Below are 56,515 nucleotides of genomic sequence, written 5' to 3'. Positions count from 1 at the left end.
AGATGGTAGTGATAGCCGTCACGGTAGATATCGGCGGTCATCCACGCCGAGGCGTACTGAGTGGCGCACAGACCCAGACCGTTCAGGCCAAGGCTGAACTCGTAGTTATCCTCGCCCTCGCCGTACTTGCCGCCCGCGTACATCTCGCAGAACAGCAGCTCCCAGTTGAAGCGCCCCTCGCCGTTGTTCCAGTCCACGGGCATACCGCGGCCAAAATCCTCTACGATGACGCTGCCGTCCTTGCAGCGGGTCACGTTGATGGTATCGCCGTGGCCGTCACGGGCTTCGTCGATGGAGTTGGACACGATTTCAAAGATCGAGTGGGCACAGCCCTCCACACCGTCTGAGCCAAAGATGACTGCCGGGCGCTTACGCACACGGTCGGCGCCCTTTAACGAGGTAATGCTCTCGTTGCCATATTCCTGTTTTTTTGCCATGCTGCTCCTCCCGTCCCGCCGCAGCTGTGCTGTGCAGGACGTCCTGTAATCAAAGCAAGCGCCTGCCCTTTCTATTATATAAGATATATAACAGCATCTCTGCGGGCCTCGGCGCCTGTGTTCTTTTCTTTTATTAAACCATAGGTTGTAAAACTTGTCAAATGTTCTTTCTCTCTTTTCCGGCGCAGCCCTCCGACACGAAAACCGCGAAAAAAGTCGTTCTTATTTTGCGCGCAGGGACGTTGGAAAACAAAAACTTTTCAATTTTTTCAAAAAAGTTTGCATTTACCCCTTTACAAAATCGAAATTTCAGGTATAATAATCATCGTCCGGTGCGCCTCTGTAGCTCAGTCGGTAGAGCAGGGGACTGAAAATCCCCGTGTCATTGGTTCGATTCCGATCGGAGGCACCACGTCAAGGAAACCCGTCAGGGTTTCCCAATATGCGGCCGTAGCTCATCTGGTAGAGCGCCACCTTGCCAAGGTGGAGGTAGCGAGTTCGAGCCTCGTCGGCCGCTCCATTAAGGAGCAGCAATAGTTGCTCCGGTATGGCCCGGTAGCTCAGTTGGTTAGAGCACCAGCCTGTCACGCTGGGGGTCGTCGGTTCGAGCCCGATCCGGGTCGCTTCGTCGGAATGTCAGCCGTTTGTTTGGCAGTCTTACAAGTAAGACCGCCGTAACAAACTCTGAAATTCCTCCTCTTCCCCACAAAATCTTGCTTCGCAAGCTTTCGCGGGGGCCCCGAAATTCGCAAGAATCGCTCGGGAGGGTGCAGGGACAAATGCACCGAATATGCGGCCGTAGCTCATCTGGTAGAGCGCCACCTTGCCAAGGTGGAGGTAGCGAGTTCGAGCCTCGTCGGCCGCTCCATTGGAGTGGTATTCATCACTCCCTTATATGGTGACGTGGCCAAGTGGTAAGGCAAGGGTCTGCAAAACCCTCATCCACCAGTTCAAATCTGGTCGTCACCTCCAAAAGATTCCCGGAAGCTTCGGCTTCCGGGATTTTTTGTTTTTATCGAGCCTTATTCTTGAGAAGCACTCTTCAGCGCACTTTTGCGGTATTGCAGGGGGCTTTGCCCGGTGGCAGCAGCTTTGCCCCGGGGCGATGCAGTAGCTCTGCAGAGTGCGGCAATTCAGCAGCAACGCCTGGCCGGTGCTGAGCGCCACGGCGGTGGACTATGTGCTGCTGAAAGACGCCCCCCTCTCCCCTGTCTACGCCTACCGGGACAGCCGGACGCAGCTCGAAAAGGCCATTGTTGCGTATATCGACTACTACTACAACCGCCGAATCAAATTAAAACTAAACGGTCTGCGCCCTGTACAATACAGGATTCAGACCGTTCAGATTGCTAAATTCTTATTTTTCTCTAGCTTTCAGGGTTCGTTTCAGGCATCCCGTTCACAAAATTTTGTGCAGCTCCTGCACAAGGTCGCCGATCACGATGGGCTTGGACAAAAAGCCGTTCATGCCGCTTTCCAAGGCGTTGCGGCGGTCCTCGTCAAAGGCGTTGGCGGTCATGGCAAGGATCGGCAGCCTTGCCCGCGCAGGGTCGTCCAGCGCGCGGATCTGACGGGTGGCGGTATAGCCATCCATGATCGGCATCTGCACGTCCATCAGCACCAGATCGTAGCTGCCCGGCGCGGCGGTGCTTACCTTTTCCACCGCTACTGCACCGTTTTCCGCCGAATCAACAAGGAAGCCGTACTCCCGCAGAATCTCCTGCGCGATCTCACGGTTCAGCTCATTATCCTCCACCAGCAGAATGTGCTTACCCTTGAAGTCGGCGTTCTTATCCGGCAGAAGCCCCTGCACCGCATCCGTCTGTTTCTGGCCGAGTGCGCTCATCAGGGTCTCGCGCAGGTCGGACATGAACATAGGCTTGGCGCAGAAAGCGGTCACGCCGGCTGCCTTTGCCTCCACCTCGATATCCGACCAGTCGTAGGCGGTCAGGATGATAATGGGCGTATCATCGTTCAGACTGCGGATGCGGCGGGTGACCTCGATGCCGTTCATATCCGGCAGGCGCCAGTCGATGATATAGGCGTGGTAGGCATCGCTCATCTCGATAGACTGCCGTGCACGCAGCACCGCTTCCTTGCCGGAAAGCGTCCACTCGGCGCGCATACCCACCTTGACCAGCATCTTTGTCACGCTGTCGCAGGTGTTGAAGTCGTCATCCACCACCAGTGCTTTCAGGCCCTCCAGCTCGGTGATTTTTTCCACCGGGCGCTGCTCGGTCTGTGCGCGCATGGGCACGCAGACGGTAAACTCGGTGCCCTTGCCCTGCGCTGTCTGCACCTCGATGGTGCCGCCCATCATATCCACGATGTTTTTGGTAATGGCCATGCCAAGGCCGGTGCCTTGGATGCGGCTTACCGTGGAGGTGCGCTCCCGTTCGAAGGGCTCAAAGATCTTTTTGGCAAACTCCGGGCTCATGCCGATGCCGTTATCCTTGATGCGGAACTCGTACTGTCCGCAGCCGCGCACTTTACCGGCAAGCTGCCGCACCCGCACCGAGACCGTGCCGCCCGCCGGGGTGAACTTGATGGCGTTGGACAGCAGGTTCAGCAAAATCTGGTTCAGCCGGGTCTTGTCGCAGTAGACGTCCTCGTCGGTCACGTCCATGACGTCCATGTAAAGCTCCAGCTGCTTTGCGTAAATTTGCCCGCTGACGATGGTTTTTAAATCGTGCAGCACATCCGAAAGGTTGACTTCCACCTCTTCCAGATGGATCTTTCCGCTTTCAATGCGGCTCATATCCAGCACATCGTTGATGAGGGAGAGCAGATGGTTGCTGGATGCAAGGGTCTTGCCAAGATAATCCTTCACCCGCTCGGTATCGTTGATATTGCTGAGCGCCAGCGTAGTAAAGCCGATGATGGCGTTCATGGGGGTGCGGATATCGTGGGACATATTGGAAAGAAAAGTGCTCTTGGCTCGGTTGGCGGTCTCGGCGGCGGCAACTGCGTTGGAAAGCGCCTGATTCACCTGCTTATCAGCGGTGCGGTCGGACAAGACAAGGATATACTTGGCTCTGCCCTCCACCTCGCTACCTATGGCGATGTTATGGAACCAGCGCCGTTCCTTAGTCTCCCGATGCTCATACTCCGTATCCCACTCGCGCTGTTCCCCGCTGAGAAGCCCTTCCAGAAAGTTCTTGTCGCGGTCCGGGTCATCCTTCGGGTGCAGCGCTGCCAGAACACGGGCATCCTGCCGGACTTCTCTCCACGGGATTCCCAGCAGCCGCTCAATATTCGGGCTGACATAATCCACCTTGGAGGTCTCTGCGTCCAGCATCAGGAAAACATCATCCACGTTCAGCGAAAGCTTCTGGAACAGCTCGTCCCGGTACGAGATCTCAGTATTCTTCCGGCGCAGGGTTGTATGGCTTCTGCGCACAATGAGCAGAATGACCAGCAGTGCAAGACCTGCAACGACGCCCGCCACGATCTGCACCGTATGGAACCACAGCTCGTCCAGACTGGCATTGACGATCTTGACCGGCACAAGCCCCACCATCGTCCAGTTCTGGACAGCCGTACCCTCGTAGACCAGATAATAGCTGGTGTCGCCCAGTTTGACCCTCAGGTTTCCGCTGCTGCCCTGCGCAAAGGCATTGGACAGCTCCGTGATCTGTTCCTCGGAAAGATCGGAATAGCTGCGCAGCATCGCAATGAAATTGTAAATGGTCTCCTTGCGGTTTACAGAACTGTCGATGACCACCCGCCCATCCGGGTAGATGACATAGTTGCTGGCATTGCCCTCAAAGGCAGAGTTGTCCAGCAATCTCAGCACCGCATCATTATAATAAGAGATGGCAATGGCATCGTAGGCAAAGCCCCGGTAGCTGCCCTGCGTTTCAGGACAGATGAACGCAAGCATCTGGGGCTTGCCGGGCAGCGCCGTGTTCACAACGATATCCTCATCATGGGCGAGCTTTTCGTCCAGATTGGTCTGCAAGCCAAGATAGCCGGTCTCCCCGGTCACGGTGATGTAGTTGCCGTCGTAGGTAAGAAAGTAAAAGTTGGCAAATCCGGTATTCTTCTGTGCTTGCTTGATATACGCCTGAATTTCGTCCTCATCCGAGGTGTTTTCCAGAAAGCCGTTGTACAGATGCAGATAGGTCACATTTTTGCGCACCATCTCTTTTAGCATATTGTTGGATTTATGCAGCACCTCTTCCAGATGCGAGGTGCTTTCCTGATAGATGGTCTGCGACACAAACGAGATGTACCGCACGCTGAGCCCGACTGCCAGTAAGACCAGCAGAAGGATAGCGGCAGCAGCAGGGAGCCACTTTTGCCGGGGATGGCAGCTCCGTTTTGGTTTACGCTTTTCGTCTGCCATTCCGTTCACCTCAGTGTCATATAGTTTTCAGGCTCTGCAAGCGCTGCGCCGCCGCCGGAAACATGATCGTGCCATGTGTTTTTCACCCATGTATCTTCGCCCGCAGATACGCCGCTTTCGCTGGCAAGCATGGCTTCCATCTGCTTTTCCGCTGCCAGACAGGTCACGGTAACGGTGTCGTCATCCCGCAGCGGCTGCCCATTGCGGGTGATGCCGGTCAGGGTATAGCTGCCACTTGCCTCCTTTACCTCCACGGCAATGCCGCTGACGATCGGCAGAGAACCACGATTAAAGGGCACAAAGCCGCCCTCGCAGCCTTCCACAAAGGCGCGGACGAGCTCCTTCAGCTCAGCACCGGTCATGGTGCGTTGGCGGGACATCAGGCCGTTGGGCATGATCATGGAATCCGCCATTTTGGGGGTATAGTCTGCCTTCAGCACACTGCCGGTAAAGCTGTTTGCGGTGGCAAGCAGCACATCCGTGCCGTAAACGCCACGCAGCGTGTTTGCCATAACCGAGAAAGCAGCGTTGCCGCCGTTTGCGTGGAACACGTTGGAATAGCTCTTTCCGCTGGTCAACACGGGCTCGTCCGCAGCAGGCTCCTCTTCGGCGAGAAGCTGGGCATTGAACGCCCGGTAAGCCTGTTTTGCCGTGTACTTGCCCGCGATCATTTTGGAGACAACATCCTTGGAAACGGCAAAGAAATCGTTGGAGGCAATGCGGATATACATGTGGTTTTCTTCCACCACATCGCGCACATCCTTCATGTACTCGGTCAGGCGCAGGGGGACGTTCTGGCTGTAGCTCAGCACGTCCTGTCCGTCGGCAACGATGCGGTTCTGCGCCTCCTCAGAGAGCATGACGTTCAGCACCTTCATGGCTGTTTCGCGGCGCGCGGTGTCCTGCTCGAGATCTCGGTTCAGGGCAACTTGGAAATACGGGGTGGTCATGATCCACTTTTCGCCGTTCTGGCTGAAGAAGGGCATAAAAATGGTGTCGATGCCCTCATCCTGAAACATCTTCACGCCGGCAGAGCTGCCAAAGTACATGGCAACTTCCCCATTGCGGAACATCCCGGTCACATCGTCGTAATTCAACGCAAGGTCGTCTGCCGTAAGGTGGGTATCCTGAATGAACTGCGCCATCCGCTCAAAGGCACCCGGCCACACGGCATCGTCCAGACCCACCCGCGCGGTGCTGGCGGGGTCGCTGTATGCGGTGCGCCACTTGCGCCCTTCCGTTGTGGTAAGCTCGGCAGCGGAAAGCCCCTGCAGGGTCTCCATGCAGGTGTAATCATAGGTATAGTCGGCGGTAAAGCCACGGATGCCCAGCGCTTCAAATGCCTGACAGGCGGAAACAAAGCTTGCGTAATCGGTGGGCAGCGGGATATCGTACTGCTCAAAAAGACTGCGGTTGACCACAAAGCCGTGGGCATCCGCACAGACCGGCAGCCAGTTCACGCTGCCGTCCTCGTTTTTAAAGCTGTTGAGGTAGGTGTTGTACACAGCGCCCGCTTCGTTGGTCATGGCAAGGTTCATCAGGCTGTCCTTCAGGGGTGCAGCGTCGTGCAGCGAGAACCGGCAGCAGGTGATGATATCCGGCAGACCGCCGTTCTGCTGCAAAAACTTGTAAAAATCCAGATCATTGTTGCCCACGATGAACTCAATGTTCACATCCGGCAGCTGGGACTGCACATAGGGTGCATAGGTCCCGTACAGGCTGGTGCTCCACAGATACACCTGAATGGTCTGGGCGTCCTCCTGCTTTTCCACCTGTTCCGGGCTTTTTGCGCCGCAGCCGGTCAACAGGGACAGCCCCACCACCAGCGCCAAAAGCGCAGAAATGAGGCGGTGCCGTGTTTTTTTGTTCGTCAAATTCGTTCTCCTCACAACTCTTGGGCAGCTGCCGCTTTGCGGCAAAGCTGCTATGGCCTACTGCTTATACATCACCGCCCGCAAGAGTGTGCGCTGTAAAACCCGTCCACGGAAATGATGCCGCAATTTTTGCGTGCTTCCTGTTTTGCACTGCCCCTTTCCCGCGAAAAGGCACAGCACAAGAGAGATATAAAAATATTTTACCATTATCAGGAAGAATTTTCAATCAATTTTCACATATTTATTCACAAAAAAACACGCGCGTCCGATTTCTTTGCGGCAGTGAATGCGTCTTTTTGCAAAAGGCAGGCAAAAAAGCAATAATTAGTGCTTGTCAAAAAAGTCGCCGGGGAAGCCCTCCAAAACAGGAAGATTCCTCGGCAGCATTCGTTTAAAGGAACCACCATCCTGCTCCAACTGCACGTCTCCATTCAGCAAAGCGGAGAGCTGCTTTTATCCCGTTCTCCGCTCTTTGTCCTTATTTTATCTGCGGTGCATCCTTTTGCTGCTGGGTGGATCTCAGATTTTAGCGGATGGTTCTGCGAAGCCATCCGTTTTTTCTTATTCAGATTGCATTTTTTCTGTTTTCTCTTGACGATGCCCCGCTAATGGAGTAGGATTGTGCTGCAAAAACGAATTGCAAAAGAGGAGTTCTAAATGCAAATCAGCCTTTTATTGATGCAGCAGATCGCGCAGCTATTTCTGATTCTGCTGATGGGATATGCCGTTGTGAAAACCGGCTTATTGAAGGCATCGGACAGCAAGGTGCTGTCTGTGGTCTTTGTCTATCTGGTCATGCCCTGTGTCGTTCTGAACGCCTTCCAGATCAAGGATACACCGGAGATCCGCACCGGGCTGCTTTATTCCATGGGCATCGCCGTTGGAATGCACGTTGTATTTCTGCTTCTGAATGCGCTGTTCCGCAAAGCTCTCAAGCTGGACGCTGTGGAGCAGGTCAATATCATTTACAGTAATGCCGCCGCGCTGGTCATCCCCATTGTGCAGGCCCTGCTGGGGGAGGAATATGTTGTCTACTCCTGCGCCTTTGTCATTGTACAGCTGGTACTGCTCTGGACCCATGCCAGCGCCTGCCTGCAGGGGTCTGCCCGGCTGGAATGGCGCAAGCTCCTTACCAATGTCAACCTGATCGCTATTGCAGCCGGTGCTCTGCTGTACCTGCTGCACGTCTCGCTGCCTGCCCCGATCGCCAGCACACTGAGCAGTGTCGGCAATATGATCGGCCCCATGGGAATGCTGCTGGCAGGCATGGCCATTGCGGAAGTGCCCCTGAAAAAGGTTTTCTGCACCCCGCGCAACTATCTGCCGGTATTTCTGCGTCTGCTGGGAGTTCCGCTGGTCATCGTTCTGCTGCTTTGGGCAGTTCACGCATCCCTTTGGATCCCGGACGGCAAGTCCATCCTGATGACGGTCTACCTTTCTGCCATTACCCCCGCCTGCGCAACGGTCACCTCCATGGCACAGCTCTATGACCGGGATGCTTCTCATTCCAGCGCGATCTATGTCCTGAGCACGCTGCTTTCCATCCTGACCATGCCGCTGATGATCGGGTTGTTTGAGCTGTTGCTCTGAAATACGGAAAAAGGCCGTCCGGCACCGTAGCTGGGCTGCCTTTACAACTACAAGGATGTGTCTCTATGAAACTACTCAAACAATTCATTCAGCAGGAAACGGTCCTCACCGCAGCCGCTGTGCTGGCCGTTGTCTCCGCCTTCTTTGTTCCGCCGGATGCGCAGTATCTCGGCTACATCGATCTGCGCACGCTGGCGATTTTGTTTTCCTTGATGACGGTCATGGCCGGGCTGCGGCGGCAGGGCTTTTTTGATGGACTGGGACGGGCATTGCTGTCCCGCACCCACAGCACCTTTCAGCTGACGCTGGTACTGGTCGGGCTGTGCTTTTTTGGAAGCATGTTCATCACCAACGATGTTTCCCTGCTGACCTTCGTTTCCTTTACGTTCGTGGTCCTGAGCCGTCTGGGAGCGGATGTCCGCCGCTCCCTTCTGATCCCGGTGGTCTGTATGCAGACCATTGCGGCAAACCTTGGCAGTATGCTGACCCCCATCGGCAACCCGCAGAACCTCTATCTTTACGGAAAAAGCGGCATGAGCATCGGGGGATTTGTGCTTCTTATGCTGCCCTACACACTGGTCTCTCTGCTCCTGCTGCTGGCTTGGGCAGCGCTGGTCTGCCGGAAAGCCTCTGCCGCCCTTTCCGTGGACGAGCTTGTTTCTTCTTCTGCATCTCAGGGGAATCAGAAGATCATCCTGCTGTATCTGGTGCTGTTTGCCGTCTGCCTGCTGTCCGTGATCCGGGTGCTGCCCTATGGCATTGCCTTTGCCGCTGTGCTCGTCTGCGCCCTTTTTGCAGACCCACGCACCTTACGGACGGTGGACTATTCCTTGCTTTTGACCTTTGTGGCTTTTTTCATCTTCATTGGCAATCTGGGGCGCATTCCGGCCTTTTCCGGCTGGCTGCAGGAGTTTTTGACCGGCCGGGAAGTTCTGGTGGCAGTTCTTGCTTCGCAGGTCACCAGTAATGTTCCCGCCGCCCTGCTGCTGTCCGGGTTCACGGCAGAGACACAATCCCTCATCATCGGCACCAATCTGGGAGGTCTTGGCACTTTGATTGCATCCATGGCCAGTCTTATTTCCTACCGACAGATCGCACGGGAGCTGCCACAGGGGAAGAAGCAGTATTTTGGGCTGTTCACCCTGTCCAACCTGATTTTCCTTGCGATCCTGCTGGGTGTGTGGTTCTTGCTCCGTTGACCGTGGCAGATGACTTATGGTTTTTCTATAAAGCTAAAAAGGGAGTTCCGTCACGGACGAAGGTCCGGGCAGAGCTCCCTTTGCGTTTATCTTATGATACCTTACTCGCCTTCCGGCTCCTTGCAGACATCCACCCAGCCCTCGGCTCCGGCGGCTGCTTCCAGCTCCTGCAAGGTCAGCTTGACGGCGGTGTGGCCATTGCCCGCTGCCGGGTAGACGGTGTCGAACTTGCGCAGGCTCTCGTCCAGATAGACCGCCACGCCCTCGTTCACTCCAAAGGGGCACACACCGCCGGGTGCATGACCCACATAGGCTTCCACCTCATCGTAGGGGATCATTTTAGCCTTGATGTGGAACAGGCTCTTGTACTTGTGGTTGTCCAGCTTTGCCGTGCCCTCGGTGACGATGAGCACCGGCTTTTCGCCCTGCAGAACCGACAGCGTTTTGGCGATGCTGGCAGGCTCCACGCCCAATGCGTGGGCTGCCTCTGCCACAGTTGCCGAGGACTCGTTCAGCACAATGACATGGTCTCCCAGACCTTTTTCTTCCAGGTCTGCTTTTGCTTTTTCAAAGGACATTTTTCCACTTCTCCGCTCTTATTCGGTAATGGCCCAGACCCGTGCAGGCAGACCAGTTGCACCTTCAATGCGGGGATAAGAAACGATGACCACCGCACCGGCAGGCTGAACTTTATCCAGATTTGCAAGCACCTCCACCTGCAGCTTGTCGTTGTCCAGAACATAGCGCTCGCAGGCAAGGTCGCCCTTTTCCTCCGCCACCGCAGAGGAATCGGTATCCAGCGTTTCATGGCCATTGGCGGCGGCGTTGCGCACCTTGTAGATATACTCCAATGCTTCCAGCGACCAGCCGGGAGCATTTTCTTTGCCCTCTGCGTCGATGCCGGACAGCGCATCCATATCCGGCCACTTCTTATACCAGTCGCTGCGCAGAGCCACCAGTGCACCATCCGGGATAGGACCGTACTTTGCTTCATAGGCCTTGATGTCCTCCACCGTCACAGCGTAGCGAGGGTCTTTCTTGGCCTGCTGGGAAATATCGATGACCACCAGCGGGAAGATCAGGTCGTTCACATCATACTTTTCGGACAGTGCTTTGCCCTTGATGAAGTGCCCCGGGAAGTCGATATGGGTACCGAACTGTCCGGGAAATTTGAAGGTCTGGATCAGGCATTCCAGTTCCGGCTTGCCCCAGTCCCACACGGTCTTTGCCAGCTCCACAGAGCCTTCCGGGATGCCGGACCAGTAGGGGCTTTCGTTGTTCAGCGAGTGAGAAAGTTCCACCCAGCGATATTTTTTAGCATCTTTCAGTGCGTTCCACAGTTTATAATCAGCCATTGTCGGTTCTCCTTTTATTGTGACGATGTATGTTCGGGCACATCTCCCAGACAACGGCATCTTCCTGTTTTTTCTCAGTCTGTCTGCCGGGAATTTGTCTGGGAGCAGCGCATTCGCCCGGGCAGCCTGTGCCGGGCATCTGCTGTATGTTTCATCTGTCTACGCTCCCTTCCTTGTGTTGGGGATAGTATAAACCCATTTTCTTACAATGTCAATAGGTTTATTCTTTCAAAGACTTCCCCGGCAAACGACAGGTCAGCAAACCGTTCGCCCTTGCAATAACGTTTCGTCATCCCCTTTCCCTTTTATCGCAACTCTTCCAGCAGGGCGGTGCAGCCCTCCAGCACATCCTGCCATGTGGCTTCAAAATCCCCGGTGTACCACGGGTCTGCCACATCGCCGGGGCGACTGGTGTGATCCATCAGCAATGAGACCTTATGCTCCGGGTCACTGCCCACAAACCGCACCATATTCCACAGGTTGTTGCGGTCCATGGCGATGAGATAATCGTAGGTCTCATAGTCCCGCCGGGTCATCTGCCGGGCAGTCTTGCCTGCACAGCAGATGCCATGCTCAGCCAGCTTGCGCCGGGCAGGCGGATAGACCGGGTTGCCGATTTCCTCGGTGCTTGTGGCCGCCGAGGCGATTTCAAACTGCCCGGAAAGCCCGGCCTTTTCCACTAAGTCCTTCATCACAAATTCCGCCATAGGGCTGCGGCAAATGTTGCCGTGGCAAACAAACAAGATCTTCTTCATCTTACTCTCCCAGCACCTCGCCCAGTGCCAGAACAGCGTTGCGGACGCACTCCGGGCACGGGCACAGCGGTGCGCCGTTCTCTATCCCCTTCAGATCCTTGCAGATGGTAGCACCGCACTTTTCCTGAAAATTTTGCAGCAGCTCCTTGGAAATGCGGGGTGTGCCCTTGCCGTCGGTGACGATGCCCGCCACCATCACAGCGCCGATCAGTGCGCCGCAGGTGCTCTCCATGCAGCCCATGCCGGCGGCATAGCCTGCGCCCAGCTTCATCAGGGTGTCGGCATCCACCGGCAGCTTGTCCTCAAATGTCTTCAGCACCGCCTGTGCACAGTTGCACTGTCCAGTAGCTTTCCATGCGGCAGCCTGTGCCGCCCGTTCTTCGATGTTCATTTTAAAGTCCTCTTTCTTTGATGAATCATAGTTTATTCGACATTATCATAAAATTCCTGATCACACTCTCCTGAAAATGCAGCATACAGTTCCCCATAAGTGGCCGCTTTGTCCTCCAGCATCTCTGTCAAACTCAAGCAGACGCTGCTGTCCGAGACCTTCGTTTCTTTTATCACTCTATCCCAACTGTCTGGTTTTTGTCCTAATCCATGTAAGTATAAATACTTCATCTACTTTTTACCATCATCGTTTTTCCTTTTTTCTTCATACGTCCTGCTTTTTTCCAGTGCTTCAAAGTGATACCGGGGCTTGCCTTTGCTCTTTTTGCCGTACTCAATGGCCTCTTTGGGGCAATAGCAGATGCACGCCATGCAGTGGGTGCAGTTTTTGCCCCAGACCGGCCTGCCGTTTTCCAGATGGATATTGTTCAGGGGGCACAGTTCCACGCACTTACCGCAGCCGATGCAGGCGTCCGTTGCCCGGAAGGCATCCGCTTTTACAAAAAAGCAATAGAACACCGGGTTTACCGGGCCGCTCATAAAGCGGTCGTAGAGGTTCTCTCTCGGCGGAGGAAACTCCTGCCCGGCTTTGAGTTGGGTCAGTACCTTCTGAAGTGCAGGCTCTGTCTGCTCCACGATACTCCGTGCCTGCTCCTTCCGGGGCGCATTGAACATGGCAATGTAGTTTTCCGGCATGATGATCTGAGCTGTGCCCATATACTGCAGCTGCTTTTGCGCTGCAAGCTGCCGGTTGTATTTTGCCGCATTGCCGATCTCGCTGCCGCAATCCATCACAAACCAGATACGCTCTGCCCCGGTCAGCGCGGTCTTGCCCAGCCACTCCGACACCACCCGGGGGATGCGCCATGCGTAGGTAGGCGTCACCAGCACCACATCCCGCCCGGTCTGCACCGGGGCAGTATCCCCTGCCTTGATGCAGGCGTTCAGGTCGTAAAGCGGCATCTCCAGCCCTTCGGCAATGCGCCACGCCAGATACCGGCTGTTGCCGGTTCCCGTAAAATAAAGTACCATGGCTGCTCCTTCGTTTTTTGTGTGGTTTTCAGTTGCCTGTCTGCCCGGCAGACTGGAAGTTGTCCTTATGCCAAGTTTACTTGTCAATCACAAAATAAGCAATCACCATTACCAAAGAAATGGTCAATCCTATATAAAACTCGGGGAATGCTAATCGAATGCTATTCTGTAAACTGACTTCACCGGTGACAGTCAATGTATGCCAGGTGAGGAATTTATATATTTCGGAGACCACAATCCCAATCACGCCTAATGCGCCTAAACTTTTACTAACAACTCGTTTCTTGACGGGAAACCATACTCCTAAAACAAACAAAATGACAGACACTATTCCAATAGGATTGAGTAGATTTATCAAGCCGGTAATTTCCTGTACACCTTTTAATCCGCCATATTGGTTAAATAACATTGGTAATAAACTGATCAGAAACGCTATTGATAGAATTATTTTCTTTTTCATCCATTCACACTCCTTCGCCAAATTCCAAGTTGTCGTTCTTAGTGTCCCATGGTTTCCGCACGCAAAAAAGCCCTTTGCGGCAAGGTGTGTGCTTACACCTCGCCCGCAAACTTCATGCCCCAGCTCATGCGGGTGTCGTACATCAGGCGGGTCAGGGCAAGGCTGTCCTGCAGGGTGTAGCGGTCGCTGCCGGTACGTCCCAGCTTTACGCAGCGGCTTGCTTCCCGGATCTCGTACTCAAAGCCGTTGATGTCCACCGGGCAGCGGATGACCTCCGGCTCTTTGCCCTCCACTTCCAGCGTCATGGTCTCGGCGTGCTGGAAATCCGGCAGGAAAATACTGCCCTTGGTGCCAAGGATGCGGGCATTGCGCTCCAGCTCCTGCCCGATGGTCTGGACCGACTCTGCCATGCAGCCGCCGGGGTAGGTCAGCACAAGGCGGCTGTAATCGTCGGTGCCGTACTCGTTGATGTGCACCTCTTTGGTTTCCACCTTCTCCGGGTCCTGTCCGGTAAGGATACGCAGAAAGCCCAGATTGTAGATGCCGATATCCAGCAGTGCACCGCCGCCCAGACTGGAATCAAACTTGCGGTCCTTCCGGGCACCGGAGGCCACAAAGCCGTACTGACAGGTGATCTGCTTCAGCTCCCCGATGGTGCCCGCCACAAGGATCTCGCGCAGGCTGTCATACAGCGGCAGCAGCCAGATCCAGAACGCCTCCATGAGAAAGAGGTGCTTTTCCTCTGCCAGACAGTACAGCTCCTGCGCCTGTTCCGGGCGGATGGTAAAGGGCTTTTCGCACAAAACGTGCTTGCCCTGCTCCAAGCAGAGCTTGCAGTTTTCGTAATGCAGAGTGTTAGGGGTGGCAATATAGATAGCCTCCACCTCCGGGTCGGCGGCAAGGGCTTCGTAGGAGTCATAGCAGCGGGGGATGCCGTACTGCTGCGCAAACGCCTGTGCGCTTTCCATGTGCCGTGAACCCACGGCAACAAGCTGCTCTCCCTCTGCGCCCATCTGTTCCACCGTAGACGCAAACTTTTTGGCAATGGTGCCGGTCGCTAAAATTCCCCACTTCATAACGGTACCTCCCGGTTTATTACTTTGGATTCGTTGCGTTCAGTATACCATGATTTTCCCTTGCGGAAAAGATTCCCAAAAACAAAAATATCCCCGGAGGGCTTATTGCCACTCTCCGGGGACAGATTCTATGCACCGGTATCTTTCATCTTGTTCCAAACATTTTCATCCATTATAATAGAGATAGAAAGAAGGTGCCAACATGAAACATCGCATTGTGACGGCTGCGCAGATGAAGGAGATCGAACGGGCCGGAGATGTCCATGGTCTGCCTTACCTGCAAATGATGGAAAACGCCGGGCTGGCGGCTTACGCCGAACTGCAAAAGCAGTTCCCGCATCCCGGCAGGTTGCTGGTGGTCTGCGGAAAAGGCAACAACGGCGGCGATGGGTTTGTGATTGCCCGCGCCGCTGCAAAAGATGACTGGAACGTGACCGTTTTTCTGGCCGAGGGCGAGCCGAAAACTTCTGACGCCATCCGCAACTTTGAGCGTCTGCACTCCCTGCCGGTGCACGTCTGCACTGACGGTTCTGTACTGGAAACCCAGAGCTTTGCTGCCGTTGTGGATGCCCTCTACGGCACCGGGTTCCATGGTGAATTGCGGCCTTCCGGTCTTGCTGCCTGCGGGCTGATACGCCGTCTGCACAAGAGCGGTGCCTTTGTGCTGGCCGTAGACCTGCCCAGCGGCATCAACACGGATACCAGCGAGGTTGCCGAAGGTGCTGCCCATGCAGATTTGACCGTAACCTTCGACAGCTATAAGCCTTTGCATATCGCAAAAAACTCTGCGCCCCTGTGCGGAAAGATCGTCTGCGCCGACATTGGTATCCGGGACGAATGGCACCCGGAATTTTGACGAGAGCTTGCCGCTGCGGTCAAGGATGAAAACAAGCTCGGTAAGATTTTTCTTCATAATAACGGTGTCATGCTTTCTTTCCACAGAAAAGCGTCTGCACGCAAAAAAGCTCCTGCAAGCGTCAACCACTGGCAGGAGCCCGTTCATTTCTTAAAGTTTCGTCATCCACAGACCATGCAGGTTGCAGTAAGCGTAGACCGCCACCGGCTTTTCGCTGCCCAGCTCAAACACCGCCTTGGGTGCCTGCCCGGGGGTAAGATAGCGGAGCTGTCCGCCGTTTTCGGTCTCCACAAAGAGCCACTGGATGTTGTGCACATCCACCATGGGGTGCTCCACTGCACCCACCGTGACGGTGAGGGTGCTGCCGGAGTGCTCCGCCACCGGCAGATGCTTTTCGCCGCTGGCTTCCACCGTGTTGGGGAGCAGCTCCTTCATCTTTTCGCCGCAGCAGACCAGCGGAACCCCTGCGTTGTGGATGGTGGTGACCAGATTGCCACAGTGCTCACAGATATAAAACTTTGCCTTCATATTCAAATCCTCCATCGGAATGTTGTTGGTGTTTCCTGTGGCTATATGATAACATTTCCTAGTTAGATTTTCTGTGACCGGGTCACGCAAGCAGCCTTGTGCTATGGAAATTTCCTCAGCTTCCCATGGCAATAAGCACCAGCACGACCACCACCGCAATGGCAATGAGACAGCCGCAGCCGCTGCCGTCTCCCCCGCCGCCACCGCCATTATTGTGGTTTCCGCCGCCGCCACCGCCGGACGAGCCGCCAAAGTTGCGGTTGAAGGCCGTCATGTACTGGGCATAGCCCGTGTCGCCTTTGCCAAAGTAGCCATAATCACCGTTTGCCATTGTGTTTTCCTCCGTCCGAAGTGTGTTTTGCTTCTTCTGAGGTCATTTTATCGAAAGAGGTGTCCCATAAACATCTCTTTCAGCATTTCTCGTCCTCTCATTCTTCCCGGATGCCCAGATAGAGTGGCTATTTTATCTGTGATATAGACAACAAAAAAGAGTGGCAGCATTTCAAGCTGAAACGCTGCCACTCTGTAGGAACTGCGTAATGACTGACGATTATCCTTCTACTTTGACCGTAGCGCGATCGCTCTTTGCGTTTCCATCCGCATCCAGCGTGATATGCACAAAATGTTCCGGATTATCATAATCCTTTGTCTCGCCGTCATCGGTATAGTATTCATAGGATGCACCATCGGGAGCATAGGCAAGCAGGCGCAGATCTGCAAAATCCACATCGGCAACGCTCTGGATCTTTTTGCCGTCCTTGGCAAGGGGCAGAAGGTGTCCCTTGCGCATAAAGAACACCACTTCATCCAGCTCCACCGGAATGTAATGATGGCCTGCCGGCAGCACGCTGGTTTCGATGCGGTTGCTTTCGCTGTACTTTACCCGCACCTGCAGCATCTCCTCCGGCAGATAAACATACCGACCTCGGGCGTTTTGCTCATATACCGGGGCGATCAACAGGCTTTCACCGATCATCACCTCATCCTCCACCCGGCGGGCAAAGTCGTCCTCCGGGAAGGCGAACGCCAACGGCATACAATACATGCCGTCGTGCAGAGCAGCCTTCATGTACTCGCTGTAAATGTAGGGCAGCAGCAGGTAGCGCAGTTGTAAGATACCGGCAAAGGCAGCCTTGTTCTTAAAACGGTATGGCTCCTGCCGGCGGGTGCCTTTGGCAGAGTGGTTCCGCAGCAGCGGAGAGAAGATGCCCAAGCCGTACCAGCGCAGCACCAGATCCTCTGTGGTATTGCTGCCAAAGCCGCCAATGTCGGGGCCTTCGTACAGGAAGCCGCACATATTCAGGGAGGGCATCATGCGCAGCGCAAGCAGAATGTGGCTCCACCAAGAATGGTTGTCGCCAGTCCAGATGCCGCCATACCGGTGCATCCCGATGCAGGCAGAACGGGAGTACATCAAAATGCGCTTGTCCGGCTCCAGCCGCTCAAAAGCCTCGCCTGCCGCACGGGTCATGTTATAACCAAAAAGATTATGTACCTTGTCGTGCCGCATACGCCCCTGCTTGGTGTTGTGGTAGAACAGCTTATAATCGTTTTCGTTATTGGAAAGCTCTCTCACCATGCCGGTAAAGGCAAAAAAGCTGGAAATATCCAGGCTCTGCTTGCTGTATTCCTCAATTTTGGCAAAGGTCTTTTTCAGCCTTTCCTCGGAGTAAAAGATCGCAGGCTCGTTCATATCATTCCAGAAGCCCTCGATTCCCTGATCCAGCAGAACTTTATATTGACTGCCAAACCAAGCACGGGCTTCCGGGTTGAGCATATCGGGGAAGTGTACCAGCCCCGGCCACACACCGGCTACAAAGGGGGTGCCATCCTGATTCGTACAGAAATAGCCTTTTTTCACGCCCTCCTCGTACACATCATATCCCTCTTCGACCTTGACTCCTGCATCGATGATGGGGACAAGACGGATGCCCTGCGCTTTCATCTCGGCGGCAAAGTCTGCAAAATGCGGGAAACGCTGCGCATCCACCGTAAAGTCCTTGTAACGCTCCATGTAATCAATATCCAGAACCACAGCGTCCAGCGGCATATTATTGGCACGGTAATTTGCCACCACCTCGCGGACCTCGTCCTCGTTCATGTAGCTCCAGCGGCTCTGGGCGTTGCCAAAAGCCCATTTGGGCGGAATATAACTGCGCCCCACCAACTGACGGAACTGGTGCACAATATCGGTCAGGCTTTCGCCCTCAATGATGTAGAAATCGTAATTTTCCTCGGCCACCGTGATGCGTAAGGTATCCAGGTCGGTGTAGCCGCAGTCAAAGGTGACCTTGCCCGGGTAGTCGATAAAAAAGCCAAATGTATCCTTGCCGGACACGATCATAAAATTATAAGCACCGTACAGCGAGGATTTGCCCTCGGTATGGTTGCCATCATCGGAGCATTTGCTTTCGTACACCCACCCGCGCTTGTTGATACCACGGACGTTTTCGCCAAGACCATACAGAACATCCTGCGGCTCCATGGCATAGGAGAAACCATCCGGCTCCTTGGTCAGATAGGGTATCGTTTCCATCATGGGCAAAAAAGAACCCACTACACTTTCGGTATCAAACGGTTGACCGTATTGCTTTTTGTAGATCATAGCAAAACACCTCTCCTTCGTTTTTTGAATCGTCACAGTGTAAAACGTACCAGCGTATTTTTGATGGACAATTAAGAAACTCTGACATTGGCTGGAGCAATTGGGGCTTCAGCCTTATCACGCGCCTTACGGCAATGCACAGATCACAGCCACTGTTTCAGTACATCGTTCAGCTTATTCAAATCAAGCGGTTTGGCGATATGCTCGTTCATGCCGGTGTTCTTTGCCAGCTGCACGTCCTCGGCAAAGGCATTTGCCGTCATGGCAATGATGGGCACTTTGCCCCGGCTGCCGGCAAGCGCACGGATCGCAGCAGTGGCTTCGTAACCATTCATGATGGGCATCTGGATGTCCATAAAAATGAGATCGTACCACTTTTCTGGCGCTTCCATCACCTTTTCGACTGCAATTTTTCCGTTTTCGGCAATGTCAATGGTCACGCCCGTCATGCCTATGATCTCGGTTGCGATCTCACGGTTCAGCTCGTTATCTTCCACAAGAAGGATCCGCTTACCCGCATAGTTTTCCTTCGCAAAGTCTTCCAGATAGTTCCGGGCGTTTTTCTCCTTCTTCCCGGATGTAAACTGCCGCAGAGTTGCCGTCAGACGGGAACGGAACAGCGGTTTTGCCATAAACGCATTTACGCCCACTGCTCTGGCTTCTTCTTCGATCTCGCTGAAATCAAAGGAAGTCAGGATGATGATCGTGACGTCCTCCCCGACGCATTCCCGAATCCTTCTGGCGGTTGCAATACCGTCCATCTCCGGCATTTTCCAGTCCAGGATCACTGCAAAATAGTCGCGGCCGGTCTTGTGCCGCGCCGCGCAGCGCTCCACGGCTTCCTTGCCGATCAGGACCCATTCGCCCGCTATGCCGATCTCCTGAAGGGTTGCAACGGTGCTTTCGCAGCAGGTCTTGTCATCGTCCACAACCAGTACCGGCAGATCGAGCAGTTCTTTTTCCTGTTCCTTCTCGTTCTCCTGAAGCTTCAGATAGACCGTGACCGTGATCTTCGTTCCCTTGTTGGGAGCGCTTTCGACCTGAATGTCACCATTCATCAGGTTGACGATGTTTCTTGCAATGGCCATGCCAAGACCGGTGCCCTGCACCTTGGTCGTCCGGTGATCGTCTGCCCGGCTGAACGGCTCGAACATGATCTTCTGGAATTCCGGCGTCATACCGATGCCGTTGTCCTCGATGGAAAACTCGTAGCAGCCAAGCTCCGAGAAGCCGTTCGGTTTTTCCTTGATCGTAAGGGTGATGTTTCCTCCATCCGGGGTATACTTGACGGCGTTGCTCATCAGGTTCACAAAGATCTGCTGGATGCGCAGGCTGTCGCCGCAGACAGCTTCGTGCTCGATGTGCTCAACATGGACTTCGAGCTGATGGTGGTGCTCGTCGATTGCCGGTTTTGTGAGGGTGAGCAGGTTATCGACCAGCTCCGGCAGGCTGAAATCCTCCTCGGCAAGGCTCATTCGCCCGCTCTCGATTCTGGCCATATCCAGCACTTCATTGATCAGTCCCAACAGATGACGGCTCGATTTTGTGATCTTGCCAAGACACTCGACCACCCTGTCCTGACTCTCGATATTCGCACCCGCAATGGCAGTCAAGCCAATGATTGCATTCATCGGTGTACGGATATCATGGGACATATTGGAGAGGAATTCCGTCTTGGCGCGGCTTGCGTTTTCCGCCGCCCGGTACGCATCCTTCAGTGCCTTATGGGATTCGATCTCGGCCTTTTTCTCCTGTGACACATCCATAGATGCCAACAGTGCTTTGACCAGCTTTGTGCCATTCCACTCCAGCGGAATGAAGGAAGCGATCTTATAGGTGTTCTCATCTATGGAGCAGTATTCAAATTTGTAGATGTCGTTCTCATCCTGCAAATTCTTGCGGATATTTTCCGGTGAAATCAAAGCAGCCAATGCGTCCAGCGGTTCCAGTGTCTTATACTTTGCAGCCACCTGCTCCACAAAATCATGGTAGGTTCCCGTCGGCGCGTATATCATTTCACCTTGCAGATTATAGAACCGATACCGGTCATTTTCCAGATCGCAGACGACAAAGCGGTCCAGCAGACGCACCATGCTCTTGATCAAAAGATCCATCGATGCGTTATCTGAGGCCATCTGCATCCGCCGTGCCGTCTCTGCTTTGGACTCTGTGATGTCCCGCAGAAAAATCATCGCATATTCGGAATCTTCGATCTCACCGCGCATGACCACGTTGCTGACCCATCGTTCCTCTCCATCCAGAACGATGCGGCACTCCTGACGCAGCTCCGTCTCCAGCCCCTTTAGTTTTTCCGTGATGTAGGCGCGATTGTAGAAATTCGTTACAGACTTTTTGTCCTCTTCAACCACATAGTTGTCCACAAGGAATCGGACCAGTCCATCCCATGTGTGGCTCTGCTCAAAGGCCGTCATCAAAGAGGGCTCCACTTTGAAAGTATCAAAGGTGTTCTTTTCCAGATTTACATAGTATTCGCAGAGGTTTGCGCTGGTAAATGCACGGTGAAATGCCGCTGCCCGCTGCGCCTGCATCCGGCTTCTTTTTTCCGCGTCAATGTTGCTGATGATTCCGGCAATTCGATTGGCCGAGCCATCCAGACGGCGTATCACCTCCGCCGATGCCCGGAACCAGTGGTATTGGCCATCCTGCATTTTCAGTCGGTACTCAACATTATATTTTGTAGTATTGGTTTTGTCCGCAATCGTTTCCAAAAGCAGCTGCATTACCCGGTCATAGTCCTCCGGGTGCAGGAGATTCGACCACGAATCCAGTTTGTTCGGAAAATCCAGAATGTCATGATATCCAAGGATCTGCCGGAACGCATGGCTCCAGTTTACATGAACGATCTCACCGTTTTCATTACACTCAAAATACCATAGTGCAGAATGGATGGATTCATTGACCAGCGCAAGGTTCTCATACGCCCAGTTCATCTGTACTGACATGAGCCAGATCGGTGTTCCATCCGTATCGACTGCATCTTTTTTGTAGAGACGCACATAGACGGGAGAGCCATCTGCTGTAAGGATCCGGCCTTCCCCTTCGCCTTGGAGCTGACGAAAGCGCACATTGTCGAGGAATGCGGCATCTCTCTTATAGAAAAGATTCTTCAGCGAACCCTTTGTCTGCTCCATCAGGGATGCATAGCTGTGGTTCAGATTATGCAGCAACAAATCACTGACCGACAGGATCGACAATTCGGCATCATAGTACCCGGTAATGGTTCCGACACCGCCATTATGATAGATCGTCTCCCGCATGGCCTGAAATGCATTTTTTCCCAGCCTTACCGTATCGGAAGTGTAGATTTCATCTGTAAGTCTTCTATCGAATTTCATTTTCATCCTCGTAGGGTTTTGATCCCGCCGCACGCTTCAATTCTGGTATGTCTTTTATGGTCAACTGGCATACTGATTTGTGATCAAGCTTGTACAGTATAACTAGTATAGTATACTTGCGCAGCATTTCGTTTTCAAGTACTAATTGGCATTGGCTGTGTAAAAAAGAGAGACCAATCTGCGTGAAAATTTGCGCAAGTTGAGCCCTCGATAAATGGGAATTTGACACTTTGTATTTATCGAGAATACTCTTGAAACCATTTTGCAAAGCGTGATTTATTGAAAATAATGAATTTATATAGTTCTCCATTTTTCATATTAACTGTTGCAATTGGAAAGACTATCCACTTCCAAGAGATTTCTTTTATTTCCTGCATCGGCAAAACTAAATTTCTGTATTTTTTGTCAACTGTAAGCTTGTTTGTCTTGTAAGTAAGCGACTGACTATCGAGGTACAGACCTCCTCCAAGTATGCCATTGTGACACAAACTGCAAACAAAAGATTTCATAGAAACATCCCTCCATTAAATTCCGAGTTATTCCTCCTCAGTATACCACGCTTTTTCCCTGCGGAAAAGATACCGCGCACAAAAGGCTTCTCCGGCAACTATCCGCGCCCCGGCTCATACAATCTAACAACTATGTACCGGGAGGGATATCGTGTGCTGCTGACCTTACTGCAATTTTTCGCCACAAAATTTCTGTTTCTGGCGCTCCATCTGGAAAGCGGCTGCTTTCCGCGTCCGCTCACAGCCCGGGAAGAAGCTGCCGCCTTCAGCGCCCTGCGCGCCGGGGATGCCGCCGCCCGGGAAAAGCTGATCCGCCACAATCTGCGGCTGGTGGCGCACATCGTAAAAAAATATTACGCCCTGCCGGGCGATCAGGAGGATCTTGTTTCCATCGGCACCATCGGGCTGATGAAAGCGGTAGATACCTTTGATGCCACACGCAAAGCGCGGTTTTCCACTTATGCAAGCCGCTGCATTGAAAATGCTATCCTCTCCCCAACGCACTTTGGGATGGAAAAGAGAATCCGCCCCTTTCACGCAATAACGCATCTACGTCAAAATGGATTTTTTGGAGCCGAGAGAGCGGTTCCTTTTTTCTACTTCAGAGGGTGTCATGTGAGGGTTATGGTCTAACCCCTCTATACATCTTACAGGTAAGTTTGGCAGGCCCCCGCACCACCGTAGAGGCGCAGGCGTTCTACCGTATGTACCGCTCTTACGCCGACATCCCGAACCCATGGGACCGTCTGCGTTGGTGCCGCTATGGTCTTGACCTGCTGCAAAAAGAGGTTGCTGCCATGGTTGGCATGGAGGAATGGCTCTATCGGGATCTGGAAAGCGGCACATTTCACCGCAGCTTTACGCCGGAACTTGCGGACAAGCTCGCCGCCCTTTACGGCATCCCGGTGGAGGACATTCTGGACGACTACACCCTGTTTCTGCACCGGGGCGGAGGAGCCTTCCTCCGCAGATACCGGGAGGCAAAAGGCTGGAACCGTCAGCAGCTTGCCGACCATGCAAAGGTCAGCCGGACAAGCATCCGCTGCTGGGAGAGTGGACAAAAGACCATCAGTCAGAAGTGCTTTTGCCATCTGGTGGAAAACCTTGGTTCCGATTTTTCATCTATGCTTCGCATGTGAGGTATGGTAATTTTTCTCCGGCCAAACGAAAAAGCTCGTCTGCAAGCCACGATATGTGGCAGCGCAGACGGGCTTTCGTTATGGAATCATTCTGTTTCAATTATTCTGATATTCGCTCTGACTTACATGGCGTTCCGTAAAACACGCAGTCGTTCTTCAAACGTTGCTTTCCATGCCGGATGCTCGGAGAATACGGTGTGCTCCACCTGACGGACTTGGTTCAGTCCGATGTTCCGCACCGCTTCCACTGCAGCATCTTTTTGGCTCAGATGGCGTTTTCCCACGGTCAAACAGTTTGCGCCTTCTGGCGTGTCGTACTGCTGAAACGCCCGGTTGAAGTCCATCAGGTCGTGCAGACGGATGGGCTGATTGGTTTCGTTGTCTACCAACAGACCCCAGTTTTCCCAATGACGGTCGGTATTGCCCACCAGATAATCCAGAATGTTCATCATATAGTAACTGGGAGCATCCAGCTCTAAGATCTTATCCAGCGTGTTCCAATCACGGTTTGTGCAGTAGACGTCATAGGCTGCATAGGTCACAAGACTGTATCGCTGAGATGTCATGATTTTGCTGATAGAAACCGGCTCATTTTCAAACATTCCCTGCTCATACAGTACCTGATGGCAGTCAAAGCATCGGCAGATTTTGCTTGCCAGCACTTCACGTTCCACCGCATCCCTGCCGCCATCCTTGTAAAGATAGAATCCATCCTCTTTGCGCACCCATGCTTTGGGGTACAAGCCGCCCGTAGACAGGTCATTTGCCAGAAGATGGGCGTTTGTCACCATCATTTGGTGCCCCCGCAGCGCAATATCCACAAGCGCATTGCTTAAGGAGTGTGCAAAAAGGTTGATATCCTCGAATCGAATCTTCTCGTTTTCTTCTTTCACCCAGAACACATCCAGCAAAGACAGACAATGGTAGGATAATGCAATCTGTGCTCGTTCCCTGTCCGTAACACTCTGAGATGCACCGATACTGTTCAGGATTTCCTTGGCGTAGGTGCGATCCAACGTCAACATCCGGGAGGCGCACCAATAGTAAAAGTTCGTTACATTATTGATGCGCTCGTCAAAATCATCCGATTCCACCAGAACCAGATCATAGGGCATGAAATCCTCGAGGCAGACCCTGCATTCCCCTGTCGTGCTGAGTTGTGCCACACAGCTTTCCCGGTGCATGATCTCGTAAAACATGGTTTTCATCCCTCCCTGCGTTCTGTGTCTTGCTCTGTATTTATATTACCTTCTTTTTTCACGGGACGCAAGAGTTTTTACTTTTCAAAAAGCTTTTTCTGCTGCTCCATCAGGACGGTTTCAATACGCTCTTTCAGCAAAAAGCGGAACTGTTTTGCGTGTTATGCAATGCCATAGGATACCATATTGGCCGCCAATAATCAACCGTTTTGTTGTGTCGGCAGCATTTCAAAACACTTATGTAACACAAAAAGCCCCACGCTCAACACTGCCTCTGAATCTGACCGTCTCTGGTCGGAGCAGAAAAGCATATGTTGAGCGTGGGGCTTTGTTTATCGGCTCGGCTGCCAGCCGGGCTTTTGGTGTTCCTTGGGTTTGTAAGTTCCTTTGGTAGTATCGATCACCGCCTGCAGCAATTCGAGCTTCTGCCATGTGGGGCAGTTCAGACGGTCGATCTTTTCGATCACATAGTTGGCGTGGGCGGTTGCGACCCGTTTTCCGAGTTCGTCCCATCAACCAATAAAGGCCTCCGAATCTCTTTCTTATTAGGAAAAGATTCAGAGGCCTCTGTTTTACAATTTTTTCGGAATAGCGGCTTTCACCAGCAGCGTCATGGGACGGCCCAGTTCATCCTTCATTCCGTAAACACTCAGCATCTCTGCAGAGGTTCTTTGTCATATTCGCTGGTATGGAGTGGTTTCACTGGCTTCATTGAGCTTCTAATGGCATCCAAAATGGTCCGATCCGCCGGGAGCCACGGAACGGAATCAATGTCATCTTTTGTCAGCCATCGTGCAGCTTCCGCTTCTTTCAGAACAAGATCGCCGGAAACCACTTCACACCAGAAGCAGTCCATGGAAAGATGAAACGCCGGATAATCGTACTCGATTGTACCAATTAAATCCTCCACGGCGATTTCCGTGTCCAGTTCTTCTTCAATTTCCCGCTTCAGAGCCTGCTGCGGGGTTTCACCCGGCTCGATTTTGCCGCCCGGAAACTCCCATTGACCCTTGTAGTCACCATAACCGCGGGCGGTAGCGTAGATTTTGTACTTTTCCTGCATGGAGTCGCAAATCACAGCGGCCACAACACGAATCGTTTTCATAACGTTCTCCTTTTGGATTCATTATAATGGCCGACCGTCAGAAGTCCCACCGACATGATAGAACACCCTGTTTCCTGCTTTTCTTGCAGTAAGCAGCCCCATCTCATGGAATTTCATCACAAACGTCCGAATGGTTGCATACGCAGCGTTTCGGAAATCCTTTTCCAGCTGCTTTGTGGTAAACTCCTCTGCACCATAAGCAGACAGAACATACTCCCAGAGCAGCCGTTCTTTTTCTGTGATTTTTCCTTCCGCAAGAGCAGTTTGATATACCTCAAGATCAGTTTTCGGCGGGACTGCATCCACCTGCAGGCGGTTATAGACCTCATTGCAGAAGTAGAACAGAAAGGGAGTCACATCCGTATAGCCGGAAATCAGAGCATTTCTCTCCACGCGTTCGTAGGCTTTGTAATATGCGTCCTTGTTTTCAGCGATGTATCGGGAAAACGGCGTGAATAGTGCCGCAGGATAGCCCTGCTGAACAAGATACCAGAGGTGGAATAGCCGTGCAGTGCGTCCATTCCCGTCAAAATAGGGGTGGTAGTACGCAAAGGCAAAGTGCAGAATGGCAGCCTTATGCAGCTCATTGATGCCGTCATTGGCATTCGCAAAATCGACAAGACATTTCATAGCACCGGGAAGCCGCTCTGCCGGAAATCCCGGTCTGGGTTCTTCACCGCCCACAATAAAAACCTCGCCATGCCGATAAAAGTGGTTTGGCAGTAATCGATCTTCATCCGGGAGATAATCCCCTGTGCTGATCTGATATAGGTGATGCAGATTCTCCTCGGTGATCGTATTCTGACGATTCGCGATAAACTCCAGTCCGCGCTTCATACCATAGATGCGGGCTTCTTGTTCATCACGAGGGGCATAACCATCGAGGATATAACGGATACTGCTGCGGGTCGAGCGGATACTTTCAATTTGAAAAGTAGCATAAATTTCCTCGGTCATCGCCGACAAACCGAAGTTTTGTCCACTGACAGGGACAGAGAGCAACTGCTTCATACCATTTGTTGAAATTTGCGCGAGGTTCGGCAGGTAAAACAGCTTATTTCCAGAAAAATCAGTCAACGGCAGAGGCTGCGCAAAGTTTTGCCGCAGCAATTCGGCAAATTCTTTGACGTTGACAGTCGAGTACTTGTATTCCATCCGATTGAGTTCAAGCAAATGCTTATCTGAAAGCATTTTGGCAAACTGTGCCCCATCCATTCTGTCCACCTCGCAGTTGATACTTATTGATACTATATAGTATCATATATATCGATTCTTTATAAAAAGTCAACCGAAACAGGCCGAACCAACTTTTTTCCATACTTTCCGTCAAAATTCCCGTGGCACAGCCACGAATCACATCTCCATCGGCTTATTCCCCACTTCGTCCAGATACGCATTCAAAAATTCCGCTGCAAGGCTGTTGGGACGGATGTTTTCTCTGGCTTCCTGCGGGGTGAACCACTTGCAGCGGTCCACTTCGTGGTTGATATGCAGCGCCTTTGCGGTTCTGACGAAAGCCGTAAAGTTGCACATCAGCGTGTTGGACGGCTCAAAAAACTTGGTACGGTTGAACCGGAGGTGCTCTACTTCCAACCCGGTTTCTTCCCGGACTTCCCGCACCACGGCGTGTTCTTCTGCCTCACCGCGGTTCACATATCCAGCCACCAGAATATAAGAGGGCTTGCCGTACTGCTGGATAAGCAGGATTTTCCCGGTCTCCTCATCCACAACAATCATGCTGACCGCCACATTGTACATCGGGAAACGGTATTGCTGGCATTTCGGGCAGTAAGGCACAATGCCCTCTTCTTCCAGTTCTTTTTCAATCAATGCCGTGCCGCATTCAAAGCAATGCTTCTGAATCATTTTTACACTCCAAACACTGTTTTCGTCAGCCGGATACCTGCTGCCGTCTTCATCGTATGTTCCATAAAGGTTCGGATTGCCTGCTGGCCGTACCCGCTTTCGGACGCATTGACGATATAATCCGCCTCGATCAAGATCTGATAGTCAATGCCGTCGATCTGCGCCGGGCTATGGTGGTGCCCTACCAGATAGGCCACCCGGTCGATCTGTTCTGCCGTCATGCCGGTATCCGCCAAGAACTCCCGCACCAGCGGGGCACCCTCCTGCTCCTGATATTTACCATTGGTGTTGCCGTACTTTTTGCGGCAGAGCGGGCAGGCGATATCGTGGGTGATGGCCGCCACCTCCAGAATAAACTGCGTGTCTGCGTCCAACCCCTCCAGCTCACCAATGGTTTTGGCATAGGTCCACACGCAGCTCAGGTGCGTGATGTCATGGATATTCCCTTCGGAAAAGGCGATCATCTTTTCCATGATCTGTGCAATGGTCATCATTTGTTTCACTCCCGTTTTTAATACTTAAATGTTCACCTTGATAAACGCGAACTTATTCTTCAAATTTTTTATGACACTTTGGACATTCTTTAGGGATCGGCCTATAACCAACAAGCGAGCAACCGCAATAAGGACATTTCATCATGGTGAGATGATATACAATACCACCAACAACAACCATTGCACCGATTAGCAGGCATAGGTTTACTCTGTACTCCTTTGCCGCCATTGCTCCTATTACTGCGAGCAATATTCCTATCATCAAAATGATCCAAGAAATGGCAGCCTGCTTTTGTGGACTATTGTTTTTCATATAATCACACCCCCTCTACAAATTCCGATTTATCAAATAAGAATTTCCGTCAATTTTTCTCTTGATGCGGCTCACTTCTAAGAGTAGAAACGAACTGTTCTGTTGCCGGAGACGGACCATTCAGGTCGATCTCCGGCAGTATTTTTGTTATCGCCTATTAAAAAACAGCCGGAACGACTTTCTGCTGCGCTACATCGATGATGCCGTATGTATTCAGTCTGAGTTTGGGAATGACCGGAAGGCTGACGAAGGCGAGGGTCATAAAGATGCCGATATCTTCCGCTACACCATGTGCCTTGAGGGCATCGTTCAGCGCCTGCATTTTCGCCGCAACGCTCTCTGCGCTTTCGGTGCTCATCAATCCGGCCACCGGAAGCGCAAGTTCTGCCACGACCTGTCCATCTGCCACAAACGCAAGTCCGCCTTTGTTTTTCCGCACAGTGTTGCCGGCCAGCATCATATCGGTATCGTTGTCCCCTGCCACAATCAGGTTATGGGAATCATGTGCGATGCTCGATGCAACGGCTCCGCATTTCAGGCTGAAGTTCGATTTTCTCACCTGTGGATTGGTTCTGCCATTATTCTACCACGCCTTGCCGCTGCGGAAAAGATGTCGGGAAACAAAAATGGCCCCGGAGGGCTTGTTACAGCTCTCCGGGGCCACTTTATGTGCGTTGTGCCTTGGCGCACACGACCGGCGTTTTACTCGATTGCAATCAGATTCGGGTTCTCAGGCAAAGCCTTCGTCTGCTGAGGAGCAGGCAGCTCGATGTGCAGGACGCCATCCTCGAACTTTGCGTGGATGTCTTCCTTCTTCACATCGCCCACGTAGAAACTGCGCGCGCAGGTGCCGGAGAAGGATTCGCGCCGCAGATAGCGGCCCTTCTTATCCTTTTCGTCGTTGCTGTGGCTGCGCACTGCCTGAATGGTCAGGTAGCCGTCGTTCAGATCCATCTGAACGTCTTCCTTCTTGCAGCCCGGCAGATCAACCGCTACTTCGTAGCCGTTGTCCGTCTGTTTGACATCGGTCTTCATCATGTTTGCACCGCGCTTACCAAAGGTATCACGTGCCTCACGGTTCATCATACGTTCCAGTGCAGCGTCATTCCAGAACGGATCGAAGAAATCATCGAACAGGTTTTCATGGAAAACAGTCGGCATAAGCATAAATCATTCCTCCAATCCCGGCGTTCGGGTCGGGGCAAAAAATCTGAAGCGTCCATTCAGAAGGGCTTTCCGGGGAGCCTCGCGGCTCTCCTTTTGCCCTTCCTCCTGAGCACGCCACTGTTATAGCACCGTTCATTAGCAGTGTCAATAGAAGAGTGCTAAAATTCATGAAAGAATAATACTTTTATAAAATCCTATGCAATCTTTTCAAAATTCAGTCGCATCATCGTGTTTTTATCATTTCTGCCGGTACATCGGCGTAGACAGATATTTCATGCCGTTGTCCGGGACGATGACCACGATGTTCTTTCCCTGATTCTCCGGTCTGCGGCCCACCTGCACCGCTGCGTGCAAAGCCGCTGCTGCCGATGTGCCAAGAAACAGTCCTTCCGCCCGCAGCACCTCATGGGCCGTTTCGTAGGCTTCCTCGGTGCGGACATTGATGCACGCATCGCTCCAGTCTGGCCGCAGATAGTCGGAAAGTGCGCTTTCCGGCACATCATACGCCGGCAAAACGCCATCTATGATCTGCGCATCCGGGTGCTCCGGGGTCAGGCGGGAGTCCGGATGGGGCTGCACCAGAACCACTTGCAGATTCGGGTTGCGGCTGCGCAGATAACCTGCTGTGCCAAAACCCGTGCCGCCGGTGCCCGCCATGCAAACCAGAATATCCACATGGCCTTCTGTATCCTGCCAGATCTCCGGCCCAGTGGTGCGGTAATGCGCCTCGGGGTTCGCCGGGTTTGCCGCTTGATTGTTAAAGTAAGCTCCGGTGCGGCGGCAGTAGGCTGCGATCTCATCCAGCGTCGCCTCCCGCTCTGGCTCTTGCCAGGGGTGGGTGCGCTTCGTCTCCGGACGCTCCCCGGTGGCATCTTTGTAATCCAGAAGCCGTGCCCCATAGGCCAGCAGCATCAGCCGCCGCTCCAGCGAGGCACCCCGCTCCAGAAAAATATCCAGTTTGTACCCACGCTCTGCTGCAAACGCGGCCAGACCGATGCCGGTGTTACCGCTGGTCTGCTCCACGATGGTACCGCCGGGTTTCAGCAGTCCGGCTTCTTCCGCAGCATTGAGCATGGAAAGCGCAGCCCGGTCTTTCACACTGCCGGTTGGGTTGAAGAACTCCAGCTTTGCCAGCAGGTGCGCCCCGCACTGCTGCTGCCGCTCAAAGCGGTCCAGCTCCATCAGCGGGGTGCGCCCCACCAGTTCCTCGATGGAATGCACCAGTCCTGCCATTGCTCTTCCCTCCCGATCTTCGGCTCAAACCAGCTTGTCCGGCGTCACATCCAGAATGTCGTTAAAGTAGTTGTTGGCGATCATCATCACGCCCATCGCCGTGATGACCACGATCTCTTCCTCCGTAAAGTTTGCCTTCAGCTTTGCAAACAGCTCTTCCGGCACATGCTTGGGGTCCTCTGCAATGGCCTGACCGTATTCGATCAGGATCTCCTCTTTGGGAGTGAATGCAAAATTCTCAAAGTCGATGCCGTTTTTCTTGAGCAGATTCTGGAAGTAAATGCTGCACACAAGGCAGCCGTTTTTCTGGGAAATAGCATATTCGTAAAAATCGGCTGCACGCTTGCCGATGAGCCGCTGCAGTTCATCATCCAGCGCATAAGAACCGGCCTCCACAGCATTGAATGCCGCTGCATTGTGGAGCAATGTGCGCTTTTCTGCGGTCAGAGCGTGGCCGTCCGCCAGATGGTCTGCAATGATTTTCTGGATCGCTTCCGGTGCAGTTTCCGGGTTGATTTCGCTGATTCTGGGCATAACAAAACCCTTCCTTTCACTTTTTTGTTTGACGAATTGCCTGTATCATATACCCATTTACATACCATGTCAATAGGTATATTACTTTTCGCAGCAATTTTTCAGCAAATAGTGATCAGAAGGGTTGTTTTCTGCACGCCTGTTTCATATTTTCGACTGCTCATCCAGCACCCAAGGCCAGCACTGCATTGCGGACGCACTCCGGGCAGGGGCACAGCACCGTATCGGCCTTGATGCCCTTCAGGTCTTTGCAGATGGTCGCACCGCGTTTTTCCTTGACTGCCTGTACCAGCTACGGGGCGTTCCTCTGCCGTCCGTAGCGATGCCCGGAAATTTTGATCGATGGCTTTCAATATCTTTTTTACTCCATTCTCTGAATCACCGCACCCAGCCATCGGCACAGGGTATCGCCTGCCTGATTTGCGATCTCCAGCACGCGGGCGTGGCTATGCTTGACCGTCTGGATGCCGGTGGCCATGTTAGTGATGCAGCTGACGGCCAGTACCTTCATGCCCATGTAGTTGCATACCATGGTTTCCGGCACGGTGCTCATGCCCACGGCATCGGCTCCCATCCCCGCAAAGGCGCGAATTTCAGCCGCCGTTTCATAGCAAGGGCCCATAAAGCCCATGTAAACGCCCTCCTTGTAGGCAATGCCCAGTTCATCGGCGGTCTGCTTGGCAAGGTTCCGCAGTTCCAGGCTGTAAGGTTCGGTCATGTCCGGGAAGCGGGGGCCGAAGCGCTCATCGTTGGGGCCAATGAGGGGGTTCGTGCCCATCATGTTGATGAAGTCGGTAATGAGCATCAGGGTGCCCGGCGCAAACTCCCGGTTGATGCCGCCGCAGGCGTTGGTCAACACCACCTTTTCCACGCCCAACAGCTTGAACACATAGAACGGGTAGCAGACTTCCTTCATGGAGTAGCCCTCATAGAAGTGGAAGCGGCCTTCCATGGCGTAGACTTCCGTGTCCCCCAGCTTGCCAGCCAACAATGCGCCTTTGTGTCCTGCCACCGTAGATACCGGGAAGTTGGGGATATCCTTGTAGGACAGTTCTTCCGTGTCCGTAAAGTCCGCGGTCAGCTTGCCAAGGCCGGAGCCCAGCACCACCGCGATCTTCGGGCGCTTTTTCGTGTGCGTCTTGATATATTCCGCACTTTCCAGTGCCTTTTCATAAAGATGTTCCATACCGTTCTCTCCTTTTCCCAAAAAATTCGATATACTCTCTGGGTTCAGTATATCGGATTTTTCAGGCCGATGCAAGACGCCCTCCATCGAGTCTTATTAAAAACCAAGGAGCAGATACTTCACATCACGAGTGTGTTGTATCTGCTCCTTGGTTCTCCGAATGTCTTATCTCTGGCCGATGTTCCACCGAAACAGCCCATATCCTTCCTGGATATCCTCCGGCAGACGTTTCAAAGTCTCGTCCCGCAGTTCCTGCGGCATCCCGTAAAAAGCTTCGGCAATGCCGCCGGTGATGCAGGCAAGGGTGTCACTGTCACCGCCCAGAGAGACCGCATTGCGAAGTGCATCCCTTTATATCAAGTTTCGCCTTTGAAATCAGAGGGAATCATAGTATTGATGTATTTTCTCAGCCATCAGTTCCCGACGCCTTTGTAGAAAATCCTGATAGTCGCCAATCTCCATGCTTTCAAATCCGTCTGGAATACAATTCTGTTTAAGATTTTCAGCCAGCCTATCTTGTTCTATGATTCCACCATAAACAGGCTTTTTCGTATTGCATTGCCCTATCACTTCAGTCATATAGTGGGCTGGCGAACTATCTTTAATTTTAATATTGATTTCCTGTTGAATAAAAGCATAATTCGCAATTTGATTGTATTGTGCTTGCACAATTCCATTTTTTATCAAGTAATTTTTCGGGAACAAATGGTGAATATCGCCTCTGTTTTCCAACATGGACTCAATATCAATTTCCATCGACAAAAAGCCTTTATCGTGTGCCTTGACCTGTGCCACAAGGAACATATTAAAATATGGACTGCTCGCAACCGATGTGTTCAGCCGTTGAACAAGATTTACCTTCCAGTACGCCTCAGATAATTCGCCCGACTCTGTGATATTCAGGTACTGCATCGGATCATCATAAGCAAAAAATCTCTTAATGTCGTAATCAAATGCAGACTCTGGCGAGCCAGAAGAATATCTTCCCGTCAAAATAGACAAAGCCAGCCACTTGCGTACAATCTTTTCAATTTGATTACTATCCACTTTTCGTTCACGAAGTGCAAGAAAAAGCGCATAGCCAAAGTTCAAAACATTTTGTGAACGAATCAGCGATTTTTTCACAATTCCCGCTGAGCGCACAATCATCAAATACCGTTCGTAATTTGTCTGATTCACCGCTTGCAGAACTGCCTCATGTAATTGATTGAACGACCTTTCTTCTATTTCGATCTTAAATTCACGCGTTTCAAAATCTCGACCTGAAAGCAAGCTAACCAAATCTGCTAGCTTTCCTCGCTTGAATTTATATGTAAATGCAACACGAAGAATATCCGTATAACATGTGCGATAAATCGGTGCATTCTTTGCAGCTGCCCACTTTATAGCTTCGAATTCCGGTCTCGCCGCAAATTCAGCATCATTTTTCTTGATTTCTTTCAAATCCTCCGGAGACTCCAACAAATGACAGAAGTAATCAATCGTTTTTCGGGTCACATTTCCATTATATATTTCATTCGAAGAAATCTTAGACATTGCAAAATCTGCTTGCGACAGAACCACACCCTTAGAATTGATTCGAATAAAAATTTCCGTTACACTGTCAATATCCAAATCTTCTGCCAGCGTAATAACACCAATGCTATTATTTTGTATTGCCCTCAACCGATTGATTGTGTCATTGATTTCCTGTGCTTTGTCCATAATTCCGTTTTTCTGGCAATATTCCATCACAAAAGAAAAAGAACCAAAGGACACATCCAGCACTTTTGCAATATCCGGAATCCATTTACTGCTTTTTTGATTTGCGGAATTTGCCACTTCAAATATTTCGTCAATGGGGTTAAACGCAATACAGACCCGTTTCCATTTATAGTGGCTGTCTAAAACCTCCTGTCCCACAATTGCAGCCGCCATAGCAGTAATACGCTGTTGCCCGTCGATCAGAACTTTTTTCCCTATTGCAACTGTTCCGTCTTTCAACTTTACACTTGGATTTTGCCATACGATAATATATCCGACCGGAAAGCCCTTATAGAGCGAATCCATCAAATCACGCACTTGCGTTGCGTCCCATACAAATGGACGTTGCATTTCCGGAATCGCAATATTACCGGATTTTATATCCGCCAAAAGCACATCCACCGTATAATTATTCACGCTATATCGTGCCATAGTCAAATTCCTTTCTGTTGTATCATCCTGGAATTCTATCTAAAGTTGTTTTCATACAAAGCGTTATTAAATTTTGTTTAATCCTATCACATCCGGCGGGGCGGTGCAAGGGGTGCTCTTGTTTCCTGTCCGCGCAGCTATTATAATAATAGGTACCGAAAGAAGGTGAGCTTCCTGCACGACATCTGGAATCCATGGCACGGCTGCGTCAAGTGCAGCGAGGGCTGCCAGAACTGCTACATGTATTTTCTCGACCGGATGCGGGACCAGAACGGAGCCGAGATCTACAAAACGAAAAGCGGCTTTTCCTATCCGCTCCAGAAAGACCGCACCGGACACTACAAAATCCAGAGTGGTGAGCAGATCCGGGTCTGCATGACCTCGGATTTTTTCTTGGAAGAAGCCGACCCGTGGCGGGCTGAAGCGTGGGACATCATGCGCCAACGCAGCGATGTGGTGTTTTTCCTGCTCACAAAGCGGCCGCAGCGGGTGCGGGAGTGCCTGCCGCCGGACTGGGGCAGCGGTTGGGACAACATCTTTTTCAACGTCACCTGTGAAAATCAACGCCGCGCCGATGAGCGCATTCCCATTCTGTTTAACCTGCCCTTCAAGCACAAGGGCATCATGTGCGCGCCCTTCATCGGGCCAGTAAGCATCCGGCAGTACCTTTCCGCCGGGCAAATCGAGCAGGTCATCTGCGGCGGCGAAAACTATGATGGTGCCCGCCCCTGCAATTTTGATTGGGTCAAGTCTCTCCGGCAGGAATGCGTGGATGCCAACGTGACCTTCTGCTTTATCGAGACCGGCACCGTGTTCATCAAGGACGGCAGGCGCTACCACCTGCCAAACAAGCAACTGCAAAGCCGAATGGCCTGTAAATCCGGCATGAATTCTCAGGGCAGGCCCATTCATTTTGACCTCGTGGACGACTGGGGCTACCCCATCCCACAGGAAGATCTCTATGTGCCTCATTTCCGCGCAAACTGCGAGACCTGCGGCAGCAAGTTGATCTGCAACGGCTGCAGTGACTGTGGAAAATGCTTATAAAATAAAGGAATTCTATCAATACAAATGAAATTTATGGCTGATCTGATGTGCAATTTCATCCGGCAGCGGGCGGAAACCGATGCAGGTCAGGGTCATGCCTTCTCCGTTTTCATCAAATTCTTCCGGCTCCAGCTCGGTGTGACAGGCATCCCGGATAAGGAAGAAGTCTTTGTTTTCCACAAGGCCCAATTCCTCGGCAATTGTCTTTGCTTTTAGCAGTTGATTGCGGTTCTTTGCCCCGCAGATAGTTTTGGTAAAAGAGCCATCGAACCATTCTTCATAGGTTGCTTTCTCCAACATGATTTCTGCCCGATAGCCGGTAATTTCTCCGTCTTTCTCGATGGGTTCCACGCCCTGTCCCATGCCGATGGGGTCGGTGAGGAACGCCAGCGAAGCGTGGCAGCACTGCGCCGCCAGCTTACCGGGAGACATCTGCAGGTCTTTTCGGGCAATGATGAGTTGACGCATTTTTTCTCCTTCTTACGACAGCTTGATCTTCAAATCTGCCAGCAGATTCACCGCTTCCGGCAGGGAAAACTTTGCATCCTTCAGGCGGCTGCCCAGAATGTCCACCTTATAGCCTGTAGCATCCCGGAAATCCGCCTTGCGCAGGTCACACTGGTAGAACTCCGTTTCGTGAAGTTCCACGCCCTTGAAATTCGCCAGCTGCATCTCGCATTTGGCAAACATGGAGCCGACAATTTCGTTGCCGTCCGAAAAGTCGAAGCGGTTGAAGTTCATTTCGGTGAAGGTGTTATATTTCAGACTGCACTCTTTCAGCGTGTGGATAGGGTCCGGGAAGGCACCGTTGGACATCAGCGGTGCCCACTCAATTTCATTCAGGCGGCAGTCCTCAAAATCCAGCGACTGCACCGAGGAATGGGTACTGCGCAGACCTATGATCTCACACCGCACGAATTTGCACTCGTTCAGCGTGGTATGATTCAGTTCGCACTTGGTAAAAGAGCAATCCACAAACACGCAGTCGGTAAAGTCGCAATCCTCAAAAGTCTCCTCGGTGAACGACAGGTCAGCAAACCGTTCACCTTCACAATAACGCTCTGTCATAAAATTCTCCTGTCAGCGCAGTTCTTCCAGCAGAGCCGTGCAGCTTGTATCGTATCATTTCAAATTTTGAACACGCACATTCAAAATCCAGTTCTACTTCAAAAACTCCCGCAGCACATCCTCTGGGCGGGGTGTATGGTTCGGGTACTTTTCCCGCAGCGGTGCGGCGGCACCATCCATAATGTAGGGCACACCCACAATGTCCAGCATCGACACATCGTTATAATTGTCGCCAAAAGCCATCACATCGGCAAGGTCGATGTCCAGAGTTTTGCAGATGCTGCGCACACCGATGCCCTTGTTGGCAAAGGTGGTGTCGATCCAGTACGGCCCTGCCACAGCGCAGTTCGCCTCTTTCCATCGTGGGACAAACCGTTCCGTGTAAGATTCTACGCCTTCGTGCAGATACACCGATACTTTTGTGATCTCCTCCGGCACCTCAGACGGGGCATGAATGATCTGATAGTTGTTCCCGATGAACTGGATGCGCTGGAGCATTCCCATGCCCCGCTCCATCAGGTAGGCGGTATTCTGACCGGAGAGCATCACTTCGCCCTGCCCGTCGCTGCGGGTCCACAGGTCGTTGGCGATTTCTTCGGCCAGCGCGCGCGGCATCGGATTCTTGGCGATGCACTGTTCGTCCTTATAGATCACGCCGCCGTTTTCGCAGAGAAACACACAGCAGTCCGCCACCGGTGCAAAGAGCTTGCGCAGGCTGGTATACTGCCGACCGGATGCCGGGCAAAACAGAATGCCGCGCCGATGCAGCTCCCGTATCTGCTCAAAGATCTCGTCTTCCAGTTCCTTTTTGCCGTATTGCAGCAGCGTACCGTCAATGTCACTGCAAATCAGTTTGATTGACATTTTCCGTCCTCATTTTTCAAGATAATTTTAGGCAACTCCCCGGCATCCAGAACACGGACGCCTTCGTCCATCAGCATCTTGGCAAAAACACCCCGTCCGGGAATCTTTGTCCCGGAAAACGTTCCGTCGTAGATTTCCTTCACGCCGCAGCTGGGACTGCGGGATTGCAGGATGGCAAGCTCCACCCCATTTTCTTTTGCGATGGCAAGGGCCTTGGCTGCGCCCGCTCGGAACTCCCGGTCCACATTGATGCCCTCTTTGTTCGTGACAACACCCTGCACGATTTCCGCCGGGCACTGCGGTGTGGGCAGGCCGCCCAGCACCTCCGGGCAGACCGGAACCACCTGATGCCCCCGCGCAAAATCAAAGACCGCCTGATTGTAATTGTTTCCGCCGCTGTATTTGCAGTTTTCGCCCAGCAGGCAGGCGCTGACCAGAATCTTCATTGTTGCGCGCTCCGTTTTTCAGATACTGAATCTTTTACCTATTCTACCACGCTTTTGGGCATTGAAAAAGAGGATTTTGCTTTTCCTATCCCCATACCGGGAGGTCTGCCGTAATCTTTTCTAATTCCTGTGCAAGAAACGTCAGTCTTTCCCTCAGATGGTTGTTATGCAGTGCATCTCCGTTCAGCAGATATCCATCCCATTTATACACAGTTCCGAACCCAAAGAACCGCATAAAGTTCTCATCAAAAAACAGGGAGCGACATCAAATCACTCCCCGTTTGCATTGATTGTATCAGAGTTTCGTCATCCAGAGCCCATGCAGATTGCAGTATGCGTAAACGGCCACCGGCTTTTCACTTCCCAGTTCAAACACCGCGTTGGGAGCCTGCCCCGGATTCAGATAGCGGATCTGCCCGCCGTTCTCAGTCTCCACAAAAATCCACTGAATATAGTGAACATCCGCCATGGGGTGCTCCACCGCGCCCACTGTGACCGTGAGACGACTGCCGGAAAGCTCTGCCACCGGCAGATGCTTCTCGCCGCTGGCTTCCACCGTATTGGGAACCAGCTCTTTCATCTTCTCCCCGCAGCAGACCAGCGGAACGCCTGCGTTATGGATGGTAGTGACGAGGTTGCCGCAGTGATTGCAGATGTAAAACTTTGCCTTCATATCGAAATCCTCCATTGGAATGTTATCGGTGTGTTTCTTGTATCTATATGATAACATTTCCTATTTATGATTTCTGTAACTGAATCACGCAAAGCGTTTTTGGGCTCACTTGCAATAAATCTCAATGGCTTTCTGCGCAAATTCTGCGGCACCGGCACCGCCGGCAGCATTGATGTTTTCCGTAAATGCTCCGCCTGCCCCATACATCTGCCCCAGCTGATTCAGGATCACCTTGGAACAGTTATAGTAGTGCTCTGTGATAAACTCCTGCAGCTTCTTCACCTGTGCCTGCACTTCAGAGTCCGCCGGGTCTTTGCTCTGCATCCCGCCGAATGCCGCCACGATGTCCATCAGTTGACTGCTCATGTCCTTAACCTCTTTCTCGGTCTTATGGGCAGTTTTTTCCTCAAACTCTTTGTATTCCGGCGTTTCGCCCCATTCCTTTTTGGCCTGCTCGGTATACTTCTTGATCTTCTGCGTATCAAATGCGGTAAAGTCCATAACCATTCCTCCTGTGGATCGAATTTTCTGCGCAAGGCTGATCAGATCTTCAAGATGCTGCTTTTTCAATGTCAGAAGTGTGATCTGCTGTTCCAGTGCTTTCTGCCGGTCAAAAGCAGGATTCTCCACGATTTTCTGGATGTCCTTCAGCGGAAATTCCAGTTCCCGGAACAATAAGATCTGCTGCAAACGTTCCAGCGCGGCATCGTCATACAGCCGATAGCCTGCTTCGGTACGGCCCGCCGCGCGCAGCAGACCGATTTTATCGTAATATTGCAGGGTCCGGATGCTCACTCCGGTCCGCTTGCTCACTTCGTTCACTGTCATCATCTTGCTGTCCTCCCTTGCGACAGCCACAGTATACGCTATGACGCTGCGTCAGGGTCAAGAGGTTTTCTGAAATTTTTTTCAGCCTTCCCTCTGCTCCACGATTTCCAGACCATCCCGCCCTACATGGCAGAGCAAAAACAGTACTTGCACACCTGCGGCCTTTGCTTCGGTCAGTGCCGTACCAAACTCCGGCTGTGTGCTGACATTTGGCCGCACCTCGGTGATGCCTTCCATCTGAATCACGAAAGCCACTGCGCACCGATACCCTGCCTGCTGTGCCTGCGCCAGCTCGTGCAGGTGCTTCACGCCGCGCTCGGTAGGTGCATCCGGGAAGTAGCCGATACCGTCCACTTCCAGTGTGCAGCCCTTGACTTCCAGCAGGTACTTCTGTTCGCCCTTTTCCATGTAAAAGTCGATGCGGGACTTGCCATAGGTGAATTCCGGCTTGATATAGTCGTAGCCCTGTTTTGCAAGCCACTCTCCTACTACCTTGTTGGGTGCTTGACTGTCCATGTTGACCCAACCAAGCCCCTGCTTATGTACCGCCACAAGGTCGTATTTTGTTTTGCGTTTCGGGTTATCTGACACTTCCAGCCGAACCGCCGTACCGGGCAGTAGCAGTTCCTTGCACCGCCCGGTGTTCTTGACATGGACGGTTTCCACTGCTCCATTCACTCCCACATGGGCAATAAAGCGGTTGGAACGGTCAAGAAAAATGCCGTCTGCGATTTTTCTGTATTTCAATCTTTACTCCATTTACTTCTTCCAAAGCCTGTCTGATGGGTTTGTTATGGCTCCCCATCGCCGCAGCAGTCCACAGGCGGTTTCGAAAGATAAATCTCCTTCATTTTCATTTTCTGCTTAACGGCAGCAATAAAAAAGACCCCCGCAGCGTATGATTTGACGCCGCGGGGTTTCTCAATTGTTCGGTTTGTATTGCAGCACCTTCTGGGAGAACGTCCGGTCGAAGAACTGGATGAAGGGCCCAAGGCAGAACGCACAAATCAAGGTGCCAAGGCCCACAAGGCCACCCAGCAGCCAGCACAGCAGGGCGCTGAGCGCATCGGTGAAGATGCGGCACCCGAAGTACGGGCAGGTTGTGTAGTCCCGCAGACCGAGGGAAAGGTAATCGTAGGGCGCGATGCCGAGGTCGGCGGTCTGGTAGAGAGAAGCGCCCAGCGCCGTGACCAGCACCGCCGCGATGACCCACGCCAACTGCACCGCCAGCGACGGCGCGTCGCCGAAGTGGGCGTGAATGGGGTCATAGAACGCCGTGACGATGTACCCGATGCAGATGCCGTTGACGAAGGTGCCAAGGCCGATGTACTTGCGCCCGAACCAGAATTCCAGCAGGAAAAACAGGATGTTCGTGCACAGGTTCTGGGTGCCCAGCGAGATGCCGAGCAGCTCCGCCAGCCGCATGTTCAGGGCGCTGATGGAGTCGTTGCCGAGGTGGGACTGCTTGAAAAGCGCAATGCCAAGGGCGATGATGACGATGCCCGCCACCATGCCCACCACCCGCCGGGCAGTCGGTTTGCGCAATGCGGTGTCGTTCATAGGGGATTCTCCTTTAGCGTTTCTTTTCCCCTATTATACGCCTACTTTGGGCGGGAGACAAACTATTTATGGAAAGATACAACGATATACGGGGGATCCGCCTTACCCCTTTAATCTCACCTCAATCCGTTCTTTCTCCAGCCCCTCCCCGATCACGATGAGCACTTCCTGCCCCTTGGGGATAGCGTTTGCCGTCAGGCCGTCGGCGGTGGCGTTCAGCTCCACCCAGCCGTTCTCGTCCTGTACGAAGCCTTTCGCCCGCAGCACATGGCCGCACGCGGGGTCGGTAAAGAGGGCCGGGATATTCTGTTCGAGCTGCTGGCACGAGAGGCCCAGCTCCAAAAAGTAGGCCGAGCCAAAGGCCCTATGCGGTTGGCGTTACCCGCTTCTAATTATAGCAAAAGGAGGTTCTTTTTCTACCGTTTCAACGCTACGGCTCTTTTCTTCCACAAGCATAGCTTGTGGTTTTCTCTATGAATAAGAGCGGGGCCTTGCAAAGGGCTCCGCTCTTGTTGTCTAAGAAAGTATTGCCATTTCGAGACAGAAAGAATATACTTATATTAAATGATAAATATATACCGGTTTACAATGCATATAGCGGTCAGACAGAAACCATGCAGGCAAAATGGGCTAACCTAAAAAAATGGAAGAAGAAACATTTGCAAAGATTATTATGGGAAAAGCAGATATCAGCGAATTTGATACTTTTGTTGAAAACTGGAAGAATCAGGGTGGTGACCAGATTCTCAAAGAGATTAACGAAGAATTAAATAATAGCTCTGGTAATTGATTATAGGCAGTATGAATCATAAGTATTTATGATGGAGCGAGGAGAAAAGAGATATGAAGGATTTTGAAAATGATTTGATTTATTATCCTAATCCGGACCCGGTCAAGGAACCGAGATTTATTTTAAAATCTGTAGATGAATTGGAAAAATCAACAAAATACAGTGTTACCTGCAATGGAACAGAGCGTGTGGTATACCATACAGATTCGTTTGACTATGTTGTAGTAGTAGATAACGAAGCGTATGATCTGGAGATTTCAATCCATACACCATATGAAAAACTTGAAATCCGTCCGTCCAGCTTTGGCATAGTTCCTTTGGTAAAAGGAGAAACAGTCCATATCCATCTTGATGAACCGAGAAAGTTTACTGTAGAGACAGATGGTGGTCTTCATGATGCATTGTTTGTGCTTTGCTCGCACCGGATTGAGAAGCCGGCAGATACCACCATCTGTTTTGAAAAGGGCAAGGTATATAATGTAGGAGTTCTTACCTTAAAGTCCAATGATACGGTTTACATAGAGGAAGGTGCTGTTGTATCAGGTTGTGTATACGCAGACCATTGTGACAATATTTCCATTGTAGGAAACGGAATTATCAACGGAGCCTGCTGGCATCTGCCGGACAGTAATGCAGACCGTTTCTTTATCTATGCCAAGTGGTGTAATAATGTACTCTTAAAAGGCTTTACTGCTGTAGACGGTCCTTCCTGGCATGTAGTTCCTGCGGCGTGTGACCATGTTGTGATTGATGATATGAATATTATGTCGAGGATTGTAACGGGAGACGGTATTGATATTACGAGCAGCCAGGACGTAGAGGTAAAAAATTGCTTTATCCGTTCCACAGACGACAGTATCTGCATCAAATCCCAAAGATTGTTTGAAGATCCGTCAACGGTACGTGACGTAACAAAAGTGCGTGTTCACAATAACGTGATCTGGAATGCAGAACCCGGTAATGCCATAGAGCTTGGTTATGCCCTCCAGAGCGAAATCCACGACCTAGTATTTGAGGATTGTGATATTATACACTGCCAGTATGAAGGAAACATGGGTGGTGCGGCGCTTTCCATCCATCAGGCAGATGGCGGCCATGTTCATGATATACATTATAAAAATATCAGAGTAGAGCAGGCAGAACAGAAACTGTTCGATATTAAGGTTCTGCTTTGCAAATATACGGAACAGCTTGCCAAAGGAGAGATTAATGATATCTATTTTGATAATATCCAGGTGCTGAACGGAGATATCCCGGTCTCCATGATCCGGGGGTATCAGACACCGACAGAAGAAGTACGTGTCCATGATGTCCATTTTGATAACATTACTTTTATGGGGAATAAGTGTGAAACCTGGCAGGATATGCGGCTTGTTACAGAACTGGCAAATGACATTTATGTCAATGGTGCCAGAATATGCAGACAGATGAAATTCTGAGAATATCACCATATAGAGATGGTTTTATTATGGGAGGAAATTATTATGGCAAGACCCAAGGGAAGCAAGAATAAGACCCGTATTGTAAAGGCCAACGTTGATTATGCAGCCGTCGTTGCAGAAAAGACCGCCGAAAAGGAAAAAATCGAATCTGAGGTTGCTGCGCTGACTGCAAATCTCGATGATCTGAAGACGCAGCTGAAAGCCAAGAAAGCAGAATTGAAAGCCGCCACCAAGGAACTTACCAAAGCCGAAAATAAAAAAGCTGCCGTCGAAGCAAAGGCAGCAGAAGAAGCAAAGAAAGGCGAAGCAGAAGATGTGCTGAAGAAGCTGCTTGCCAGCGGTATGACGGCTGAAGAAATCCTTGCAAAACTCCAGTAATGCAATATGAGGGGCAAGTAAACATATCTGCCCAAACTGCGGCGCAAGATGAAACAGCAGTTCACAGGGCTGTTCCATTGCAAGTGTGGGACAAGCTGGAAACGTGACATAGATTTCTTTGAACGCACTCCAGATATGGTGTTCTCACTGGAACGCAAAAAAGTCGGAAATAAAATCAAACCGCTCCCGGCGATACAGCATAAGTAAGCAAGACCACCAGCCGGAAACGGCTGGTGGTCTTTTTTGTGCTTAATCCTCTGTAATGCCGAGATATTGGTCAATCTCCATGATGCTTTCTCCACTGATCTCAACCAGATCTTCAAAGGGCACTACGGTTTCGCCCACCTGCAAGGTGCGGAACACCGGGTCGATGCGGTCCGCTTTTCCGGTCAGCGTGATGTAGTTGCCCACTGCGGGAATCTCCGGGTGGGCGGTATCCTCTTTGAAGTACCGCACCGTGATGGTCATGCCCTTGGTGACCTGCATCAGCTTATCAGACAGGGCGGACATTTCTTCCTCGGTCAGAATGCGCTTGGTCACACGCTCGGTGCGCTGCTTTTCTGCGGCAAGCTGCTCGTCATAGCCCCGCAGCGGAGAGAAGGGCGAGAAGATTTTGGCACGGTTCTGAAGGGTCATGCGGGGGTGCTTGCGGAGGGATTCTTCCGTGTGGGGGCGTTCCATCTCTAGGATGTCCCCGTACTTTTGGGCAGTCTCCAGCCCGATTTTGCTATTTTTGTAGTTTTCCATCTGAACCTCCCGCCGAACCTCCTGCGCTGTGCCCGCCGATCTGCGCATTACGCTGGCGCATGGTGGCACCCTCTTCGTAGCTGCTGGCTTTCAGCACAGCGTTTTTGCCGTACTTGCTCTTGATGCCCAGCATGGCTTGCTGGAGTTTTTTCTCCTTTTCCAGCTTCTTGGTGTCTGTGAAAAAGTCCACCTGATAGATACCCTCGTCCGGCGTGACCTTATTGACGTTGATGGTGATGCGCCGCACCGTCAGTGCCGGGTCGGTGATGCGCTCAAACAGCTTTGCGCTTTCGTTGATAATCGTGCTGCCCAGATTGGTAGGGGCATCAAACCGGACGGTGCCGTGGGCTGCCTTGGGGATGACCCTGCCGTAGCGGTCGGTCTGGGTCAGACCACGGTAGCCGCCCTTGTCCACGTTCTCCCGGTCGTAGCCTATCTCCAAGGTGATGGATTCCGTCACCAGCTTCTTTTCGGTGAGCCGGAACATCAGAATCTCTGCCATCTCCCGGACGATGAGTTTTGCTTTATCGTTGGGGTAAGGGCAGGTCAGCACCTGTCCCTCACTGATGCTGTTGGTGCTGGGCTTGTAACTTTTGATCTCAGCCATACCGCAGGGCTCATAGCCCCATGCGTGGTCGATGAGAATTTCCGCATCCACGCCGAAAATCTCATACAGACGATCTTCTCCGTGGATAGAAAACCGTGCCAAGTCCCCCATGGTGTAGATGCCGTGGGCTTCCAGCCGCTTGACGGTGCCGGGACCGGTCATCCAGAAATCCGTCAGCGGGCGGTGGTTCCACAGCAGATACCGGTAAGACTGCTCGTCCAGTTCTGCAATGCGGACACCGTCCTTGTCCGCCGGGATGTGTTTTGCCACAATGTCCATGGCCAGCTTTGCGAGGTAGAGGTTGGTGCCGATGCCTGCCGTTGCGGTGATGCCGGTGTTATACAGCACCTCCCGCACCATGGTCATGGCAAGCTCGTGGGCGCTCATGTGGTAATAGGGCAGATAGCCCGTCACATCAATGAAAACCTCGTCAATGGAGTAGGGGTAGATATCCGCCGGGGAGACATATTTGAGGTAGGTCTTGTAGATCTGAGTGGAAACGTCCAGATATCGCTGCATCCGGGGCGGCGCAACGATGTATCTCAGCCCCAGCGCCGGGTCTGCGTTCAGGGCGTTGGCATCAAAAGAGGTGCTGGCAAAGTGGTATTTGCCGTCCTCTCCCCGGACTGCCTTGTGCTGCCGGATGGCAGTCTGCAGCCGCTGGGCGTTGACCTCTTTCACCCGCTGAACGGCTTCAAACAGCCGTGCTCTGCCGGGTATCTTGTAGGCTTTCAGGGAGGGCGACACCGCAAGGCAGATGGTCTTTTCGGTGCGGGAGGCGTCCGCCACCACCAGATTGGTGGTCAGGGGGTCCAGATGACGGTCTACGCACTCCACCGAGGCATAGAAGCTTTTCAGGTCGATTGCCAGATAGGTGCGCTGCGCTGCCATGATTCAGCCCTCCTTTGCAGAAGTCACAACTATTTATCTTATTATAATAAATCTTTACGCTGTTTTCAAGATGGAACGCTATTTTATCTGTGATATAGACAACAAAAAAGAGTGGCAGCATTTCAAGCTGAAACGCTGTCACTCTGTAGGAACTGCGTAATGACTGACGATTATCCTTCTACTTTGACCGTAGCACGATCGCTCTTTGCGTTTCCATCCGCATCCAGCGTGATATGCACAAAATGTTCCGGATTATCATAATCCTTTATCTCGCCGTCATCGGTAAGAAACTCTGACATTGGCTGGAGCAATTGGGGCTTCAGCCTTATTTTCAATCCAATAGCTGCGGTTGTGCAGCTATTTCAATACAATATCCTCGAAACGTGATGTTCCTGTTTGCCCAGATACAGCTCCACGATCATTCGTCCGTTTTCGGTGTTGCAGAGGTCCTCTTTGCAATAGCCGCAGAGCTTTCCGTCTGCCTGTGCCACATAACGGCGCAGCGGCTGCTGAAGCTCCTGCGGGATGCTGCTCCACGGGATCACATAGCTCATGCCGGTATCCCCCACATCCACGATGCAGGCCCGTTCACTGTCCTCATCGGACAAAATCAGGTTCACCAGAAACACATCCGCAAAGGGTGCGCCCTGATACTGGGCTTTTTCCCGCCTGCGCTCCGTCCGAAGCTCGTCCAGTGCCCGATTCAGGTCATTTTCTGGCAGCGTGGACTTGTACAACAGGACATGCAGTTTCTGCTCCGCTGACCCACTGTCATTCAGTTTCCCTGCCGGGAGTTCCACATCTGCATGAATGGTGCAAATCTGTTTTTGCATTGCAGCACGCAGGTTTTCCAGGTTCTGCTGCCGTTCTGCTTCCAATTGCTGTGCAGACTTTTGATGTACTTCTTTGGCTTCTGGCTGTTGCGCAGTATGCTCCTGCTTGGGCTCTGGCTTAGGCTTTGACCATTCGCTGTGCTTTTCTGCGTCAGCCTCCGAAACGTTTTGCCCTAGTACAGTCGGCACCGACACGCTTTTGGCACCGCTTTGTGCTGCCGATGCTTCCTGTGCCGCAGAAGGACGCTCCGTTCTCTTTGGTTTTACCGACCGCGTTGCACCTGTGCTCGTGCTTTTTGCCTCCGGCCTTGGTGTTTTCACCGCAGGAACAGCATTTTTAACATTTTCCGGTCGAACCCGTGTCTGCGTCTGCCAGAAATCGCTGCCTGTGTGCTGATAATAGGACTTTTCCGCTCGTTTCCGGCTGCTGCGCACACCTTCACAGATCCACGAAAAAATCAGGTAGCGCTCCAGTGTGTTCCAAAAGCTGCTGCGCCGATGGCAGGGTTTATGCCGTCCACGGGACGCATACACAATCACTGACAAGCATCCGAAGAGCAGAAATCCTGCCGCAAAACCGATCCCTGTAAACAGCTTTTTGAAAAAGCCCATCTCTCACACCTCTTCCGGTTACAGCCTTGCCTGATACCCCCGCTCCGTCCTGGCATCGAAGCAGCAGAAAATCACCTGCATTGCGTAATCCGCATGATCTTCCAGCCACTGCGCCACCGTTTTAACTGCAATCTCCGTGGCATCTTCCAGCGGGTAACCATACACGCCGGTCGAAATTGCCGGGAACGCAATGCCGTGGATATCATGCTCTTTGGCGAGGTTCAGCGAGTTGAGGTAACAATCCGCCAGCTGCACTGCATCCTCTGCTGTGCCGGAATAAATCGGGCCTACCGTATGAATGATATACCTTGCTCTCAACCGGTAGCCCTTAGTGATTTTTGCTTCTCCGGTGCGGCAGCCGTGCAGCGTGCGGCACTCAGCCAGCAGTTCCGGCCCTGCTGCTCGGTGGATAGCACCGTCCACACCGCCGCCACCCAGCAGACTGCGATTGGCCGCATTTACGATGCCGTCACAGTCCAGTTTAGTAATGTCACCCTGCACCACTTGAATCTGATTTTTGGCTTTTTCAGAAATCATTGTAAACACCTCACTTTTTGAGCAGCTCCAGCGCCTTGTCCATGGGCACACAATCGGCATAGCGGTCCGGCCAGAGGAATTCATTGTAATAGTGGTAGCTCTGCTCCCCTGTCATGTACTCGTTGTCCTGCGTGGAATTTGCATAGGCAGGAACGATCATGTGCAGACCATGCTCAACGCCTGCCTCCACCGTTGCATTGATGCAGAAGTCGGTCATGATGCCGCAGACCATCACATCTTTTTCGCCCTTTTCCGTCAGATATTCCAGCAGACCGCTTTCTTTTTTGAACGCACTGCATACGGTTTTGACGAACCGTTTTTCAGTCAGCAGCGGCGCAAACCCGGAATAGACCTCGAATTCATCGTCCCCGATGGAGAAACCGGTGCCGGGCCCATCGTCATGCTGGACATAGACGACCTCGATTCCCTGTTCGCGGGCAGTCCGGATTAGTTTCCTGATGTTGCTGACAAACTTTTCAAACGCATACAGGCATTCATCCACGATACCTTTCTGTGTATCCACAACCAGTAAAACCATGTGTAAGCCCTCCTGTGTATCTTTGGTTTCATCCTACCATAGACCGTTGCTTTCTACAAGCGGATTCAAAAAATCCCCACAGGGAAAACCTGTGTTTCACCTGCAGGGATTGATTCAGCCACCCAAGACGATCAGGATCAGCACCACGACCACTGCAATAGCGATCAGGCAGCCGCACCCGCTGCCGTCCCCGCCGCCACCGCCATTGTTGTTGTGGTTTCCGCCACCACCGCCGCCGGACGAGCCGCCGAAGTTGCGGTTGAACGCCGTCATGTACTGGGCATAGCCCGTATCGCCTTTGCCGAAGTAACCATAATCACCGCCCGATGTCAAGTCTTGGACAACTTTTTTCACAAATAAATTTGAAAAAGGCACAAAAAAATAAGCCCCACAAGGCTTTCAATCGGTTTTGTGAACCAATTTGTGCCTTGTAGGGCTTATCTGTTTTCTATATTCTGTTTATCTTATACCGCCTGCAAAGGAGTATTCTCCATTACCTTTTCAAACTGTTCGACAGTCATTTTTGCTTTTTCAGCAGCACGTTCCAGCTTCAAATCTCCATCTCGAACAAGCTGCACGAGCATCCTGAGTTCGCCTCGTTCTTCGCTTTCGTTCATCATTTCCTCAACAGCTTTGCACACATCAATCACCTCCGCGCCCTCTGGAATATCCAGCGGTGTATTCGTAACTGCTTTAATAACCCTCGCCGCGTTTGCTTCTATCAGCATACGCGGATTATCAGTCAAAAATTCAGATAAGCGTTTCTTATCTTTGGAATACTTAATGTATCCAATGACTTCTCTCAGACTTGAAGAGAATCTTTCCAAATCCTCTGCGCTTAGCTTTGCAGGGTCAATCAGGTGAATCTGATAGTCCTGCACAAAGTTCAGAAGATTCTTATTTTTAACCGCCATCATCTCATGGAGTGACAACGGAGAATCCCTCACTTAAAGATATTGGTTATGTACTAGGTGTGCAACCGTTCGATTGCACACCCTTTTATAATGCGTCACTCGACTTTGCCGATAAAACGGTAAAAAATTTCAACTTCCTGTTCTCTGGTGCCATCTTCATGCTTGACAGCTTCGTGAATGAGAATCTTTTCAATCAGAGCATTTAGAAGTTCGGCGGTCAATTGTGTGGGGTTGACGTACTTTTTCATCAACTCAATCCACTTTTCAGCGTCAACAGCGGTCTGAACGGCTGCATCAAGTTCGGCTTGAAGTTCTTGAATCTTTTCGTCCAGTTCATGCTGTTCTGCCTGATACTTTTCGGACAGCATATTGAAATTGTACTCCGTAATGCGTCCAACAGACCAGTCCTCATACATTTTGGCGAACAGGTTGTCCACCTCTGCCTTACGCTTTGTGGCCTTTTTGAGTTCGGCAGTCTGTTTTTTCTTGGCGGTGTTGCGTTCTTTGTCGCTGGCATTCAGTAAACGCTGCAAGAGTTTATCTCCATCCTGCTGTGCTTGCTGCGACCAATACTGCACTCTTGCCAGAATATAGGTGTACAGCACATCATATCGAATATAGTGCATGGAACATTGGTGAAAGCCCTGTCCGTTTTTGCTGCAATGGTAATAGCCGTAGGGCTTTTTGTTCTGCTTATTCATACCATAGGCCATCGACCAGCCGCAATCCGCACATTTTACAAGCCCGGAAAAGATTTGCGTTGTTCCGTCTTTCTGTTTTCTACGGCGATGAGCAATCTGCTCCTGCACCTGTCGGAACACATCCGCAGAGATAATAGCTTCGTGGGTGTTCTCCACACGATACCATTCCTCCTGCGGCTTCCGCACCTTTTTCTTGTTCTTGAAAGAGATGTTGCTCTGCTTATTGTGAACGCTGTGACCGATATAGGTTTCTTCTTTCAGGATACTTTTGACCTGCGCTACCGTCCATGCGTAGGACTTCTCTTCCGACGCTCCTGCATAGATGTTAGCAAATGTGCCATACCGCTGAAAATTCAACCAGCCGGGAGTGGGAACCTTTTCATCTACTAAAATATGGGTGATGCTGGCCGCACCGTGTCCATGCACCGCAAGATCAAAGATTTTCTCAATGATCCACTTCGTTTCCGGGTCTACCAGAAGATGCCCTGACTTGTCGGGGTCTTTGATATATCCCAGAGGAGCGTATGCACCATAGTGCGCACCGTTCGCAAATCTTGTCCGCATAGCGGCCTTGACTTTTTTGCTGGTCTGGCGAGCGTGCATCTCATTCAGGATGTTCAGGAACGGAGCGAGTTCGCTTTCGCCGTTGAGAGTGTCCACATTATCGTTGACAGCAATATAGCGGACACCTTTACTCGGAAAGTAGATCTCCGTGTACTGACCTGTCAGAATATAGTTTCGACCTAAACGGGATAAATCCTTTGTTACAACGCAGTTGATTTTGCCTTCCTCAATATCGTCGATCATCCGTTGAAAGCCCGGTCTGTCAAAGTTGGTGCCAGACCAACCATCATCGATATATTCGCCAACAACGGTCAACCCGTGTTCCTCTGCATACTGACGAAGCATCATGCGCTGGGTCTGGATGCTGCCGCTTTCACCCTGCAATTCATCGTCACGGCTTAGTCTAAGGTACAGTGCAGTGTTATAGATCATCGTATTGTTAGGCTGTTTCATAGTAGAGCCTCCTTCTTAAAAGAAACAGCCCACGCTTACAATACTTCTGCTTCCATTATACCGTAAGTGTGGGCTGGATTCAATTCGTTTTTATCATCAGGCGCATCGGTTAGCTGAATACTGAATCACATCTTCCAGCAGTGTGCCGACTGATTTTCCATTTTCTGCGAAATGTTCGGTCATTTTGATTTTGGTGTTGCCACAGTAAAAATAGAGCGTACCGTCTGGCTCTTTAACATAGTAAGACGTGTTCTCAAGAGTAGGTTCGGGACCCGCGTACTCCGAATCCTGCCATTCTTCGAGTAAATTGACAGGTGGTTCACAAATAGGCTCATAACAGGAGCAAAGGTCAATCGCATCGTTCATCATATCAGTGCTTCTATTATCCATTCAGTATCCTCCGAAAATCAAAGTTCCATATCCTGCCCATGCCTGCGGTTTCGCTGTGGCACATTCATGGTGCACTCCTGCTTGGGGGCAAGAATCTTTTCCAGAAAACCGCGCACCAGTTCTGGCGCACGGCGCATAGCATCCAGATAGGGTTTCACGTCGTACCACAGGTCGTGGTACTTGTTGCTCCAACGAACGGCCTCCTTCTTGGCCGTGGAAAGTTCTTCTTTCAGGCGACGGTTCTCCACGTCCATCATATAGCCGTGGTCAGCCTGTTTTTTCAGTTTGGAAAATTCTTCTTCGGTCAGCGAGTAGTTGCCGAGAAAGGTGCGCTTGCCGATATAATCCAGATCACGCGCATGAATGAGGGCTTCTTTTGTGAGCGTGGCCTTTTTCTGCACAGCGGCAAGTTCCTTTTCGGTCTTGGAGAGGGTTTTGTTGGTTTGGATGAGGTGCTGCTCTTTCTGGTCAATCTGGGCGGTCAGGCTGTCCAGCCGTTCCTGCTCCCGTTGAACTTTGAACTGGGTGACGGTCAGGTGTTCTTCGGTGCTGCCACGTTCGCCGCGCTCTATATCGGTGTACCCGGCAGCGCGCATAAAATTGAAGAAGTTGTCCTGCAAGACGCTGTACGACTTCTTCAGGATAGGCTTGCCGTTCTTTTGCAAAACAGGCTTTCCCGATTCGTCCAGCAGAGGTTTGGATGCCCACTTCTTGCTCCGGCTGACCTGCATGACAGTCTCCTTGACGGTGCCGACCAGTGCCTTGTCCTTGCAGCGTTTCGACCACAGGATCTGCTTTTCCACCACAGGTACATAGACCACATGGAGGTGGTAGTGGTAAACTTCGCGGCCTAATGCTTCGGTCATGGCACGGTTGATCTCATCGGCGTGCATGACTGCCGAGAGGATATACTGCTCACCGCCCACGATTTGAACGGCAGCTTGGTAGGCATCCTCATAGAACTGCTTGGCGAACTCGTAGCCGCCGTGGTTGTCAAAGTAGGCCGAGTTGACATCAAAGACAAGCTCGCAGTAATGGGTGGCATCCGGCTTCAAGCCGCGCGTGGAGATGGTTCCGGCGGCTTCCAGTTGGGCGAATAGGTCGGTGTAGCTGGCAGTTGGCTTTTTGAAGTGGACGTTCCATGCAGTGCGCTGGGGGATAATGTCGGGGTTCCGATAGCTGTCCTTTTCACGCTCATTGTGCTGCTGGGTGTTGCCAACGGCCTTGTCCGAAACGGCGAGATTCCGGACACTGGTGCGGTCAACGCCATCGTTTCTTGCCAAAGGGCATCCCTCCTTTCAAGGTTCATCGAAAGGTGACGGGGAACGAAGATGCACTTCTTCGGAAGTGTAATAACCCACTATAACACTTTCATCCCTATGGGCTGCAAAGTGTAGTGGGCTCTTCGAGGACTCTCCGAGGGGGAACGCCTCCTGCGGGAGAGCTACAATCAAGTTCGCACAATGCGAACTTGATTGCTCCGTACGCATCTGAAAAAATTGCGTACGGACTTCAAATAACCTGTACGGTTCGTACGACGTACGGAAATGCGAAATATAAACGATAACACGTCTTAATTTGCTTTAATTCGCCGTACAGGTGCGTACAAGTACAGACCGTACAGGTTGTACGAACTTCTTCCGTAAAAAAATGCACTTTTTACGGACAGGGGTGGACAAGCGGCTCGACGCCTACAAAACCCCGCACCCTGCGGCCACCGGGCAGGTAGATGTTGTTGGTGGCTTCAAGGTTGTAGCGGCGGTCATTCTGGCGCAGTTCTGCGCTGAAACGGATGGCAGATACGCTGTGGCAGGCGTTATCTTCGCACCACAGTTTGTAGATTTCATAGAAATCTTTGGAACTGATGGAGTAGTCTGCCTTAAAGCGGAAATAGCCCTCGGACTCCATGAAGTCGATGACATTGTTGCTGCTGCGCTTGATGGTGTCCACGTTGGCGGCGGCTCGTTCGCTGACCGTGAAGCGGAAATCGTTCTGCACCAGCCGGTGCAGTCCTTCCAGACACCACAGCAGGATGCCCTCCAACTCGGCGCACATCTTCTCCACAAGGAAAGGGTCATCCGTGCGGTCGGCAGGCTTGTCCTTGGTGGTCAGGATGAGCTGGCGGCGAAAGAAGCCATCCGAATGGTCATACAGTGAGGTCAGCGCACCGTTGCCAAAGCAGAGGAACCGGGCGTAAATATCCCGCTGGTAGCTCTGGACACCCTTGCGCTCCAAGTCCAGCTTGGCTTCGGCGGTCACGATGGTCTTGATATAATTGGTCTTGGGCAGAGCGTTCATGTCCATGTCATCATCGATCATCAGCAGGCGGCGTTCCAGATCGGCACGGGCAAAGCGGTTGTTTTCCACTTTCTGGACGCTGCCGTTGCTGGCGGCATCCCCCATGAGCCGTTTCAGCACCAGCCCGATGCGGGACTTTCCCTCGCCGCCTTTGCCAACGATGAGCATCATCTTCTGTCCCTTGGTGCTGGGGATCAGGCAGTAGCCCAGATACTCCTGCAAGGTGGGGATGTCGGCATCGTCCAGCAGCTCGTGCAGGAAGGTCAGCCAGCGGTCCGGGCTGGGGGCTTTGGGGGCGTACTTCACCGGCAGGCGGTTCTGGCAGAACAGGCGGCTTTCCTGAAAAGAGCCGTCCGGCAGATGGTACACGCCGTTCTGGAGGTGGATGCAGTCCTGCTCGATGGGGAACGGGTCGGAAAAAGCCAGCAGCTTGATGGTCTCCAGAATGTTGGTGACCTTTTTGGACAGGCCAGAGGTGACATATTCCTCGATGTTCTCCAAGATGCGCTGCTTGATCTCGCTTTCGTCTTCCACCGGGCCGTCCAGCGTGTACAGCGTACCGTTGACGCATTTCAGCGGCCACTGTTCCAGAAAGGCACGGCCAAACTGGACTTCATCGATCTTCTTACCGTTGTACCAGTCCGGCCATAAAGGGTTGCGGGAAATGTTTTTCTTCATGTGGTGGTTCTCCTTTAGGAAAGTGAAGTGGTAGGTCTCACGGTGAGACCTACCACTTCAGGTGAATAAATTATCAGGCGCACTTTGCCAGAGCAAGGCGGTCGGTGCGCTCCTCCAGCATCAGCAGGTACGACCCGGACAGCAGCTGTGCGGCGGCAGCGGCTTTCTGCTGGGGTGTCCCAAATGCAACGCAGTCCGTCAGGTGCTCGACGGTCTCGGTCATGTGGAGAGCTTCCACGAACCGCTCGTCCAGCGGCTCCTCCGGGGTGGTGGGCTTGTAGCGCTCTCGCCAGTCGTGCAGCAGGTCGAGATAATCGGTCAGCACCCGCAGGCAGTAGGCGATGTCTGCCCACTGCTCGTCTGTCAGGCCACGCTTGGGCGGCGGCAGAGCGATGGCATTGGCGGGCGGCTTGTCCGGGTCAAGCCAGAGCTTGTCGGGGCGGGGCCCCTCCATCTTGCTGACGCAAGACCGCTCTGTCACTTGCAGTCCCCACTGGGGACTGCATTGCTTCGCAAACGCGAAGTCATTTATCAGCTTCTCGGCGGCTTGCCGGGGGTTCAGGTCGAACAGCTTGGCGGTGAGGTCGATGGCATCTCCGTTGGCTCCACAGCCAAAGCAATAATAATAGGTGTCGTTCAGCTTCATGCTGGGGTCGCTGTCGGAATGGAATGGACAGCACACCATGCCATGGCGGTCTGGCTCCATGCCGTACATCTCTCCCACCTGCCGAACGGTGATGGCGGACTTGACAGTTTGATACAGGCTCAAGGGCATTCCTCCTTTGTTTCGTGCGTTGCACCAGAGTCCCTAGCGTGGGAACTCTGGTATTTTTTGTCTTGTGCCTGAATATACGGAGAATTTTGCAGAAAGAGCAAAAAAGCGGCAAAACTGCAACGGAAAAAGAAAAAAGCCCTTACTGGTTGCAGATTTGCAACAGCAAGGGCAGAGAGGAAAACGTATATTGAACAAAACGGAAGAGCGTATTATAATGAGGAAAAAGCTCAAAAAGGAGGGCCGACCACATGGCACAGGAATATCTGCCCGCACCATCCAACATCCGTCTTGCGGACTTGATGAAAGAGCACAACATCAGCCAACCAGAACTTGCCAAGGAACTCGGCTGCTCCAAGAGCACCATCAACCGTTTTATCAGTGGCGCAAAAGGAACTCTGACCCATGAGCAGGTGCTGAAGATCGCAAGGCTGTTCAACGTGTCCACGGATTTTTTGCTTGGAGAAACCAATATCCCCGACCGCAAGAATTACGACATTGCCGAACTGGGCTTGTCCGTAGAAGCCGCAAAGAACCTCTACACAGGGCGTGTCAATGCAGAGGTGATCAACCTGCTGTTGGAAAACGCCCGCTTTGCAGAGCTTACTTACCGCATAGCGCAGTATTTTGATGATACCTTTGCATCCGGTATCGCGGCACAGAACGCCATGCTCACGACACTGAGCACCCTGCTGCGCACAAGGGTCAAGACCCCGGAGGCAGCCAAAGCCGCAAAGGACATCAGTCTCCGAAGAAAGCCAGTATACCAAGGTGACCTTGATGACATTGAGATGTACTTCATGGCAGCGGTCAAGGAAATCAAAAAGGGCATCGGGAGCCATTACGCCGAACAGGAAGCCATGAGCAAGAAAGTGGCAGAGAAGATGTTCACCGAATTGACCAAAGGGCAGGATGTGCAGCACCCAACGATCACGGCAGAGCAGTTGACGGATGCAATGTTGGACAGCGTTTCGGGCATGAAAGGAGCCACGCCGGAAGCACTGGAACAGCTGCGAAGCGGTCTGTTGGGAATCTTGCAGTCTGCCGCAGAGCAGGAAAACGCCCATGAAGCAGACGAATGAACGGCTTTGTGCGCTGGCACA

Annotated in this window: 57 protein-coding genes, 5 tRNA genes and 2 pseudogenes (1 of these 64 cut by a window edge); 16 read left to right on the top strand and 48 right to left on the bottom strand. The window is 52.1% G+C overall.

Going from position 1 to position 56,515, the window contains the following annotated elements:
- Positions 1–437, bottom strand: the beginning of a protein-coding gene (locus WMO44_RS07320) for a DNA gyrase/topoisomerase IV subunit B (protein ID WP_349152187.1). The gene continues 1,555 nt to the left of window position 1, outside the view; the window shows 437 of its 1,992 coding nt (coding positions 1–437); its start codon is at positions 435–437; its stop codon lies beyond the left edge, outside the window.
- 336 nt (positions 438–773) lie between these two features.
- Between WMO44_RS07320 and WMO44_RS07315 the strand changes: the two genes are divergently transcribed.
- The 6 genes and pseudogenes from WMO44_RS07315 to WMO44_RS07290 all read left to right on the top strand — a co-directional run.
- Positions 774–849, top strand: a tRNA-Phe gene (locus WMO44_RS07315).
- A gap of 32 nt (positions 850–881) precedes the next feature.
- Positions 882–957 (top strand) — tRNA-Gly (locus WMO44_RS07310).
- A 29-nt stretch (positions 958–986) separates the two neighbouring features.
- Positions 987–1,060, top strand: a tRNA-Asp gene (locus WMO44_RS07305).
- Positions 1,061–1,229: 169 nt separating this feature from the next.
- A tRNA-Gly gene (locus WMO44_RS07300) sits at positions 1,230–1,305 on the top strand.
- Between the two features lie 29 nt (positions 1,306–1,334).
- A tRNA-Cys gene (locus WMO44_RS07295) sits at positions 1,335–1,409 on the top strand.
- A 265-nt stretch (positions 1,410–1,674) separates the two neighbouring features.
- Positions 1,675–1,776: pseudogene (locus WMO44_RS07290) on the top strand (IS3 family transposase); the annotation flags it as partial.
- Positions 1,777–1,836: 60 nt separating this feature from the next.
- On the opposite strand, the gene WMO44_RS07285 reads toward WMO44_RS07290, so the two are convergent.
- Positions 1,837–4,785, bottom strand: coding sequence for a response regulator (locus tag WMO44_RS07285; protein ID WP_349152186.1), 2,949 nt, complete (start codon positions 4,783–4,785; stop codon positions 1,837–1,839).
- Between the two features lie 5 nt (positions 4,786–4,790).
- Positions 4,791–6,659, bottom strand: coding sequence for an extracellular solute-binding protein (locus WMO44_RS07280; RefSeq protein WP_349152185.1), 1,869 nt, complete (start codon positions 6,657–6,659; stop codon positions 4,791–4,793).
- A 657-nt stretch (positions 6,660–7,316) separates the two neighbouring features.
- On the opposite strand from WMO44_RS07280, the gene WMO44_RS07275 reads away from it, so the two are divergent.
- Both WMO44_RS07275 and WMO44_RS07270 read left to right on the top strand, forming a co-directional pair.
- Positions 7,317–8,249 (top strand): AEC family transporter, encoded by a 933-nt coding sequence (locus WMO44_RS07275; protein WP_349152184.1) that lies wholly within the window; start codon positions 7,317–7,319, stop codon positions 8,247–8,249.
- 65 nt (positions 8,250–8,314) lie between these two features.
- Positions 8,315–9,448 (top strand): SLC13 family permease, encoded by a 1,134-nt coding sequence (locus tag WMO44_RS07270; protein ID WP_349152183.1) that lies wholly within the window; start codon positions 8,315–8,317, stop codon positions 9,446–9,448.
- A 101-nt stretch (positions 9,449–9,549) separates the two neighbouring features.
- On the opposite strand, the gene WMO44_RS07265 is transcribed toward WMO44_RS07270, so the two are convergent.
- The 7 genes from WMO44_RS07265 to WMO44_RS07235 form a co-directional block, all read right to left on the bottom strand.
- Entirely contained in the window at positions 9,550–10,026 is a 477-nt protein-coding gene (locus WMO44_RS07265) for a YbaK/EbsC family protein (protein ID WP_055185794.1), read from the bottom strand.
- A gap of 18 nt (positions 10,027–10,044) precedes the next feature.
- Complete coding sequence (locus tag WMO44_RS07260) at positions 10,045–10,803, bottom strand: cyclase family protein (protein ID WP_044960096.1); 759 nt, start codon at positions 10,801–10,803, stop codon at positions 10,045–10,047.
- A gap of 305 nt (positions 10,804–11,108) precedes the next feature.
- Positions 11,109–11,558: a low molecular weight protein-tyrosine-phosphatase gene (locus WMO44_RS07255; protein WP_349152182.1), complete on the bottom strand. Its 450-nt coding sequence runs from the start codon at positions 11,556–11,558 to the stop codon at positions 11,109–11,111.
- Between the two features lies 1 nt (position 11,559).
- A complete protein-coding gene (locus WMO44_RS07250; protein ID WP_207685221.1) occupies positions 11,560–11,949 on the bottom strand; it encodes a C-GCAxxG-C-C family protein in 390 nt (129 codons plus the stop codon).
- 230 nt (positions 11,950–12,179) lie between these two features.
- Positions 12,180–12,980, bottom strand: coding sequence for an EFR1 family ferrodoxin (locus WMO44_RS07245; protein WP_349152181.1), 801 nt, complete (start codon positions 12,978–12,980; stop codon positions 12,180–12,182).
- Between the two features lie 76 nt (positions 12,981–13,056).
- A complete protein-coding gene (locus WMO44_RS07240; RefSeq protein WP_097779536.1) occupies positions 13,057–13,440 on the bottom strand; it encodes a hypothetical protein in 384 nt (127 codons plus the stop codon).
- Positions 13,441–13,532: 92 nt separating this feature from the next.
- Positions 13,533–14,516: a Gfo/Idh/MocA family protein gene (locus WMO44_RS07235; protein ID WP_349152180.1), complete on the bottom strand. Its 984-nt coding sequence runs from the start codon at positions 14,514–14,516 to the stop codon at positions 13,533–13,535.
- A gap of 202 nt (positions 14,517–14,718) precedes the next feature.
- Between WMO44_RS07235 and WMO44_RS07230 the strand changes: the two genes are divergently transcribed.
- The gene (locus WMO44_RS07230) at positions 14,719–15,372 is read left to right on the top strand and encodes an NAD(P)H-hydrate epimerase (protein WP_349152179.1); all 654 of its coding nucleotides are present in this window, start codon (positions 14,719–14,721) and stop codon (positions 15,370–15,372) included.
- 150 nt (positions 15,373–15,522) lie between these two features.
- On the opposite strand, the gene WMO44_RS07225 is transcribed toward WMO44_RS07230, so the two are convergent.
- The 4 genes from WMO44_RS07225 to WMO44_RS07210 all read right to left on the bottom strand — a co-directional run bounded on the left by WMO44_RS07225 (position 15,523) and on the right by WMO44_RS07210 (position 21,861).
- The gene (locus WMO44_RS07225) at positions 15,523–15,900 is read right to left on the bottom strand and encodes a desulfoferrodoxin family protein (protein WP_349152178.1); all 378 of its coding nucleotides are present in this window, start codon (positions 15,898–15,900) and stop codon (positions 15,523–15,525) included.
- A 115-nt stretch (positions 15,901–16,015) separates the two neighbouring features.
- Positions 16,016–16,231, bottom strand: coding sequence for an HFLK protein (locus tag WMO44_RS07220; RefSeq protein WP_117526804.1), 216 nt, complete (start codon positions 16,229–16,231; stop codon positions 16,016–16,018).
- A 219-nt stretch (positions 16,232–16,450) separates the two neighbouring features.
- Positions 16,451–18,505, bottom strand: coding sequence for a TIM-barrel domain-containing protein (locus WMO44_RS07215; RefSeq protein ID WP_349152177.1), 2,055 nt, complete (start codon positions 18,503–18,505; stop codon positions 16,451–16,453).
- Positions 18,506–18,648: 143 nt separating this feature from the next.
- Positions 18,649–21,861, bottom strand: a complete 3,213-nt coding sequence (locus WMO44_RS07210; RefSeq protein WP_349152176.1) for a hybrid sensor histidine kinase/response regulator — start codon at positions 21,859–21,861, stop codon at positions 18,649–18,651.
- A gap of 479 nt (positions 21,862–22,340) precedes the next feature.
- Between WMO44_RS07210 and WMO44_RS07205 the strand changes: the two genes are divergently transcribed.
- Entirely contained in the window at positions 22,341–23,003 is a 663-nt protein-coding gene (locus tag WMO44_RS07205; RefSeq protein ID WP_349152175.1) for a sigma-70 family RNA polymerase sigma factor, read from the top strand.
- A 26-nt stretch (positions 23,004–23,029) separates the two neighbouring features.
- Positions 23,030–23,509: a helix-turn-helix domain-containing protein gene (locus WMO44_RS07200; protein WP_349152174.1), complete on the top strand. Its 480-nt coding sequence runs from the start codon at positions 23,030–23,032 to the stop codon at positions 23,507–23,509.
- A 122-nt stretch (positions 23,510–23,631) separates the two neighbouring features.
- Here WMO44_RS07200 and WMO44_RS07195 read toward each other — a convergent pair whose 3' ends face one another.
- The 13 genes and pseudogenes from WMO44_RS07195 to WMO44_RS07135 all read right to left on the bottom strand — a co-directional run bounded on the left by WMO44_RS07195 (position 23,632) and on the right by WMO44_RS07135 (position 34,781).
- A complete protein-coding gene (locus tag WMO44_RS07195; RefSeq protein WP_349152173.1) occupies positions 23,632–24,717 on the bottom strand; it encodes a hypothetical protein in 1,086 nt (361 codons plus the stop codon).
- Between the two features lie 640 nt (positions 24,718–25,357).
- Positions 25,358–25,813, bottom strand: a complete 456-nt coding sequence (locus tag WMO44_RS07190) for a (deoxy)nucleoside triphosphate pyrophosphohydrolase (protein WP_349152172.1) — start codon at positions 25,811–25,813, stop codon at positions 25,358–25,360.
- Between the two features lie 21 nt (positions 25,814–25,834).
- Entirely contained in the window at positions 25,835–27,028 is a 1,194-nt protein-coding gene (locus WMO44_RS07185) for a Fic family protein (protein ID WP_349152171.1), read from the bottom strand.
- A gap of 138 nt (positions 27,029–27,166) precedes the next feature.
- Positions 27,167–27,679 (bottom strand): NAD(+) diphosphatase, encoded by a 513-nt coding sequence (locus WMO44_RS07180; RefSeq protein ID WP_005922551.1) that lies wholly within the window; start codon positions 27,677–27,679, stop codon positions 27,167–27,169.
- A gap of 2 nt (positions 27,680–27,681) precedes the next feature.
- The gene (locus WMO44_RS07175) at positions 27,682–28,173 is read right to left on the bottom strand and encodes an HD domain-containing protein (protein WP_097778870.1); all 492 of its coding nucleotides are present in this window, start codon (positions 28,171–28,173) and stop codon (positions 27,682–27,684) included.
- Positions 28,174–28,225: 52 nt separating this feature from the next.
- Positions 28,226–28,486 (bottom strand): hypothetical protein, encoded by a 261-nt coding sequence (locus WMO44_RS07170; RefSeq protein ID WP_097778869.1) that lies wholly within the window; start codon positions 28,484–28,486, stop codon positions 28,226–28,228.
- Positions 28,487–28,643: 157 nt separating this feature from the next.
- On the bottom strand, positions 28,644–29,045 hold the full coding sequence (locus tag WMO44_RS07165; protein WP_343251943.1) for an adenine deaminase C-terminal domain-containing protein: 402 nt from the start codon (positions 29,043–29,045) through the stop codon (positions 28,644–28,646).
- Positions 29,046–29,188: 143 nt separating this feature from the next.
- Positions 29,189–29,653, bottom strand: coding sequence for an Hsp20/alpha crystallin family protein (locus WMO44_RS07160; protein WP_097778868.1), 465 nt, complete (start codon positions 29,651–29,653; stop codon positions 29,189–29,191).
- 237 nt (positions 29,654–29,890) lie between these two features.
- Positions 29,891–30,886 (bottom strand): PLP-dependent cysteine synthase family protein, encoded by a 996-nt coding sequence (locus WMO44_RS07155; RefSeq protein ID WP_097778867.1) that lies wholly within the window; start codon positions 30,884–30,886, stop codon positions 29,891–29,893.
- Positions 30,887–30,910: 24 nt separating this feature from the next.
- On the bottom strand, positions 30,911–31,420 hold the full coding sequence (locus tag WMO44_RS07150) for a carboxymuconolactone decarboxylase family protein (protein WP_097778866.1): 510 nt from the start codon (positions 31,418–31,420) through the stop codon (positions 30,911–30,913).
- A 361-nt stretch (positions 31,421–31,781) separates the two neighbouring features.
- The gene (locus WMO44_RS07145; protein ID WP_097785016.1) at positions 31,782–32,606 is read right to left on the bottom strand and encodes a purine-nucleoside phosphorylase; all 825 of its coding nucleotides are present in this window, start codon (positions 32,604–32,606) and stop codon (positions 31,782–31,784) included.
- Positions 32,607–32,771: 165 nt separating this feature from the next.
- Positions 32,772–32,945 (bottom strand): annotated as a pseudogene (locus WMO44_RS07140) (ADP-ribosylglycohydrolase family protein); the annotation flags it as partial.
- A gap of 36 nt (positions 32,946–32,981) precedes the next feature.
- On the bottom strand, positions 32,982–34,781 hold the full coding sequence (locus WMO44_RS07135) for a GmrSD restriction endonuclease domain-containing protein (RefSeq protein ID WP_349152170.1): 1,800 nt from the start codon (positions 34,779–34,781) through the stop codon (positions 32,982–32,984).
- 165 nt (positions 34,782–34,946) lie between these two features.
- Here WMO44_RS07135 and WMO44_RS07130 point away from each other — a divergent pair, with 165 nt between their 5' ends.
- Entirely contained in the window at positions 34,947–35,828 is an 882-nt protein-coding gene (locus WMO44_RS07130; protein WP_349152169.1) for a DUF5131 family protein, read from the top strand.
- A gap of 15 nt (positions 35,829–35,843) precedes the next feature.
- Here WMO44_RS07130 and WMO44_RS07125 read toward each other — a convergent pair whose 3' ends face one another.
- From WMO44_RS07125 to WMO44_RS07085, 9 genes are all read right to left on the bottom strand, one after another.
- Positions 35,844–36,296, bottom strand: a complete 453-nt coding sequence (locus WMO44_RS07125; protein WP_005946299.1) for an aminoacyl-tRNA hydrolase — start codon at positions 36,294–36,296, stop codon at positions 35,844–35,846.
- A 12-nt stretch (positions 36,297–36,308) separates the two neighbouring features.
- A complete protein-coding gene (locus WMO44_RS07120) occupies positions 36,309–36,896 on the bottom strand; it encodes a pentapeptide repeat-containing protein (protein ID WP_349152168.1) in 588 nt (195 codons plus the stop codon).
- A 93-nt stretch (positions 36,897–36,989) separates the two neighbouring features.
- Positions 36,990–37,760, bottom strand: coding sequence for an HAD-IIB family hydrolase (locus tag WMO44_RS07115; protein ID WP_349152167.1), 771 nt, complete (start codon positions 37,758–37,760; stop codon positions 36,990–36,992).
- On the bottom strand, positions 37,745–38,206 hold the full coding sequence (locus WMO44_RS07110; RefSeq protein WP_349152166.1) for a 2-thiouracil desulfurase family protein: 462 nt from the start codon (positions 38,204–38,206) through the stop codon (positions 37,745–37,747). The genes WMO44_RS07115 and WMO44_RS07110 overlap by 16 nt, the downstream gene beginning before the upstream one ends.
- 295 nt (positions 38,207–38,501) lie before the next feature.
- Positions 38,502–38,879, bottom strand: coding sequence for a desulfoferrodoxin family protein (locus tag WMO44_RS07105; RefSeq protein WP_055185761.1), 378 nt, complete (start codon positions 38,877–38,879; stop codon positions 38,502–38,504).
- A 105-nt stretch (positions 38,880–38,984) separates the two neighbouring features.
- Positions 38,985–39,710: a MerR family transcriptional regulator gene (locus WMO44_RS07100; protein WP_349152165.1), complete on the bottom strand. Its 726-nt coding sequence runs from the start codon at positions 39,708–39,710 to the stop codon at positions 38,985–38,987.
- A 78-nt stretch (positions 39,711–39,788) separates the two neighbouring features.
- Positions 39,789–40,454: a DNA/RNA nuclease SfsA gene (sfsA, locus tag WMO44_RS07095; RefSeq protein WP_349152164.1), complete on the bottom strand. Its 666-nt coding sequence runs from the start codon at positions 40,452–40,454 to the stop codon at positions 39,789–39,791.
- Positions 40,455–40,628: 174 nt separating this feature from the next.
- Entirely contained in the window at positions 40,629–41,267 is a 639-nt protein-coding gene (locus WMO44_RS07090) for a YczE/YyaS/YitT family protein (protein ID WP_349152163.1), read from the bottom strand.
- A 102-nt stretch (positions 41,268–41,369) separates the two neighbouring features.
- Positions 41,370–41,609 (bottom strand): GTP-binding protein, encoded by a 240-nt coding sequence (locus WMO44_RS07085; RefSeq protein ID WP_005921342.1) that lies wholly within the window; start codon positions 41,607–41,609, stop codon positions 41,370–41,372.
- Positions 41,610–41,910: 301 nt separating this feature from the next.
- On the opposite strand from WMO44_RS07085, the gene WMO44_RS07080 reads away from it, so the two are divergent.
- From WMO44_RS07080 to WMO44_RS07070, 3 genes are read left to right on the top strand one after another with little or no spacing between them, the layout of a single operon-like run.
- Positions 41,911–42,057, top strand: coding sequence for a hypothetical protein (locus WMO44_RS07080; protein WP_155515392.1), 147 nt, complete (start codon positions 41,911–41,913; stop codon positions 42,055–42,057).
- Positions 42,058–42,110: 53 nt separating this feature from the next.
- Positions 42,111–43,496: a glycosyl hydrolase family 28 protein gene (locus WMO44_RS07075; protein WP_349152162.1), complete on the top strand. Its 1,386-nt coding sequence runs from the start codon at positions 42,111–42,113 to the stop codon at positions 43,494–43,496.
- A 45-nt stretch (positions 43,497–43,541) separates the two neighbouring features.
- Positions 43,542–43,877, top strand: coding sequence for a hypothetical protein (locus WMO44_RS07070; protein ID WP_097779520.1), 336 nt, complete (start codon positions 43,542–43,544; stop codon positions 43,875–43,877).
- Between the two features lie 249 nt (positions 43,878–44,126).
- Here WMO44_RS07070 and WMO44_RS07065 read toward each other — a convergent pair whose 3' ends face one another.
- The 12 genes from WMO44_RS07065 to WMO44_RS07010 form a co-directional block, all read right to left on the bottom strand.
- The gene (locus WMO44_RS07065; protein ID WP_349152161.1) at positions 44,127–44,624 is read right to left on the bottom strand and encodes a YolD-like family protein; all 498 of its coding nucleotides are present in this window, start codon (positions 44,622–44,624) and stop codon (positions 44,127–44,129) included.
- The gene (locus tag WMO44_RS07060) at positions 44,605–46,122 is read right to left on the bottom strand and encodes a Y-family DNA polymerase (RefSeq protein WP_349152160.1); all 1,518 of its coding nucleotides are present in this window, start codon (positions 46,120–46,122) and stop codon (positions 44,605–44,607) included. Before WMO44_RS07060 ends, WMO44_RS07065 begins: the two co-directional genes overlap by 20 nt.
- A 362-nt stretch (positions 46,123–46,484) precedes the next feature.
- Positions 46,485–46,955: a hypothetical protein gene (locus WMO44_RS07055; protein WP_349152159.1), complete on the bottom strand. Its 471-nt coding sequence runs from the start codon at positions 46,953–46,955 to the stop codon at positions 46,485–46,487.
- A 630-nt stretch (positions 46,956–47,585) separates the two neighbouring features.
- A complete protein-coding gene (locus tag WMO44_RS07050; RefSeq protein ID WP_349152158.1) occupies positions 47,586–48,104 on the bottom strand; it encodes an O-acetyl-ADP-ribose deacetylase in 519 nt (172 codons plus the stop codon).
- A gap of 10 nt (positions 48,105–48,114) precedes the next feature.
- Positions 48,115–48,642, bottom strand: coding sequence for an isochorismatase family protein (locus WMO44_RS07045; RefSeq protein ID WP_349152157.1), 528 nt, complete (start codon positions 48,640–48,642; stop codon positions 48,115–48,117).
- A gap of 114 nt (positions 48,643–48,756) precedes the next feature.
- A complete protein-coding gene (locus WMO44_RS07040) occupies positions 48,757–49,017 on the bottom strand; it encodes an HFLK protein (RefSeq protein ID WP_349152156.1) in 261 nt (86 codons plus the stop codon).
- 89 nt (positions 49,018–49,106) lie between these two features.
- The gene (locus WMO44_RS07035) at positions 49,107–49,574 is read right to left on the bottom strand and encodes a hypothetical protein (protein WP_349152155.1); all 468 of its coding nucleotides are present in this window, start codon (positions 49,572–49,574) and stop codon (positions 49,107–49,109) included.
- A 77-nt stretch (positions 49,575–49,651) separates the two neighbouring features.
- Positions 49,652–51,274 carry a recombinase family protein gene (locus WMO44_RS07030; RefSeq protein ID WP_349152154.1) on the bottom strand — a complete coding sequence of 541 codons (1,623 nt, stop codon included), beginning with the start codon at positions 51,272–51,274 and terminating at the stop codon, positions 49,652–49,654.
- 96 nt (positions 51,275–51,370) lie between these two features.
- On the bottom strand, positions 51,371–51,664 hold the full coding sequence (locus WMO44_RS07025; protein WP_097782879.1) for a hypothetical protein: 294 nt from the start codon (positions 51,662–51,664) through the stop codon (positions 51,371–51,373).
- Positions 51,665–51,681: 17 nt separating this feature from the next.
- Positions 51,682–52,947, bottom strand: a complete 1,266-nt coding sequence (locus WMO44_RS07020) for a plasmid recombination protein (protein ID WP_349152153.1) — start codon at positions 52,945–52,947, stop codon at positions 51,682–51,684.
- 376 nt (positions 52,948–53,323) lie between these two features.
- Positions 53,324–54,640 carry a DNA primase family protein gene (locus tag WMO44_RS07015; RefSeq protein ID WP_249234830.1) on the bottom strand — a complete coding sequence of 439 codons (1,317 nt, stop codon included), beginning with the start codon at positions 54,638–54,640 and terminating at the stop codon, positions 53,324–53,326.
- A 73-nt stretch (positions 54,641–54,713) separates the two neighbouring features.
- The gene (locus WMO44_RS07010; RefSeq protein ID WP_349152152.1) at positions 54,714–55,415 is read right to left on the bottom strand and encodes a CHC2 zinc finger domain-containing protein; all 702 of its coding nucleotides are present in this window, start codon (positions 55,413–55,415) and stop codon (positions 54,714–54,716) included.
- Between the two features lie 248 nt (positions 55,416–55,663).
- Between WMO44_RS07010 and WMO44_RS07005 the strand changes: the two genes are divergently transcribed.
- Positions 55,664–56,494: a helix-turn-helix domain-containing protein gene (locus tag WMO44_RS07005; protein ID WP_349152151.1), complete on the top strand. Its 831-nt coding sequence runs from the start codon at positions 55,664–55,666 to the stop codon at positions 56,492–56,494.
- Positions 56,495–56,515 lie beyond the last annotated feature (21 nt).

The organism is Faecalibacterium tardum, assembly GCF_040096515.1.
In the GTDB taxonomy this organism is placed as follows: Bacteria; Bacillota; Clostridia; order Oscillospirales; family Ruminococcaceae; genus Faecalibacterium; species Faecalibacterium tardum.
The sequence above is the reverse complement of the archived record's forward strand: the minus strand, read 5'-3'. Positions and strand labels throughout refer to the sequence as shown.

Excerpts from the sequence above, each read along its gene's own strand:
- WMO44_RS07285 (WP_349152186.1), bottom strand. The coding sequence starts at position 4,785 with ATGGCAGACGAAAAGCGTAAACCAAAACGGAGCTGCCATCCCCGGCAA.
- WMO44_RS07275 (WP_349152184.1), top strand. The coding sequence starts at position 7,317 with ATGCAAATCAGCCTTTTATTGATGCAGCAGATCGCGCAGCTATTTCTG.
- WMO44_RS07270 (WP_349152183.1), top strand. The coding sequence starts at position 8,315 with ATGAAACTACTCAAACAATTCATTCAGCAGGAAACGGTCCTCACCGCA.
- WMO44_RS07265 (WP_055185794.1), bottom strand. The coding sequence starts at position 10,026 with ATGTCCTTTGAAAAAGCAAAAGCAGACCTGGAAGAAAAAGGTCTGGGA.
- WMO44_RS07260 (WP_044960096.1), bottom strand. The coding sequence starts at position 10,803 with ATGGCTGATTATAAACTGTGGAACGCACTGAAAGATGCTAAAAAATAT.
- WMO44_RS07255 (WP_349152182.1), bottom strand. The coding sequence starts at position 11,558 with ATGAAGAAGATCTTGTTTGTTTGCCACGGCAACATTTGCCGCAGCCCT.
- WMO44_RS07250 (WP_207685221.1), bottom strand. The coding sequence starts at position 11,949 with ATGAACATCGAAGAACGGGCGGCACAGGCTGCCGCATGGAAAGCTACT.
- WMO44_RS07245 (WP_349152181.1), bottom strand. The coding sequence starts at position 12,980 with ATGGTACTTTATTTTACGGGAACCGGCAACAGCCGGTATCTGGCGTGG.
- WMO44_RS07240 (WP_097779536.1), bottom strand. The coding sequence starts at position 13,440 with ATGAAAAAGAAAATAATTCTATCAATAGCGTTTCTGATCAGTTTATTA.
- WMO44_RS07235 (WP_349152180.1), bottom strand. The coding sequence starts at position 14,516 with ATGAAGTGGGGAATTTTAGCGACCGGCACCATTGCCAAAAAGTTTGCG.
- WMO44_RS07230 (WP_349152179.1), top strand. The coding sequence starts at position 14,719 with ATGAAACATCGCATTGTGACGGCTGCGCAGATGAAGGAGATCGAACGG.
- WMO44_RS07225 (WP_349152178.1), bottom strand. The coding sequence starts at position 15,900 with ATGAAGGCAAAGTTTTATATCTGTGAGCACTGTGGCAATCTGGTCACC.
- WMO44_RS07220 (WP_117526804.1), bottom strand. The coding sequence starts at position 16,231 with ATGGCAAACGGTGATTATGGCTACTTTGGCAAAGGCGACACGGGCTAT.
- WMO44_RS07215 (WP_349152177.1), bottom strand. The coding sequence starts at position 18,505 with ATGATCTACAAAAAGCAATACGGTCAACCGTTTGATACCGAAAGTGTA.
- WMO44_RS07210 (WP_349152176.1), bottom strand. The coding sequence starts at position 21,861 with ATGAAATTCGATAGAAGACTTACAGATGAAATCTACACTTCCGATACG.
- WMO44_RS07195 (WP_349152173.1), bottom strand. The coding sequence starts at position 24,717 with ATGAAAACCATGTTTTACGAGATCATGCACCGGGAAAGCTGTGTGGCA.
- WMO44_RS07190 (WP_349152172.1), bottom strand. The coding sequence starts at position 25,813 with ATGAAAACGATTCGTGTTGTGGCCGCTGTGATTTGCGACTCCATGCAG.
- WMO44_RS07185 (WP_349152171.1), bottom strand. The coding sequence starts at position 27,028 with ATGGATGGGGCACAGTTTGCCAAAATGCTTTCAGATAAGCATTTGCTT.
- WMO44_RS07180 (WP_005922551.1), bottom strand. The coding sequence starts at position 27,679 with ATGATTCAGAAGCATTGCTTTGAATGCGGCACGGCATTGATTGAAAAA.
- WMO44_RS07175 (WP_097778870.1), bottom strand. The coding sequence starts at position 28,173 with ATGATGACCATTGCACAGATCATGGAAAAGATGATCGCCTTTTCCGAA.
- WMO44_RS07170 (WP_097778869.1), bottom strand. The coding sequence starts at position 28,486 with ATGAAAAACAATAGTCCACAAAAGCAGGCTGCCATTTCTTGGATCATT.
- WMO44_RS07160 (WP_097778868.1), bottom strand. The coding sequence starts at position 29,653 with ATGCTTATGCCGACTGTTTTCCATGAAAACCTGTTCGATGATTTCTTC.
- WMO44_RS07155 (WP_097778867.1), bottom strand. The coding sequence starts at position 30,886 with ATGGCAGGACTGGTGCATTCCATCGAGGAACTGGTGGGGCGCACCCCG.
- WMO44_RS07150 (WP_097778866.1), bottom strand. The coding sequence starts at position 31,420 with ATGCCCAGAATCAGCGAAATCAACCCGGAAACTGCACCGGAAGCGATC.
- WMO44_RS07145 (WP_097785016.1), bottom strand. The coding sequence starts at position 32,606 with ATGGAACATCTTTATGAAAAGGCACTGGAAAGTGCGGAATATATCAAG.
- WMO44_RS07135 (WP_349152170.1), bottom strand. The coding sequence starts at position 34,781 with ATGGCACGATATAGCGTGAATAATTATACGGTGGATGTGCTTTTGGCG.
- WMO44_RS07125 (WP_005946299.1), bottom strand. The coding sequence starts at position 36,296 with ATGCGTCAACTCATCATTGCCCGAAAAGACCTGCAGATGTCTCCCGGT.
- WMO44_RS07120 (WP_349152168.1), bottom strand. The coding sequence starts at position 36,896 with ATGACAGAGCGTTATTGTGAAGGTGAACGGTTTGCTGACCTGTCGTTC.
- WMO44_RS07115 (WP_349152167.1), bottom strand. The coding sequence starts at position 37,760 with ATGTCAATCAAACTGATTTGCAGTGACATTGACGGTACGCTGCTGCAA.
- WMO44_RS07110 (WP_349152166.1), bottom strand. The coding sequence starts at position 38,206 with ATGAAGATTCTGGTCAGCGCCTGCCTGCTGGGCGAAAACTGCAAATAC.
- WMO44_RS07105 (WP_055185761.1), bottom strand. The coding sequence starts at position 38,879 with ATGAAGGCAAAGTTTTACATCTGCAATCACTGCGGCAACCTCGTCACT.
- WMO44_RS07100 (WP_349152165.1), bottom strand. The coding sequence starts at position 39,710 with ATGATGACAGTGAACGAAGTGAGCAAGCGGACCGGAGTGAGCATCCGG.
- WMO44_RS07090 (WP_349152163.1), bottom strand. The coding sequence starts at position 41,267 with ATGAACGACACCGCATTGCGCAAACCGACTGCCCGGCGGGTGGTGGGC.
- WMO44_RS07080 (WP_155515392.1), top strand. The coding sequence starts at position 41,911 with ATGGAAGAAGAAACATTTGCAAAGATTATTATGGGAAAAGCAGATATC.
- WMO44_RS07075 (WP_349152162.1), top strand. The coding sequence starts at position 42,111 with ATGAAGGATTTTGAAAATGATTTGATTTATTATCCTAATCCGGACCCG.
- WMO44_RS07070 (WP_097779520.1), top strand. The coding sequence starts at position 43,542 with ATGGCAAGACCCAAGGGAAGCAAGAATAAGACCCGTATTGTAAAGGCC.
- WMO44_RS07065 (WP_349152161.1), bottom strand. The coding sequence starts at position 44,624 with ATGGAAAACTACAAAAATAGCAAAATCGGGCTGGAGACTGCCCAAAAG.
- WMO44_RS07060 (WP_349152160.1), bottom strand. The coding sequence starts at position 46,122 with ATGGCAGCGCAGCGCACCTATCTGGCAATCGACCTGAAAAGCTTCTAT.
- WMO44_RS07055 (WP_349152159.1), bottom strand. The coding sequence starts at position 46,955 with ATGCAAAAACAGATTTGCACCATTCATGCAGATGTGGAACTCCCGGCA.
- WMO44_RS07050 (WP_349152158.1), bottom strand. The coding sequence starts at position 48,104 with ATGATTTCTGAAAAAGCCAAAAATCAGATTCAAGTGGTGCAGGGTGAC.
- WMO44_RS07045 (WP_349152157.1), bottom strand. The coding sequence starts at position 48,642 with ATGGTTTTACTGGTTGTGGATACACAGAAAGGTATCGTGGATGAATGC.
- WMO44_RS07030 (WP_349152154.1), bottom strand. The coding sequence starts at position 51,274 with ATGAAACAGCCTAACAATACGATGATCTATAACACTGCACTGTACCTT.
- WMO44_RS07025 (WP_097782879.1), bottom strand. The coding sequence starts at position 51,664 with ATGGATAATAGAAGCACTGATATGATGAACGATGCGATTGACCTTTGC.
- WMO44_RS07015 (WP_249234830.1), bottom strand. The coding sequence starts at position 54,640 with ATGAAGAAAAACATTTCCCGCAACCCTTTATGGCCGGACTGGTACAAC.
- WMO44_RS07010 (WP_349152152.1), bottom strand. The coding sequence starts at position 55,415 with ATGCCCTTGAGCCTGTATCAAACTGTCAAGTCCGCCATCACCGTTCGG.
- WMO44_RS07005 (WP_349152151.1), top strand. The coding sequence starts at position 55,664 with ATGGCACAGGAATATCTGCCCGCACCATCCAACATCCGTCTTGCGGAC.